The following is a 57,318-nucleotide window of genomic DNA, read 5'->3' as shown; positions in this document are numbered from 1 at the left end:
GTATGAAAAGGCCAAAGTGGAATCGGTTGTCCTGGAGACCGGAATTTTACTGGAAGATCTGGTTTATGAAGAAGGCATCGGATTTACGCTATTGATCAATGGTCAGAATGTAAAGACAAAACGTCTGTTCGCTGCTGATGGTGTGACGAGTCAGGTGAAACGTCTTCTTTTTGGTTCCCCGAGAGAATCGCAAAAAATACCGGGTGGAAGGAGTAAAAAGAGGGGAGTCAATGCAGGGTGGCCCTCATCCGAACTTCTTGGAAAAGCTGAGGAACCAGTGAATGACAGGTTCGTGATGATCGATATCGGGTCTGTCCCGGGGGGGTATGCCTGGTCTTTTCCCAAGGACGGCGCCCGAAAAGCTCTCGGTGTGGCTGGATTGATTACCCCATTGGGATCACCGGTCAGAACATTGAGAGAATTTTTGAAATCCTTTCGCGGTGAGAAAGAAGACCCATCCGATGGGGAGGTTTCGACCTGGATTATTCCTGCCTGGCAATCGGCAAAGGAACATGGGGAGATCGCTGGACTTTTCCTTGTTGGAGACGCAGGCGGACTAGTGGATCCTTTCCTTGGAGAAGGGATCTACTACGCAATCCTATCTGCTACAAAAGCCTGTGAATCCATTTTTGTCAATGGTCATCCGGAAAAGGCAAGCGCAGCCTATTCCGAATGGGTCAAACAGGAGATATTCAGGGACTTTGCACAGGCATCAAGGCTCTCTGCAGTCATTTACCGATTTCCTGCAATCTATTACCGGCTTGTTTCCAGGTATCCCCAGCTATTGACCCTGTTTTCCCAAATCATGACCGGACTTCATGATTACCGATCATTCTCTCGGGCTGCGGGAGTAAAGCTTCTGAGACTTCCATTCAAAAAATTCATTCCTACACTCCGCACGGGAAGACGTTTCTTTTAATATGGTTCCGTCAAAAATCGGGAAGGACAGGAAAAATTCCGGACACCGGTTCGATGAATCCTGGCCTTTTTTGCTGTCGTTTTTATTTTATGCGTCCGCATTTGAACTTTTCCCAAAGATGGCTCCGGATCACACTCCCTCTTTCTATTTGTTTATTGGTGTATTTGTCTGCTTCCTGTTCCTTCTATCAGCATTGATCCATGAATCGGGTCATCGAATCGCATCACGGCTGACAGGGTTTCCCTATGAAGGTGAGCTGTTTTCTGTGTGGGGGGGGCGCCCAAGAACCGTTGAAGTCCTTCTGGCAAGTGATCCGAGGATCATGGTGGTTCGGATGTCTGGGCCTTTGGCGAACCTTATTGTAGGAGCAGCACTGTATTTCTGGATGTCTGGAGGTGACGGAGATCCTGTGAAATGGGAGCTGATTCTTTTTTTTGCAAAATCCAACCTCTTCATTGCTTTTATCAATATGATTCCAGTTTTGCCATTTGATATGGGCGCGCTGGTCTTGTCACGGTTCGGAATGAAAAAAAAGGCAGAGTATTCCGGAGAAGAGAAGGATTTTCCTCGTGGGGTGATCTTTGGATGGCTTCTGACCGTTTCGGGGATTCTCATGACCGGTCGTGGGCGTTTTATCGCTGGATTTGCTTTGGTCGTCCTTGGAATCTTGCTGATCAGAAGCTGTCTTTCCTGGAGGGAAAGGCTTGGACTGGCCTCCTGCCTCGAACGTTACGGTATCGACTGGGCTGTCACTATAGCTTCAAAGCCCCTGAAGGCAGAAGAGACGCTAGATCAGGCATTGGAAGCTTTTCGCTCTCAGGGGAAGACAACCTTGCCGGTCGTGGATGACATGGGAGTTCTGATTGGGAAAATGGAGTGGAAAAATCTCAGAAAAAAGCCCGTTGAGTCCTGGCATCTTTACCCGGTGGCAGAAATGATGATACCCCTTTCCTGGTCAGAGTCTCTCTCCATCGATCCCCCCGATGTCTCACAACGCATATTCGATCTTCTTTACTGTCATAGGGATTTTGTATGGGTCGTTTCGTCGGGTAAGCTGCTTGGCGAACTCGTTCCTGAAAAACTGGTTGATCGATACCGGATGGAGAGATCTTTTTCAGAAGATTTATCGAGCTTTCATGACAGGGTTGCTAAAACAGGTCAGGAGGATCGATCGACCAGTGGATCGTCAACCCCTTGATCCCTCCAAAAAGAACAACGGCCCGGTCGATGGCCTGATGAATTCCTTCAATGCTGGTCGCGCGGATAAGAAACTGGTAATGGAACTCTCCTTTTGCCTTGGAAACAGGAGCGGCCGCGGGCCCCTGGATAACGACCCCGTTTGACGAAGTCTTTTCAAATCGAGCCTTTCCGGTGGCCTCGAGAATCAGTGTTTCTGACCGGCTCCATAAGGAAACAAGGGCAATTTTCCTGTGGGGTGGATAGGAAAGCTCAAGTCTTTCATTGTTCGTCCGTTCAAAGAAGTGTTCTGTATCATAAGAGAGAATTTCTTTAAAAATTTGATCATTCGGGTTTTGGGTCATCAATATGACTCTGCCCCCGGGAAGATGACGTCCCACTCTCCCGGCCAGTTGGATAATCAGTTCAAAGGCTCTTTCTTCTGAACGGTAGTCCGGAAGGGCGAGCATCCTGTCCGTTTCGAGAATGATGCCCAGAGTCACCTCCCTGAAATCATGTCCCTTGGCAATCATCTGTGTTCCGATCAGGATATCTCCGGTGATGGAACTGGTTCCTTCGCCTGAAGAAACGGGGGAATCGCCATCAATTCGAGAAATGGAAACCCCGGGGAAAAAACTCTGGATGATCTCTTCGAGTTTTTGTGTGGCCAATCCCTCTTCGGCCAACACGTTGCCTCCGCAGGATGGACATCGGGAATGGACAGCATATTGACTCTGACAACAATGGCAAATCAGAACTCTTTTGGGTTTTTTATGGAGAACCAGATGGACTGAGCAATGGCTGCAAGTTGCCATTTCCCTGCATTCAAGGCAGACAAGGGCAGGGACAAAGCCTCTCCGGTTCAATAAAAGAATCACTTTTTCTCCCCGGTCGACCGTGTTTTTGATGGCCGTTATCACTTCCGTAGGCAGGAGGGCTCCTCTGGGTCCGGGAGCCATGACGGATATGGATGGAAGCGGAAGCTGTCCAATGCGGTTGGGAAGAGAAAGTTTGTGGTAGCGTTTCTTTTTGACCTGATACCATGTTTCAAGGAGGGGTGTTGCCGACCCCAGAATGACCGGGCAACCCAATATCTGAGCACGCTTGATGGCAAGACTTCTCACGCTGTAAGAGAGTCCCTCCCTGGATTGGTAGGAAGGGTCATGTTCCTCGTCGACAATAATGAGCCCGAGATCCGACAAGGGAGCAAAAAAAGCGGATCTTGGCCCGACCACGACATCAATTTTATGGTTCAGAATTCTGATCCAGTCACGAAGACGTTCTCCATTGGGCTGTTTGCTGTGGATACTCAGGGTGTTTGGAGAGACGTTCCTGATGGAATCCAGAAGCGGAGGAGTCAGGCCAATTTCCGGGGTCAGGACAAGAACCCGTTTTTTTTGTTGCAGCGCCCAAAGAATCATTTCCTGGTAAACCCTGGTTTTTCCTGATCCGGTGACTCCCTCCAGAAGCTGAACCGAAAAGGGGTTTTGCTCCGAGAGGTTTTTGAAGAGCTGAAAGGCGGATTCCTGGTCAGTGGTGAACGGCAGAAGCGGTTGGATCGGAGATTGGCTGGTTTTCCCCGAAAGATCTTTCTGGATTTTCTGAAGTGTCCTTGGCGGAATCGGAAGGGGTTTTGTCAGTGACGGTGGAAGACCGCTCTTGATCAAAAGACCCAAGGGAAGCCGATAATACCACGATGCAAACTCTGCTATGGAAAAGAGGATCGGAGGAAAGACGGGAAATGGGTCAAGAACATCCAGTATCGGTTTGAGCTTGATTCCGGGTAAATCCGCATCGGAAAAATCGGAGACATAGATTCCGGGGACCCGGCGGTATCCAAGCGGCACCAAAAGTCTGGTTCCGGGAAGAATTCCGGAATGTTCATCAGGAAGAAGATAGGTCAGTCTTTCCTGGGGAACCGGTGCGAAAGGGATGACCTGAATTTTTTTCAATGTCTGGACCTGAGGAAAATGTTCAGTATAGGAAGTTCCCGGTCAACCATGAGGAAAGCAGGAACATTCGCCTTTTCAGGTTGGATGCTGTGGCTCCTGGCCCAGAAGTCGAAGAAGCTCTTCCATGAATTGATGTGGGTCCTGGAAGTTTCGGTAGACAGAGGCGAATCGAACATAGGCGACCCGATCGAGGACCTCCAGTTTCTCCATGATCAACTCTCCTATGATCCGTGAGTCTACCTCAGGATCTCCCCGTTCGATCAATGCGCGTTCAATACTGTTTGAGACCTCTTCGATGGATACATTGGGAATGGGTCTTTTCTGACAGGCCAAATGCAAACCCTTCAGGATCTTTTGCCGGTCAAATGTTTCCCGCCTGCCATCTTTCTTGAGAACGAGGGGAAGAGAGTCCTGAACCCATTCGTATGTTGTAAAGCGACGTTGACAGCCGGAACAGAATCTTCTTCTTCTGATCCCGAATCCGTCTCCTGTCGTTCTGGAGTCGGTGACCTTGGAATCAGGCGTCTGGCAGAAAGGACATTTCATGAAAGACGCCTGTTCTTGATGATTCGGGTTCTAAAGACCCGCATAGATTGGAAAGTCCTTTAGAAGAGAGACAAGCTCGGATTTCACGGAATCGATGACGCTGCCCTGGCCCTTGCTGTCAAGAATCCTATGAATCATGGAGGCAATTTTGACAACTTCCTTCTCTCCAAGTCCGCGGGTTGTGATCGCCGGAGTTCCAAGACGGATTCCGCTGGTGACGGTTGGTGGCTTGTCATCATAGGGGACTCCATTTTTGTTGCAGATGATACCGGCTTGAGCAAGGTAGGATTCTGCTTCTTTTCCTGTCAGGTTTTTATTTCTGAGGTCGAGGAGCATCAGATGATTATCCGTTCCTCCTGTTGAGATCCTGTATCCCGCTTCGGAGAGCTCGGAGGCGAGGAGCTTGGCGTTTTTGAGAGTGTTTTCCGAATACTGCTTGAAGTCCGGGGAGAGAGCTTCCTTGAGCATGACCGCTTTTCCGGCAATGACATGCATCAGTGGACCGCCCTGCATCATTGGAAAAACCGCCTTGTCGAGGGCCTTGGCCCAGTTCGATTTTGAAAAAGCCATCCCTCCTCTTGGTCCCCTGAGCGTCTTATGTGTTGATGTGGTGACGAAGTCCGCATGAGGGAAGGGGGAAGGATGATGTCCTGTGGCGACAAGTCCGGAAAAGTGGGCCATGTCGACCAACAAAATCGCGCCAACCTCGTTTGCGACCCTGCGGAAGAAGGCAAAGTCGATAATTCTTGGATAGGCGCTTGCTCCTGCAATGATGATTGCTGGGCGGTGCTGTTTCGCAAGGGCCTCAACCTGTTGTTCGTCAATAAGGCCGGTATCACGGTGAACACCGTAAAAAACGGCATTGTAGTAATGGCCAGAGAAAGAAACGGGGCTTCCGTGAGTCAGGTGACCACCATGGGAGAGGTCCATCCCAAGGATTGTGTCTCCGGGGCGAATGGATGACAGGTAGACTGCCATGTTGGCCTGACTTCCGGAGTGGGGCTGGACATTGACGTGTTCGGCACCGAAAAGAAGGCGTGCCCTTTCTATGGCAAGAGTTTCCACTTGATCGACCGCTTCGCAGCCGGCATAGTAACGTCGGCCCGGGTAGCCCTCCGCATATTTGTTGGTCATGACGGAACCCACCGCTTCAAGAATCGACCGGCTGACATAGTTTTCGGATGCGATCAAAACCAGTTTTTCCTGTTCGCGTTTCAGTTCCTGGGCGATGGCTTCATGAACTTCCGGGTCTGTCTGGTTAAGCCAGAACATGGGATAGGATCCTTTCAGAGAGACTGTTAAGATAGTGAGTGATTAGGTTTATCAGTGATCCAGAGCAGAGATTTTATCAATCCTTTGCTGGTGGCGTCCATTTTCAAATTTCGACGCCAGAAAAATATTGACAAAGTCGATGGCTTCTTCCGGAGAGAGCTCCCTGGCGCCAAGGCAAATGATATTTGCATTGTTATGGCGGTGGGCAAGGGCGGCCGTTTCCTTGTTATAGAGAAGGGCTGCCCTGACTCCGTGGTGCTTGTTGGCGGCAATGGACATTCCGATTCCCGTGCCGCAGATCAAAATTCCAATTGTTCCCGGGTTGGCTGTCACAATTGTCGCGACTTTTTCGGCGTAGTCAGGGTAGTCGACGGAAGCCGGTCCATCTGTTCCGCAGTTTGTAACTGGGATTCCTGCTTGGGAAAGAGCCATGATCACGCTGTTTTTGAGCTCAAAGCCAGCGTGGTCTGAACCGATCGCGATCGGAGGCATTTTTTGATTATCCGTCAATGCGTGGCCTCGCTATTCTTTGCCGGAATGATGCCTTGGCGGGAAGCCAGACCATTTCCTCCGGAGTGTGTTTGGGGAACGGGGGCGTTTCTGTTTCTGGAAAGCCCTCTTCTGTAATGCTATTCTCAAATGAGAAATGATGCCATTTTCTGGAGGAGGTTGTCAATCGGTATGGTTTACTTAAATCATTTTGTATTCAGTAATAAAAATAGGTTTTTTGTCCTTTTGCTCCTTCTGGTTCTGGGAGGGTGCAGCTCCTCGGTCTGGAATAATCCCCATGGCTTGCTTGGAGGTCTCTTTTCTTCATCGCCGTCTTCGACCTCAGGCAAGTCCTCCGTTGTCGGAGGAACGCCAAAACAGGTTCCCCAATCAGGATCTCTGCCCTCTTCACCAAGTGACGGAACGGATCTGGGAAGGACTCTTTCCCCTCCAGAGTTTGTTCATGTTGTCCCCTTTGAAGAAGGGGACGGTGCTTATGTCCAGTGGAGCATGGTTCCCGGGGCGACGGATTATTTTCTCTATAAAAACGGAAAACTTGTTGTGGACACTCCTTCAACGATTTACCGTCTTTATGGTCTTTTGCCCTGTCACCACTATCACTTGGCACTTTGGAGCTCCGACAGTGTCAGACTTTCGAAAAAGTCCCTGTCATTTGTCGTTCACACAAGGGGGTGCGGATCTCCTCCGACTCGGGAATAAGAGCAGATTGGTTACATGAAGACCCAAATCTTGGTGGTGAACCCCTGTGAGTCCTGCTAGAATGGGACATGTCGTTGGTCAAAAACAGTTTTGGAGAGGGTAGGCTTTGGAAAAAACGTCTCAATATCCGGGAACATTGATTGCCATTGAAGGAACCGACGGATCGGGAAAATCAACCCAGGCCGAATTGCTGAAACTTTATTTTGAATCCAAGGGGCAGGGGGTTGTCATCTCTTCATGCAACACAGCGGAACTGATCCGCGGAGCGATCAAGAAGCTAAAGGAGAGAAACACGCTTGATCCCGTCACATTCTGCTTCCTTTATGCGGCAGATTTTGTGGACCGGTTCGAGCATGTGATCATCCCTGCCCTTTCAGCCGGAAAAGTCGTCATTGCAGAACAATATGTATATACCGTCTTTGCCCGGGCAATCATCAGGGGCATCGACAGGGATTGGATCACAGGCATGTTTGATTTTGCCCTGACGCCTGCCAGAACCTTTTACCTCGATGTCCGTTTCGAGGACCTTCTGGCACGAATTCAGTGGAAATCAAGAGATGAGAGATATTTTGACTATTATGAAGCAGGTATGGACCTGAACCTTGCCGGCCGAAAAAAGGATTCGTTTGTCCTCTATCAGCAGAGGCTTCTGGAAATCTACAAGCAGATCTCTTCTGAATATCAGTTTACGGTCATCGATGCGATGAAGCCGATCCAGAAACAGCAAATGGAGCTTCGGCTGGAGACAGCCTCCATTTTGAAAAATCGTTTACGAAGAAAGGGATCCCGATGAATCCCGAGCATTCTTATCCAGGACGTCTTATCGTTGTCGAGGGGATTGACGGGTCAGGGAAATCGACCCAGATCGAACTGCTTCAGAACTATCTGAGACTGAAGGGGTATGGGGTTCTTTTGAATGTGTGGAACTCCAGCCCTGAAATATCCCCGATCATACGGAAGGCAAAGAAAAAACAGACATTGACTCCCTACGCTTTCAGTCTCCTCCACGCTGCCGATTTCAGTTATCGGTACACACATGAGATCTTGCCAGCTTTGAAGGCCGGAAAGGTGGTCCTTTCTGATCGTTATATCTATACGGCCGTTGCGCGGGACTGCGCTCGGGGAATTCCCAAGGATTGGCTGGTCTCCAACTTCCGTTTCGCCATTCGGCCTGATCTCACATTCTTCTTCAGGGTCGATCCTGCCGTGTCGTATGACCGCATTACCCAGACACGGGAGATCAAATACTATGAAGCGGGTATGGACATGGAGTTTTCCACGAACCCCAGGGAGTCCTATATTCTTTTTCAGTCGAAGGTTTTAGCGGAGTATGAAGTGCTTGCAAAGGAAAATGGATTTCATCTGATCGACGGAGCCCATTCGATGGACGAAACGCAGAAGAGCATGAGAAAGGCTGTTAACCCTGTTCTGTCCGGGATCGGTTGAACTCGTCCAGTATTTCGGCCCAGTAACGAAAAATCAGAAGATGGCCTTCTCCGCGGATAAGCCTTATTTCTGAGGACGGGATTTCTTTTTCCAGGTTTTCAATCAGAAACAGTGGGGCAATCAGATCCAGATCTCCATGCCAGAAATGGACTGTTCTGGAAATGCACTCCGGGTCGAATCCCCAAGGCTTGGATAAAATGATCAGGTCGTCGACAATCCCTGCTCCACCGGACTGATGGTTTGCGCCGATGTCTTTCAGGAACATCCGGCTGTCTTCTGCCTTTTTGAAGAATGGACGTTCCCCCTCAGGGAAAAATCGGGCCAGCACAGGGAGATACCTTTGGGGGTTATGCAAAAGAATCGCAGTCAGTCCCCTAAGAATTTCGATCAGGATTCTCATGGTGATTTTTGCAGAACGTTTTCCGAGTTCGAAGAGCCATTTTTCATGAAATGGCATCTGTCTGGTTGCTCCGGCAATATCCATCTGGCCAAGTCCGCTGATGACAAAGACACTGGAGACTCTTTCCGGAAGAGAAAATGCACATGAGAGGGCATAGGGTCCTCCGGCAGACAGGCCGAGAACTCCAAACCGTTCAATTTTCAAGCAATCCGCAAAGGCTGAGACGTCATCCGCCCAGCTGAGAAGGGTTCTTTCCTTTTTTCTCCCGGAAAGTCCAAACCCCGGTCGTTCGAGGACAAAAAGCCTTATTCCCCTTGAGCGGGTTACCCCTTCCGATGGACGTTGGTAGCGTGATCCAGGGACACCATGGAACATGAAAAGCGGGTAGCCGTCAGGGTCGCCATATTCGCAAAATCCAATCTGACGCCCGTCAGAAAGGGTGATGATCCGGTCGGTTATTTCGTGTGTGGCTTGGGATATGGTCGGGTGAATATTCAAAGAGGATGGGGAGGCGCTGGAGTCCCGGACGGTCGGGATGTCAGTCCTCTCCATTGTCGAGCTCTTCTTCAAGCTTCCGGATCGGTTCAATGTTTTTGAGTCTTGATCCGCTTTGTCCATCGTAGTTTTCAACCCTCATCCAGATGACAATCACGGGTCTCCCTTTTTCAAACTCCATTTCCTTTGTGGAGACGAGTCTTTCAACCCCTCCCTCCTCATCGCTTCTATTGTCCCGTATGGTCAGATGAGGTTCTGCGTAAGAGAGAAAAGGCATCTCTCCCGAGGTGAACAAAAGGATCTCTCTCGCGAGCTTCGCAAGGCGTGAAAAGAATATGACCTTTCCCTGGTCCTTTTGGGAAAGAGAGAGAAAGAGGGAGCGGTTGTTTTTCCGGATCGTGATGTCTGAGTGGGTCCGATATTGTGTCAGGGCGAGAAAAAGTAAAATTCTCTCCTGTGGGGAAAATCCCGGACACTCTTCTTTCAGCAGGAAATTGGCGGACTCCGAGTCTCCTGTCGGCCTATAGGAAAGGGATGTTTGTGCGAGAGATCCAAGGGAGCGCAGAAGTTTTTTGGTTTCCTTGTCGATCATTGTTTCGGGATGGATGGTTTCGTACAGTCTCAGGAGAATGCGTCTGAAGGATCTTGAGTCTTCGTAGGATCCAAAACGGTTCACCAGTCTTGAGATCGTATCTTTCGCGATATCCTGTGCGGGGGGCTTTGTGGATTCCAGATAGGCTTCCATGAAGAGCCCGTGTCTTAGACCATGCTGGGAGACGGTCAAAAGAGGGGACTTAGCCCCTTCCAGAATTCGGGAAATGATCAGGATTCCTGCAGGAAGGATGTCTGCCCTGTCCTTTGAGACTCCGAGAGAGGAAATCCTGTTTTCAATGGAAGACTTCCGGATTTCCAGAAGAATCTTGTTGATCTGGTTTTTGGCCAGTGTATATTCATGAACCTGAGGAATGAGAGGATAGTGTTCCTTCTTCTGGGCGATCCGTGCAAGCTGGCGGACGGTGCCACCCACTCCGATCAGGAGTTTGGGGGTGCCCTTCGAGAGGATATCCCCTTCCTTCAACATTTTGTCGATATGGCGCTCAAGTCTTTTCCACTCCGACTCTGAGGGCATACCCGGCTTTCTGAAAAAAGACTCCGATAGTCTGACCGCTCCCAGTGGAAGGGTGGTGGTGGCGATGTGCTCACCATCCTGGATCCTGATCAGTTCTGTGCTTCCGCCTCCCACATCGAAAACAAGGCCGTCACGGATATTGATACTTGTCCGGACTCCAAAATAGCTGTAGAACGCTTCATCTTCACCGGAGAGAACTTCGATCGGAAAAGGGATTCCCTTCGAGAGGATTTCCAGAACCTCTCTCTGGTTTGCCGCGTCACGGATGGCGCTCGTTGCGGTGCAGCGGACTTTTTTGATGTGGTGAAAGGCGATTTGTCCGGCAAACAGGCAAAGGGCTTCCCTTGCCCTGGAGATGGCTTCTCCCTTGATGATCTGGTCGTCATACATGCCTTGGGAAATTCGGGCCGGGGACTTGTGACGCTCGATCAGCCACCAGTCGTTGCCCCTGATCGCGAAGATTTCAAGGCGCATGGAGTTCGAGCCGATATCGATGATGGCAGCTTTGCGAATGGACCTGGACATGGAGTAGGGAGGTCCTCTCTTTCACCTGAAGTCATCCGGATGGTTGTTTTGAATTGCCAGAAAAGCCTTTTCATCTTAGGACAATCATCCGGATTTTGAAACTGCTTCAGATGGCTTCCCGTGGAATTCATCCAGAAAATCGGGTTGACAAGGATTGTCTGTCCGGATAGGGTTGTATTCAGGGTGCTTTACCCGATTGTTTCTGTTCAGGATTTTCGAGGAGCTCCATTGCGCAAACGTTTGCCCTCCATCTTTCGCCTCCTGCTTGTCCTGATTCCTGTCTTCTTTTACCAGATGGGCCATGTGGCACCTGTTTTCTCCTCCCAGATCTCCTTGAAGAGCAATGCTTCGCTTGCTTTGCTTGTACCGAATTGGCTATCCAATCCAGAAAAAGTTGTGGACGCTTCTTCGGCCGGAGACGATTGCACTCATCCTTTTGTCAGCGGGCAATCTTCATGGGAATGTCACCATCCCATGCCGTCGTATTTGTTGACCTCATCCCTTTTTGCGCAGGCTGTTCTGCCAGCGACAACGGTTCCCTATCGCATATGCCATCGCGATAATCCCATTATTCCAAAAGTTTTTTCGTATGCTTCCTCCCCCGTTCTCCCTCCGGATCATCCCCCAAGAGTTTGACTTATCCAATCTTCTCTGATCGCCAAAAAAGCGTTTGTTTCCCGAAGCTTTTGTTGGCGGCAGATTGGTTCAGCCTTTCCTGGCAAAATTCAGACTGTTCCGGGATCGATTCTTTTTCTTTTAAACGGGAGTATCGGGTTTGAAAAATCATTATAGGGATAGTGGGGTTTCTTTTTTGCCACCGAATCCGATTGTATGGATCTGTGCCCTTTTTCTGCTTCAAGGCATTCTTTTCCTGTGCCATGGAGAGAGGATGACCCCGACTCTCCGTCCTTTTCCTATGCTCGGTAATGGGAGCATGACGACGAGATCGGCTTCGCTTTTCCTGAGCTCCATTCATCCTGAGGAAGCGATTCCCTGTTTTCATGAGGCCAGAGCGGATTCTCGTGCCGCAAGCCTTGAATGCCATCATGAGAATCCTCTTCTGCCTTTTCCCCCCATGAGCGCTCCCGACATGTTAGGAGAGGGGGAGTTTCCCGTTCAGAATTTTTTCCGATCGGACTTCCCCCCCTTGTCCAAAATATGGATTCCTTCTGCTTGCCGTTTTCCCCGTAATCCTCCTCCCCGGGATGGATTGTCGATCCTTTCAGTCTGAAACGCTCTCGAACTGTCTTCGATTATTCGTTCATATTTGAAAAGGAGTCTTTCGTGGAAAAACAGGATCCGTTCGCTTTCGATACATGGATCACCCAAAAATCCATTCTGGTTGCTTTTTTGGGGTTGTTCATTGCGCTCTGCTCCCCCAAAAAGGCGATGGCCTGCGTGTTTTGTCTGGAGCATATGGGGATGGATGCCTCCATGTTCTGGACAAGTGACATCATGCTCTCTTTCCGGATGAACTATTCTGATATCTGGATTGCCGGAAGCCAGGTTCAAGCGGGATATTCCCATATAGGCGGTTCTCAGGCCCTTTTGACCCAAGAGAATACCCTTCAGGTGCTCGTTACCAAGAAGTGGATGGTTCAGGTGACAGAACCTTTTTACTATCGGTGGAACTCCAATCCCCAAGCATCTTCCAGCAATACCTACACTCCGGGTCTCGGAAACAACAATTCGGGATTCCTGGCCGTTCCGGGAGATCTCTGGATTGCCAACCTTCTTGATGTCTACGACCGCACCACTTTTTCAGGAACAACCCGCGTGGTATTGGTTCAGGGAGTGCACTTCCCAACCTCTCCGACAAGTCAGGCATTCAATAACCAGAATATCACCAGTACCCTAACAGGTGCTGGCGCCTATGAGCTCACATTCGGGCTAGAGGCCATGCATCTGTTTTCCAATGGGCGCTGGATGACGATCGGGGATGCCATTTACTCATTCGAGCTCCCGAATAATCTGGGAACTCAGCTCGGAAATACCCTCAATACCGACTATCAGGTTGAGTACCGACTGACGGGGCTTCACAGCAAATTTCCGGAAATCTGGATCAGTGCCGGAGATTACATCCAGTACAACGCTACCAACATTCAGGTCAATCCATATGTTCAAAATGGAGTGCTTCAGGCAGCCGGTCCGATTCTGGGAACCGAGAATTTCCAGGATTCCATCGGGATGGGATTCCAGATCATGCCCAAATCCGTTCCGAACTTGATGATCTTTGCCAATGCAGACAAGTTTGTCTATTGGAATCAGCCGGGTACGACACCGTCTTCACCGGCGCTGAATCCGGACTTCAAGGTTTTGACAGGATTCATGTGGATGTTCTGAGTCTCCATGGAAAACCGATTGAGTGACGCTTGGACAATGCATAAATAAGGAGAGGGTCTTTCAATGAAATATCTGTATGGATCGTTCAGGATGATTTTTGGGGTTTTGTTTTTCATGTCTTTTTTTGCTTTTTCAGGCCAACGGGTATCGGCCAGTCCGATGAGTGACTCGATGTCGTCCGGAGCTCCGTCCGCTCCGACTCCCCGATCGGACCAATCCAGCCCTTTTCCAGGGAAGGGATTTGTTTTAGAGGGTTTTGCGGGAGGAGAGAGTTCCCTGTCGGGCTCTTACACCACAACCCTCGGGAAAACCGTTCCTTATGATTTTGGTACGGCCCCTGTCTGGGGGGTTCGGATCGGGAAAATGCTTTTTCCGGACTTGTTGGCCTATCTGACCGTCCAGCAAACGGATTTCTCCCAAAATACCCATACCGTGATTGGTTTGGGGGGGAATTACTATCTTCCGTCCCTTTTTGGAAAAACGATCATCCCCTATTTGAATGCCACCTTTGGAGCCTCATACAACACCTATACAGGTGTCGATGCCCAGGCTGGATATGCCTGGATGCTGGGGGCGGGAGTCCTTTACCCCATCTCTCCATCATGGGGAGCCTTCATCGAGGCAAACCTGTCCTTTGAGACGGCACCCACCGGCATAACAACCTCACTGGGCAACCCTCCCGGAACGGTTTCCCAAGTGAGTGACACATGGTCGGTTCCTGTCATGATTGGCATACGATATGCCTTCTAGAAAGATCCGCTTTGAGATGGGAGTGATCTAAAGATCCTTTTCACCGGCAGGGATGGAGAGAACATTTTCCCCTGTTTCTCTCGCCCTGTTGGAAAATCACTCTCCTTTCCGTTTACCCTTTGCGAAGGGCAACCTTTTTCAGCTATAATTCGCCCATGCCAAAAACATTCTCCCTGCCTAATCCCCAGGAAAAGCAAATAGTCGTCCAGAATATGTTTACATCAGCGGCGAAAGCCTATGATCTGAACAACTCCGTGCTGTCTTTTGGCATGCACCACTTATGGAAAAGAATCGCCATCTCGATTCTGGATCCAAAGCCCGGGCAAACGGTGGTTGATCTCTGTGGTGGTACCGCTGACCTTGGTCTTCTGGCCAAGGAACGTGTTGGACCGAAAGGGATTGTGGCCACCGTTGACCTGAACTTTGCGATGCTCAGGATCGGACTTGATAAAATCCGTTCCGAACAGGGACGGTCAGGGATGGGCGCTGTTCAGTCCAATGCAGAAGTCATGGCCATCAGGACATCATCTGTCGATCGGCTTGTTGTTGGCTTTGGTCTCAGAAATGTGACGAATCTCGACGTGGCACTGAAGGATATTTACCGGATATTAAAGCCGGGTGGTCGTTTTGTGTGTCTTGAATTTTCCACACCCGTCAACCCGATTTGGGACAAACTCTATCGATTTTACTCATTTGCCATTTTGCCCCTGATTGGCCGCGTGGTCTCCGGGGATAAAACGGGCATATACGAATATTTGCCTGCCTCGATCGCCAAGTTTCCCGCGCAAGAACGGTTCAAAGGGTTAATCGAGGCGGCAGGTTTTCGCAATGTGGCCTACCGAAACCTTTCTGGTGGGATCGTTGCGATCCATTCCGGAGAAAAACCCCATGGTGCCGTCTGATACGACCGGAACTCTGTCCGGAGCCCTTCCCGTCCTGGATCTGAATGTCCAGGATGATCATCATGCCCCACTTCCCCCGGCAGTTCTCAAACGAGTGCTTTTCATCTGGCTTCCTGTCAGTCCGATCTTTCCTGTAGGGATAGGCTATCTGGTGAATTGGCTTCACCGGATGCATCCGGAGGTTGAGATGGAAGTTCTCGACATGACCCAAATTGCTGAGAACAGCTATCAAGAAGCTCTTTTTGCCGCCATCGACCGTTTTAAGCCGGACCTTCTGGCCTATTCCTGGAGAGATGTCCAGATTTTCGCTCCCCATGAAGGAGATAACTCTCTCCGTCGGGCGTTCGAGTTTTATTATGCCCCAAAGATATCGACCCGGGTTCGTGCCGCCATTGATGGTATCCGGATGGTCTGGAAGTATCGTACGGAGTTCCACCGGAAGCTTCGACTGATCCGATCGGGTGCAAAGCGGGCCCCAAATGCCACGGTCATGGTTGGTGGGGGCGCTTTTTCCGTGTTTGCCGAACAGATCATTCCACTCCTTCCTGAGGGTGTGATCGGTGTCGTTGGGGAGGGTGAAGATGCCCTGATCAAGGTTGTGGAAGGACGTTCCTGTGATGATGATCGGGTCATTTACAGAAAGGCTGGAAAAACGATAAGGGGAAAAAAGGAAGGATCTGTCCAGATCCGTCGGGCTCCCTACGACCTTGCCTATGTCGAAAAGGTTTTTCCCGGACATGCCTTCTATCATCGGAGAATGATTGGCATCCAGACAAAAAGGGGCTGTCCTTACGGATGCTCTTTTTGCCTCTATACCTATATTGAGGGGAAGCGGGTTTTTTATCGGGATCCCGAAGATGTTGTTTCTGAAATGCGCCAATATTATGAAAAATGGGGAATCCGGAATTTCTGGTTTGCCGATGCACAGTTTATTCCCGGTGTGAAAGCCATTCCAGAGGCAAGGGCCCTCCTTGAGGCGATCAGGGACTCCGGGATGAAGATCACCTGGAGCGGATATATCCGGACAAGTCTCATCTCTCCGGATCTTGCCACCTTGATGGTCGAGTCCGGAATGGGAGACCTTGAAGTTTCGATCACCTCAGGATCTCAGGAGATTCTGGACAGTCTTCGCATGGGCTTTAAACTTTCAACCCTTATTGAAGGATGCCGAAATCTGCAGGATGCCGGATACAAGGGAAATATCATCCTGAATTATTCCCTGAACGCTCCCGGTGAAACGGAAGAGACACTTCGGGAGGCGATCGAATCTTACCGGACAACCTGCCAGATCTTTGGTGAAGACAGAGTCTACCCGATGGTGTTTTTTCTGGCGGTCCAACCCCATACTGCCTTCGAGAAAAAGCTGATTCGAGAAGGCTATCTCTCATCGGATTACGATCCGATCGATCTGAACCCGATGACGATTCGAAAGCTTCTTTATAATCCGGGAAAATTGGGCGCCCTGATTGCCCGAGCCTGTCTTGCGGCCTGGGATGAGGAGCCGATGAAGATCGGAAGGGCGGTCATGAGAGAGCTCGATGCCAGATTGGGCCCATCTTCCCGACCACAATCCCCGTCTTCCCCTCCAGTGCATTCGGTGGGGGTTCCGAGTCTGTCCTGATGATCCGGCCACTGGCGGATGGAAAACAGCCTTTGCCAGATGGTGCTGATATCCCGGCACTTTTGGATGGTCTGCCGATCCTTCTGAAGATTTTTCTGGCGATGGATGGTTCCCTGACGCGACTTCTGGCTTTGACGATTGGTGCTCCTGTTGTTGCGAGGATCATCCCGGGGGAGGAGGGGGAGCGCAGGGTATTCCTGGGAACGAACCGTTATCCGGAGCTCGTGATGGCTTCTTCCCGTATGGCTCCGGGAGGAGACTTTTCCAGGACATGGGAAATTCTCTCCGATCCACGTCCGATCGGTACTGCATTTGTTGAGAGGGGTGAGCCCATGATCCGGGAAAATCTCTCTTTCATGAGGCGAAGCGGGACGCCCATTACTCCAGATCCCTGGCATGGACAGCCTCTCTGGATGCGTTCTTATATCCTCTCAAATATGGCTGGCGCCCGAATCTCCATTCAGGAGATTTTCCTTCCCTCTCTCATGGAATTTCTGGTATGACACCCAATCCTCCGGCCGTATTTTCGATCAAATGGTTTTCCGTCATTTTGGAATTGATCCGATTTGATCGCCCTGCCGGAACACTCCTGCTCTTTCTTCCCGGGTTCTGGGCGCTTCTTGCCGCATGGCGAGGAGCGCCTCCCCCCAAACTTCTGCTGATTTTTTTTCTGGGCTCCTTTTTCATGAGATCTGCAGGTTGTGCTATTAACGATATCCTGGACAGACATGTGGATGGAGCGGTTGAACGGACAAAAAATCGTCCGATTGTTTCTGGCAGGATATCGGTTGGATGGGCTCTTGCCGTATTTTTCTTTTTCTGTACCCTGTCGGCCTTTTTGCTGTTGTTTTTAAATCTTTTGACGCTGAAAGTGGCGTTTGTGGGACTTTTGGCCACGATCCTCTATCCCCTTTTCAAGAGATTTTTTCCACTCCCCCAGCTGTTCATGGGACTTCCTTTTGGAATGGTGGCTCCCATCATGGCATGGACTGCTTCGAAGAACGAACTTTCAATGGGAGCAGTTTTTATCGGGTTGGCGGGACTCTTCTGGTCGACCGCCTATGACCTGATCTATGCCATCAGCGACAGGGAGGACGATGTCAAGGCGGGAGTCCGGTCTGGCGCGGTGACCTTCGGTGATCGATTATGGCTCGCCATTTTATTCTTCGGCCTTCTCTCCGGTCTTTTCCTTTTTCTGGCGTCTTATTCGCTCGGGATCTTCAAGGCTCTTCCTTTATCCATCTTGCTGTTTGTCTTGCTGATTTTCTTCCAGTCCTTTAAGGTGAGGGGAGGAGTGACTCCGGTTTATGCCCAGAAGCTGTTCAAGTCACATGTTTTTCTTGGAGTGATTGTGGCGATGGGGTTTTTGTTGGAGGCACCCATTCTCCTGTAACGAATCCCGGGAGGCAAATTCATTCGATTGGGCAACCATGCTATGATGGTTCCCGGGATTATTGCGTTCTTTGATTTTTTACTCTTCAAAAAGGGGGAATCAATGAGGTCTTTCTTGGATTCAAAAAGACGGCTTGGAGCAGCATTCGGATTCGGATTGGCCATTTTTCTGTCTCAGGTTTCCGGATACCCGTCCGGTTTAGGACTTTCTCCTGAAGTCGCTTTGGCACAAAGCGACAATGATGAAAGCCGGCCCTTGAATGATCGATACGACAGCGCCATTGCCCGGGCTGAGGCAAGGTACCATCAGGCGGTTGCCAATGCCAGAAAAGCTTACCTCGAAAACAAGAGGAAAGCGGATGCACTGTACGCGAGGAAGACAGCCGTGGCAAGCCGCCATGTGACCGGGACCATCAATGATATCAAGAACAAGCTTGCTGAAACTGGCGGGTCGATGGGTGAGCAGGTAACGACTTCCATCAAGGCTGCTGTCGCCAACTACGCCAAGACGATATCGAGCGACTTTCGTGAGCGGCAAAAAGAGGTCAAAAAAGCTGTTGATGCTTACGTGAAAGCATTGGGCGACGCAACACAGACCTTTCAGAAGGACGTCAGCAAGGCGAATGGGAAGCTCTCTTCCGGAGACTCTTCAAAATAGGTGTATCCGGGACTGAACTGAACATCAAGTAGCTGGATGTTTCCAAGTTGTTCTGTAGTGTGATAGTCTCTAAAATGTGTCTGGACTTTTCGGGGATTGATCCACCCCCGAGTTTTTCAGCCGGGGCTCCATCGGACAGTTGATGGGAGCCATTTTCAAATGTTTTCATACATATAAGGAGTTTCAACAATGACAAGCCATGTTCTGACCGTTGGAAACTGGGGTGGATTTGAGTGGGCACTTCTGATCGGAGTGGCCAGTGTGATCGTTCTTGGTTGGTACGCCGTCATCAAGTCTATCTACTTCAACAGTTAAGGTGACCGATCCGGGTTGGGCAAAGGTATGAGATGAGTATCTTCAATAACATACGAAAGATGTATGTGGACTCAAAGCCTGTTTTCTTCATGCTTGCAGGTGTCGTCTTGTTCTTTGCCCTCCTTCTTTTTTCGATGTTGTGGGGTATCCTGGGGCATGACTCCTTTAAATCCCACACTACTGCTCCTGTTTCAAGCCTCAATGGGGAAGCTCCTTCGAAAATCTTTCTTGCCGGGATCTGCTGAATCAACCATTCTCCTTCCTTGATTTCCTTTTTGGGCTCGAGTTTTTGGTATGATCGCTCGGAAAGTGATTTCCCTTTCCCCGGGGTCTTGCCGGAGACCTTCCTGTTGGGTGAAAATACAAGCCTGAGCCATATAAATGCCGTGCCTTGAACCTCCCGATCAATCAATATAGAGGAATTTCATGAAGTCTGAAGAGATGAACCCTGTTGAGAAGAAGGCCCTTATGGGGCTTTCGCTGATTTACGCCACACGCATGTTTGGCCTGTTCATTGTGCTCCCTGTCCTGAGCCTGTATGCCAAAAAACTTCCGGGTGCGGATCCGGTATGGCTTGGTCTTGCCCTTGGCGGCTATGGGTTGACTCAAGCGCTTCTGCAGGTTCCGTTCGGGACCCTTTCCGACCGGATAGGACGAAAGCCGGTTATTGTCATCGGTCTTTTGATCTTTGCGGCCGGATCGATCATTGCAGCCATGGCCCATTCGATCGGAGTCCTTTTGGTAGGACGTCTTTTGCAGGGCTCCGGCGCCGTTGCTTCGGTGATCACCGCCCTGATGGCCGACCTGACACGGGAAGAGGTTCGGACCAGGGCGATGGCGGGTATCGGTATGTCGATCGGTCTTGCCTTTGCTGTCGGGATGATCGTCGGACCGATTGTGGCAGCACATTACGATGTCGGGGCACTTTTCTGGATGACCGGAGTCCTTTCTCTTCTGGCCATTCTGATTTTGTACGTGATTGTTCCCAATCCTCCCGCACACGTTAAAAACACAATGGGGCTTTCGGTCAAGGATCTGGGAAAGGTCCTTTCCAATCCTTCCCTCATACGGCTGGATTTCTCTGTTTTTATTCTCCATGCATCACTCACGTCCGTTTTTGTGGCCTTCCCTATTTTGCTCTCCCGCTTCATTCCCGAAAAAAATCTCTGGCATGTCTATTTGCCTGTGATTCTCTCGGGACTCTTTCTGATGGTCCCGGGGATGATCTATGCGGAAAAGAAGAAAAAACTGAAGAAAATGTTTTTGTTCTCCATCGCTCTGATCGTGGTGAGCTTTGTGGTCTTTCTGTTCGGCTATCATTCAAAGGCCGGACTCATTACAGGCCTGACGATCTTTTTCATCGGATTTAACCTTCTCGAACCCATCATGCCATCGATCATGACGAGGTTTGCCAAACACAAGACCCGAGGAACCTCTTCTGGAGTGTTCAGCATGAGCCAGTTCATGGGGGCGTTTGCAGGGGGCCTCTCAGGAGGAATCCTGGTCTCTCTTTCCGAAAAGACGCTCTTCGGTGGCCTTTTGCTTCTCTCTCTTTTCTGGTTCTTTTATGCTCGAGGACTGACGGATCCAAACCATCTGGAAGTTTTTGAAGAAAATGTTGTTGTCGATCCGTCCAGGATCACTCCTTTGGTATTGACGCTTGATGGAATGAAGGGTGTTGTGGATTGCCGGTATTTTGAAGGGACCGGCGTTCTCTGGGTGAAGTATCTCAGTTCGGCCATGACCCGGGAGGAGGTTGCCGGGCATGTTGAATCAGCCCGACATTCCTCGACTGGTGCAAACGTCTGATCAAGGCTCCCTGGAGCCCCTCCAGCGGCTCTATATCGCTATCGGAGTTCTTCTCCTTTTGTTGGGACTGGGAACCGGTGGCTATATGGAGCTTGAAGGGTGGTCGTTTAGCGATGCCCTCTTCATGTCTGTCATCACGTTGTCTACCGTCGGATACCAGACTGTCCATCATCTGGATGTCAGGGGCGAATACTTTACAATCATTCTGATTGTCACCGGTGTCGGCACAGTTGGTTATGCGATTGCCACGCTGAGTGAACTGGTTCTTGAGGGTCATGTCTACAAATTGCTGGGAGGCCGGCGGATGGACCGGAAAATAGCCGCGCTCAAGGACCACATTATTGTTTGCGGGTATGGAAAAATTGGATCACTCGTATCCGAAGGACTTCATGTCCGGAACATTCCCTTTCTGGTCATCGAGGAAAATCCTGTCAATGTTCAGGAGGCCATTGCCAAGGGCTATCTGGTCCTGAGTGGAAATGCGGCGGATGAAGAGGTTCTCCGGCAAGCTGGTGTGATCAGGGCCAGATCCCTTCTGGTGACGCTCACATCGCGGCCAGCCGAATCGGTTTATGTGACGATGAGCTCCCGTCTTGAAAATCCGGATATGACGATCATTGCGATGGCGACAGATCCCAAGGCAGAATCGAAGCTCCTGAGGGCTGGAGCGACGAAAGTAGTGTCTCCTTTTGCGCTTGGAAGCCACCGGATGATTCTTGCCCTGACGAGGCCAACGCTTCTGGATGTCATCGACATCATTGCGGGGAAGGGGGACACAGGTTTGGCACTTGAAGAAATTCCGGTTCCCCAGAACTCTCCTTTTATCGGAATGACCGTCGAGCGGTTCTCCCGGAGTCTCATGATCAAAAGCCATGTGGTTGCGATCCTGAAATCGGGGGAATCGGCCCTGATGCTTCCCAGTGCTGAAACAATCCTGTCAGCGGGGGACCAGATGGTGATGATCGGGGAACGACTGGAGCTTGACCGGATCGCGATGGAGCTTTCTGGAATGGCAGCCATCTGATGATCTTCCAAGGAAAAAATTGATGAATACTTCCAAAATGAAAACGTCATCGCCAATCGGGCAGGGATCCTGGGTTGAACGGGGGGCGCGAGTGCTACTGGGAAACTATTCCAGGGAGAGTCTGGTTTTCGAAAAGGGAAAAGGAAGCTTCCTTTTCGACACAAGGGGTGATGGTTACCTCGATTTCCTGGGGGGGATCGCGATCCATGTCTTGGGCCATTCCTACCCGTCCATTGTTCATGCTATTCAGAAACAGGCGCAGAGAGTCACCCATACCTCCAATCTCTACTATAATATTCCCGCCATTGAGCTTGCCGAGATGCTTGTCGAGAAAACCTTTGCGGACCGGGTTTTCTTTTCCAATTCCGGGACAGAGGCCATTGAGGCAGCCCTCAAGCTAGCCCGGCGTTTCGGGAATCCGCGCGGTCGCTTTGAGATCATTTCCATGGAAAACAGTTTCCATGGAAGGACGCTCGGCGCGATGACCATGACCGGACAACAAAAGGTCCGGGAAGGCTTTGGTCCTTTGCCTGAAGGCTTTTCCTATGCCCGTTACAATGACATGGATCATGTGATTTCCCAGAAAACCGATCGGACAGTGGCTGTTGTTGTTGAGCCTGTGCAGGGAGAGATTGGCGTCATCCCGGCAACGAAAGAGTTCATGAGGGATCTGAGGCATTGGACCCATCAGGAAGGGATCCTGTTGATCCTTGACGAGATCCAGACCGGAATGGGGAGAACCGGCGCCCTTTTCGCCCATGAGCTGTACGGGATCGTGCCGGATATTCTGGTGGCCTCAAAGGCTCTTGGTGGGGGACTTCCATTGGGGGCGCTCTTGACGACGGAACATCTGTCCACATTCCTTCCTCCGGGATCCCACGGCTCCACCTTCGGGGGAAATCCGGTCTCCTGTGCCGCCGGATTGGCCTTGTTGAAATCTCTCTACGATGAGGATTTTTTGCCTACGAGGATCGGTGTGATGTCGGACTATCTCTGGAAGGGGCTTTCCGAGCTGTCCAGCCGCCACAAAGGAAAGATTCTGGAGATCCGGGGTTTTGGTTTTATGGTGGGAGTAAGAGTTTCCAGTTCGGCAAAAGAGATGAAGAACCAGTTTCTGGAAAGCCATGTCCTTGTCAATGCCACAGGACTGTCTGATGATGTTGTCCGTCTCTTGCCGCCTGTTTCGGTCGGATATGACGAGATGGACCAGTTTTTGAACGTGTTTGACCGGATTCTGGAACGATCTCCGGCTCTGAAAGGGTAATCTATTGAAAAAAGGAACCAGATCTTTTCTCCAGCTTGCGGATCTCTCGGAGGAGTCCGCCGCATACCTTCTGGATTTTTCCGTCCGGATCAAAAAAAATCCCGAACTTTTCGAGAATATGCTTCGCCGGCAGACAGTGGGTCTGATCTTTGAGAAGGCCTCGACAAGAACCCGGCTTTCCTTTGAAGCCGGCGTCCACCAGATGGGCGGTGACACTCTCTTTCTCGGAACAGATTCCCAGCTCTCAAGGGGAGAATCGGTGGAAGATACTGCCCGAGTCGTCGGGGGGTATCTCGATCTTGTGATCATGAGAACCTTTGGCCATGACCGGATCGAACGGTTTGCCGAGTACTGTCCGGTTCCTGTCATCAATGGGCTTACCGATCTCCATCACCCCTGCCAGGCTCTTTCGGACTTTGCTTATGCCCGGGAGCTTTTCTCTGAACTTCGGGGGCTCCCTGTGACCTATATCGGGGACGGTAATAATATGGCCCATTCCCTGATGGAGGCGGCGGCGCTTTTTGGGGCAAAGATGACGGTGTCGACCCCAAGGGAATACCGCCCGGATACCGAGATCCTCAGAATGAGCGATGAACGTGCCCGGAAAAACGGGGGATTCGTCCGCTGGCTCGAAGATCCTCTCCTGGCCTCCGAACAGGCAATGCTTCTCTACACGGATGTCTGGACCAGCATGGGGCAGGAGGGGGAAAAATCCATCCGTGAACTTGAGTTTGCGGGATATCAGATCAATGAGGGAATCCTCCAGGTCGCGGATCCGAAAGCGGTCATCTTTCATTGCCTTCCTGCCTATCGCGGGCTTGAAATTACGGCTTCAGCCATCGATGGACCACAGTCAAGGGTGTTCCTTCAGGCCCAGTACAGACTCTATCTGCAGAAAGCTGTCATGCTGTTCTGTTTGGGAAAGGATTCTTAATGGAAAAACATGGTGCAAACCGTCCACTGAAAGTTGTTCTGGCCTATTCCGGTGGGCTTGATACCTCGGTGATCATTACATGGCTCAAGGAGACATACGGATGTTCGGTCGTCGCTTTTTGCGCCGATCTCGGTCAGGGAGAGGATCTTGAGGAGATTCGCGGGAAAGCCGAGGCGACAGGGGCATCCGAGGTCTATGTTCGCGATTTGAGGGCGGAATTTGTTTCGGATTTTGTCTTTCCGATGATTCAGGCAGGTGCGATCTATGAGGACGGCTATCTTTTGGGAACATCGATTGCCCGTCCGCTTATCGCCAAGGCCCAGATGGAAATTTGCCGCTTGACGGGAGCCGATGCCGTTGCCCATGGAGCCACCGGAAAAGGGAACGACCAGGTCCGATTTGAAATGGCCTATGCCTATTTTGATCCTAAAGTGAAAGTCATCGCTCCCTGGCGGGAATGGACGATGGAGTCCCGTTCCGATCTGATCCATTATGCGAAAAAACATCGGATTCCCATTCAGGCAACGCTTGAGAAACCTTATTCCATCGACAGGAATCTTCTTCATACAAGCTATGAGGGAGGAATCCTGGAGGATCCGTGGATGGCTCCCCCCGAGGAAATTTTCTCCCTGACGGTCAATCCGGTGAATGCCCCCGACCAGCCAGCGGAAGTGATTGTTTCATTCGAGAAAGGCATTCCTTTTGCGATCAACGGAAATATCCTTGATCCAGTGACACTCCTGACCGAGGTGAACCGGCTGGGAGGTGAGCACGGGATCGGAAGGGTCGACCTGGTGGAAAGCCGGTATGTGGGTATGAAATCGAGAGGTGTCTACGAAACACCGGGAGGAACCATTCTCCATGCGGCGCACAGGGCACTCGAGACATTGACCCTCGATCGAGAAGTTCTGAACCTCAAGGCGTCCCTTGTTCCCCGAATTGCGAACCTCATTTACAACGGATACTGGTTCAGCCCCGAAAAAGAAGCCTTGTGGTCCCTGGTCAAGAAAACCCAGGAGCGGGTTACCGGAGATGTCCGTCTTCTCCTGTCCAAGGGTTCTGTCAGGGTCCTTGGTCGCCGCTCGCCCTATAGCCTTTATCGAAAAGATCTTGCAACCTTTGAAAAGGATGGTGTCTATCGCCAGGCGGATGCGGGAGGATTCATCAATATTCTCGCCTTGAGGCTGAAGCTGTATTCGGATCAGGTCGGAGGAGGTGAGTTTTGATGGAAAAGGGGGCTCCTCTTCCCGACAAGCCTTGGGGTGGCCGATTCCAGGAGGCGACAGATGAGGAAGTTCTGGCTTACACCGAGTCCATCTCCTTCGATCAGACCCTCTGGCGCCAGGATATCAGGGGTTCCGGCGCCCATGCGAAAATGCTTGTCAAAGTCGGCATTCTGACCGGAGAAGAAGGGGATGCGATTCTCCTTGGACTTTCGGAGATCGCCGAAGAATTTGAAAAGGGGACCTTTCCCGTTCGTCCGGAACTTGAAGATATCCACATGAATATCGAGCGACGGCTTTTTGAAAAGATCGGAACCCCGGCACACAAGCTCCATACGGCAAGAAGCCGGAATGATCAGGTGGCTCTCGACCTGAGGCTTTATGTAGTGGACGAGGCCAGTGCCCTTGTGGGACTTTTGAGGGATCTCCTTGATGTGATTCTTGAAAAGGCCGAGGGGGGGGTGGACCTTCTGATGCCGGGCTATACCCATCTCCAGCCGGCCCAGCCCATCACGGGAGGCTATTATTATCTTTGCCATGCCGAACGTCTCTTGCGGGATCTGGACCGGGTGAAGGATGTCCGACGACGCGCGGGGATTTCTCCTCTGGGGTCGGGAGCTCTGGCGGGAACGACCTTCCCCATCGACCGCCATTATGTGGCCGATCTTCTGGGGCTTCAGGGGATTACCGGAAATGGACTCGATGCTGTTTCGGACAGGGACTTCGCCGCGGATTTCCTGCATGCGCTTTCCCTTTTGATGGTCCACCTGTCCCAGTGGGCTGAAGAGTGGATCCTTTGGTCGACAAGCGAATTTTCCGTCCTCGAGATTCCGGACCGCTACATGACGGGATCGAGTATGATGCCCCAGAAAAAAAATCCCGATATCCTTGAGTTGACCAGAGGACGCGCAGGCCGCGTTCTGGGGGATTATGTTTCTCTCATGACCCTTTTGAAGGCTCTTCCCGGTGGATATAATCGGGATCTTCAGGAGGACAAGGAGCAGCTTTTTGACGCTGTTTCAGTGGGGAAACGAGCTGTCTCGATGATGACATCGCTTTGCGGGCAGGCCCGTCTTAAAGAGGAAAAGCTTCGTTCCAGGCTTTCCTCCGGTGGGCTCCTGGCAACAGATATGGCTGAGGATCTTGTCAGAATGGGTGTTCCCTTCAGGGAGGCCCACGCGATCGTGGGCAGGATCGTAGCTCATTCGGACAAGCTTGGCTTGTCCCTTTCGGAGATGTCCGATGAAGATCTCTCCCGATTTTATGAGGGTTTTCCGAAAGGCTATGCCAAATGCCTGACACCGGAAATGGCTGTTTCGAGAAGGAATCATCCGGGTGGACCGGCCAGAGAGAGGGTTCTGGAACGCATCTCAGCCATCCGCTCGATTTTGGCTGAATTCCGGTGATTCCGGGGGGTGGGCTTTTTTTCCGGGTTTTGGGGGTCTTTCTCGCGACTTTGTTGTTATCCGGATGCGGGGTGGCGGGGGTGCCGATCCCACCCGGCTCGACTCCGCCCGAAAAACCCAGGGCGATCGACAAGGAACCGGCTCCGGCGGCCGGACCCAATCAGCCGGACCATCCTGACTCCGAGTAATCAGGGCGGCACCTGTTCAGTTTTTTGCTCAAGAAGATTTTTGGAATGATTCCAACAACAATATCAACCGGATGTTCGTGGAGGTTTTTCGTGAAGCAGTTTCATTATGAAAATGGTGAGCTCTATGTAGAGTCGGTCCCTGTCGAGAAAATCATCCGGGAGGTGGGATCTCCCGCGTATATTTATAGCGAGCGCGCCATCAGCGACAGCTATGCGTCCTATCAGGAGGCTTTTTCATCCCATAAAACGGTCATTGCCTATGCGATGAAAGCTAACGGCAATCTGTCGATCCTTTCGCTTCTTGGGAAAAAGGGTTCAGGTGCTGATGTTGTCTCCGGTGGAGAACTGTTCCGGGCCATGAAGGCCGGTATACCCCCCGATAGGATCGTTTTTGCCGGTGTCGGAAAAACCGAGCAGGAAATGAAAGAAGCCCTTGAGGCGGGAATCCTGATGTTCAACGTCGAATCCTCCATGGAGCTCGACACTTTATCGAAGGTGGCCTCCCGGATGGGCGTTACCGCCAACGTCGCCCTGAGGGTCAATCCGGATGTCGATCCACAAACTCATCCCTATATCTCCACCGGACTCAAGAAAAGCAAATTCGGGGTTCCGGTAAAAGAGGCACTTGCCGAGTATCTGCGCGCATCGAAGCTTCCGGGAATCCGTCTGACCGGTATCCACCAGCATATCGGCTCCCAGTTGACGCAGATTGCTCCCTTTCGGGATTCTTTTACGCGGATGATCGCTTTTTCGGAAGCGCTCAAGGAAAAAGGGATCGGGATCTCATGGCTGGACGTTGGTGGTGGACTCGGGATCCGATACGATGATGAAAAGGTTCCGACGCCAGGGGATATCAGCCGGGAAATCCTCTCAAGGGTCAAGGATCCCTCCCAGGGGATCATCCTGGAGCCAGGAAGATCCATTGTCGGAAACTCCGGAATTCTGGTGACGCAGGTTCTCTACGTCAAAAAGACCGAAGTAAAGACCTTCTACATCGGGGACGCGGGAATGAACGACCTGATCCGCCCCTCCCTCTATGGAGCCTTCCACGATCTTTGGCCGATTCGTGTTCGTGAAGGAGCCTCCGTCAAGGCCGATCTCGTGGGGCCTGTCTGCGAAACCGGAGACTTTCTGGTCCAGGACAGGGATCTTCCTCCGATCAAGGCGGGAGATCTGGTTTCGGTCATGAGTGCCGGGGCCTATGGTTTTGCGATGGCCTCAAACTATAATGCCCGGCCAAGACCTCCGGAGATTCTTGTCAGCGGTGACCGCTTTGAGGTCATTCGTCCCCGGGAAACCTATGAGGACCTGATCCGTTCGGAGTCGGCGCGTTGAGTGAAAAAGAGGAAATTCCTCCCCCTACTCCGGATGGCCACCATCCCGGAGCGGGGGATCAGGCTGTCGGACCAGCTTCAAAAGAGCCCGAGATCATCTGGCACGACGATGACGACGACGATGATGACGATCCGCCGATGGCACCCCACAGGAAGGAGGGGCGGGGATGTTTCCTGACGCTTCTCATCGTTTCGGCGATTCCTGTGATCTTTTTTCTGATCACCTTTACGGGGGGGGACTTTCTCACATACATTTATATGAGAAACTGGGTGACGGACCATGCGCTGGTTTCCCGTATGCCGATCCTTTACAAGCCTGCCCAGGCAAGGTCGGTGGTGAAAACGCTGGATGCATTTTACGATGCCGGGCGTAAGGGGAAGATCCCGGCAACCGAAGTGATTTCGGTCAGTTCGGAGTTCAAGGAGCTGCTGTCCTATCCGGGGAGCATCCGACCGGAATCATTGTCGGATCTTGTCAGCCATGCCCGGGCGGTAATGGAGCAATATCATGTGGCCGATCCGGGTTTGCCGGTTGGTCCATCGGGAAAATAAGGGGGTCAGGTGTTGTTTAGCGGATCGATGGTAGCATTGGTGACTCCGTTCAAAGCGGGAAAAATTGATGAGTCGGCCCTCAGGAGACTTGTGGATTTCCACATTCAAGAGGGAACGGCGGCGCTTGTTCCGACCGGTACGACGGGGGAGTCCGCGACACTTGACCACTCCGAACATGAGCGGGTGATCGCGATCTGTGTCGAGCAGTCGGCCAGACGGATCAAGGTTCTGGCGGGAACGGGCTCAAACAGCACCCATGAAGCCATCCGGCTCACGAAATCGGCAATGGCAATCGGTGTCGACGGTGCGCTGGTCATCACCCCCTACTACAACCGTCCGACACAGGAAGGTCTGTTTCGCCATTATGAGGCTCTTGCCATGGCGGTGGATATTCCTATGGTCATATACAATGTGCCGGTGCGAACAGGTGTGAACATCACCCCCCAGACGATCGAGCGTCTGTCCTCTATTGCGGCCTTTGTCGGAGTGAAAGAAGCCTGTGGCCAAATGTCCCAGATTATTGAACTCTTTTCCCGAGTCGGCTCAAAAATGGGGATTTATTCGGGCGATGATCTCCTGACCTATCCTGTGATGGCTCTCGGGGGAGCTGGTGTGATTTCGGTCTCGGCGAACCTTGTGCCGCGGAAAATGGCGGACCTTGTCGAGCTTTGTCTTGCGGGGGAATGGGAGAAGGCCAGACTTGTCCACGAATCCCTTGTCCCCCTTCATATGGCTCTGGGTCTTGAAACCAACCCGATTCCGATCAAGACCGCCATGGGGCTTTCGGGGATCCTGTCCAATGAGATGCGTCTTCCCCTTGTGCCGATGTCTGACGGGAACACCCAGTCTTTGTCAAAGGTGCTCGATGCCATGGGGCTTCTCAAAAAGGAATCCAAATGACCCGACCGGATCTCGGAGTGGTGATGGTGGGAGCATCCGGCAGGATGGGGCGCGAGATCCTTCAGGTTCTTTCCAGAGAGTCCGGAGTCTCTCTTCATGGAGCGATCGTGGAGTCTTCCGATCCTCTTTCGGGGAAACCGGCACCCTTTCATCCCGGGATCAATTGTCGTGGTGAACTGACGGTTTCGGAACTCCGTCGGGGAGCAGGCGAAGGGATGCCGATTGTGGGAATCGATTTTACAAATGTCTCTTCAACCCTTTCGACCGCCAGACTCTTTGCGGAGGCTGGTGTTCCGCTCGTGATCGGAACGACCGGATTTTCCGCCCCGGAAAAGGAGGAGCTTTTCTCCCATAGTGCGAAAATCCCCCTTTTGCTCGCTCCGAACATGAGTCTTGGCATTCATCTTCTGGCCCATCTCGTCCGTCAGGTCTCTCGGGCACTTCCCGGATTTGATGCCGAGATTGTGGAGGTTCACCACCAGAAGAAAAAAGACGCACCAAGCGGAACAGCCCTGTTTTTGGGGGAAGCGGTGGCTTCGGGAAGAGGAGAAAACCTGGCCGATCGGGGTGTCTATTCTCGTGAGGGGATGGTTGGTGAGCGTATTCCCGATACAATCGGAATCATGGCTGTCAGGGGCGGGGATGTCGTGGGAGATCACACGGTTCACTTTTTGGGAATGGGGGAACGTCTCGAGCTGACACACCGGGCAAGTTCCCGTGAGACCTTTGCCAGGGGAGCGGTGGAAGCCGCCAGATGGCTCGCCTTGAAAAAGCCCGGCTTCTATCAGATGGAAGATGTTCTGGGGATCGCAAAATGACAATAGAGTGGGAAGGCAAAAACTTCGCTGAAGGATCTCTCCTGGCTAGAATCCTGGTGGACGGAAAGGCCCTTACCGCGGAGGCTCTCTCTTGGGGGGAGCTCTTTCGCCTCCCCTCCGGAGAGATCCGGACAAAGGATTCTGTGACCCTTCTGCCACCCGTTGTTCCAACGAAGATCGTGGCCGTTGGACTAAACGACAAGAATCATGCCCTTGAGATGGGAAAGCCTATTCCATCTGAACCGCTGATTTTCATGAAGGCCACCTCCGCGCTTTTGGCGAACGGGGGGGCAATCCTTCATCCATCCATGTCGTCCCGGGTGGATTTTGAGGGAGAAATTGCCCTTGTCGTCGGAAAAAAATCTCGCGGCCTTTCCGTCGATCACGCACTGGACTGCCTTTTGGGCATCACGATCGCCAACGATGTCACGGCGAGAGATCTCCAGCGAAGGGATATCCAGTATATGCGGGCCAAAAGTTTTGATACCTTCTGCCCCCTTGGTCCATGGGTCCTCGTCGGGGGGAGGCCCGACAACCGCCAGATCATCACCCGTGTGAACGGTTCTGTCCGTCAGGATGGCCGTGCTTCCGGCATGATTTTTTCCCCGGCAGAAATCTTGTCCTTCATCAGCCATGTGATGACGCTGTACCCCGGGGATGTCATTTTGACAGGAACTCCGTCAGGAGTCGGTCCGCTTTCTGTGGGAGACGTGGTTTCCATTACGCTCGAAGGGGTTGGCACGCTCGAGAATCATGTCGAGAGGGATTCTTCCCCCGCATGGGAAGGTCTTCCTTCTCTTGCCGAGCGATAGCGGAATCCTGTCCGCCGAACGAAATTCACCTGGTTTCGGCATTCTGGAAAACAGCTTTGCCGATCTGCTTGTCCGTCTTTATGGAAATGGCCACCGTGAAGACGAGAATCTCTTTGGCCTCCTGGCCGCGACCCTTCTTCTGGAAAGCAGACAGGGCAATGTGGTTTGTCACCTTGAAAAGCTCGCGGGAAAGCCTGTTCCTCCCGGACGTTCTGGCAGTCCCGGGATCTACCCCGACTCTTCTGTCTTCCTTCTCTCCTGTTCTAGGCTGAGTTCCCGAAAGGCTCCATTTCCGATCGTTTTCGACCGTGAGGGAAAGCGTGTCTGGCTCCTTCGCTACAGGGAACTCGAGGAACGGATCGCCAGGAACCTGACAACCCGGTCGAACCTCAGAGACTCCCTTGAGGGAGAGTCCCCAAAATCGATTTTGTTGGATCGTGCCTTTGGGGAGGCTTCTCCGGAAAATACCATCAGAAGATGTGCAAACATCGTTTTTCACCGAAAACTTCTGATCCTTTCGGGAGGTCCGGGAACGGGAAAGACGACTGCACTCTCCCGGATCCTGTCCCGTTGTCCATCACTGTTGTCCATCCCTCCCGAGAGAATCGCCCTTGTTGCCCCGACGGGGAAGGCTGCCGCACGTCTTGGTGAATCGATCGCCAAGCTGTTACCGGACCTTCCCGATCAGGACGATCGGGAGTATCTGTCCAAAATTCCCTCGCCGATGACGATCCACAGATTGATCGCCCAGGCGAAAAGGGATCATGAGCAAAACCCCTTGCCTCTTCCTGTCGATCTTTTGGTGGTGGATGAAATGTCGATGGTGGACCTGTCCCTGTTTGACAAGCTCCTTTTGGTATTGCCGGATGAAGCCATTCTGATCCTTTCGGGGGATCCTGGCCAGCTTTCCTCCGTTGCTCCGGGAGCGGTCTTTGGGGAAATTCTGAAAAAACCGGAAGAATCTTTGTCCGGATCTCCTGAAGGAATCTCCGGATCGATCGCAATTCTGAAAAAAAGCTACAGGTTCAGTGGCGATTCCGGTGTGGGACAATTGTCCCGCTGGATCAGGGACGGAGGCGTGACTCCCCTTGATCCCGATTCGCTTTCAGGTGTTGTCTTTCGGCAAGGGGCGTCGCTTGCAGACTTTTATCAGGATGTCACCCGGGATTTTTCTCCTTATATGAAGGCAAAAGACTTGTCCGGAGCCTTTTTTGCCCTCTCCGGTCTTGGCGTTTTGAGTCCACTGCGAGACGGACAGAGGGGAGTGGTCGAAATCTCAAGGAACCTCGGACAGATTCTTTTTTCAAATTACAGTCGTTCCCCTGAGCGAAGTCAGCGGGGCCATCCGGTGGTTGTCCTGAAAAACTCCAGTGAGCTTGACCTTTCTAACGGAGATGTGGGCATCATTCCTTTTCCCTGGTGGGGAGATCCCGGCCGTGTTTATTTTCCAAGGGGGGAAGGGGGGGAGAAGACTGTTCCCATCGAGATCCTTCCCCCCTGGGAGAGTGCACTGGCGCTGACCGTCCATAAAAGTCAGGGCTCCGAGTTCTCGAGGGTCCATCTACTTCTTCCCCGGCTCTTTCACCCTTTTCTGACACGGGAGCTTCTTTACACGGCGGTGACCAGAGCCAGGGAGTCCCTTGTTGTCTGGGGTGACTTCCCTGTTTTCCTGGAAGGAGTCCACCATCAATCCACCCGCCATTCTGCCCTGGGGGACTTCTTATGGTCCCCATCGTCAATTGTCTGACATTCCCCCTTTCGTTTTGAAATCCTGAGAAGCCCAAAACACTGAACCTCCCTGAAGACAAGAGTCAAAGCCACCGTTTCTGAAATCCAAAACAGTCCAGTCTCTCGTCAAAAAGGTGACGAAAAGACCCTCTGATGAAATAGGCAAAATTTGCCGATAGCCTTCCCGTGCTTCCTCCAATCCTTGAATCCGTCCAAATCCGGGCGCGTATTTTCTCTTGCCAGGCCTGATCTTTTTCTACGGGAAAACGGATTTGGCATATATATTGCTTTTGTCTCACCGGAATGTTTTTGGAATCGGAGAGGAGGTCAGGATGAGGCAGGGAGAGTTTGCACTTGTATCCGGAGCACAGGGACAAGAACAGTTGATGGAAGTTCTCACCAACAATCTGGCCAATGTGGATACACCCGGGTTCAAGAAAGACCGGGTGACATTTCAGACTTATATGCCCCACAAGGAGCTTCTGGTCAAAAAGCCGGAGACCCAGCCGGGAACGAATCTCACTCCCTGGGGAGAGTTTCCGGATCCATGGGGAATGGCCGGTCAGGATGTCCCCCATTCGGGGGTTGACCGGATCCATGTCCGCTATAGCCAGGGGATGATCCGCCAGACCGGCAATCCTCTCGACATGGCCATTAACGGCGACGGTTTTTTTCATGTCTCGACCCCAAAGGGAGACTTCCTGACCCGAAATGGCCGCTTCACGATGGATGAGACCGGTGGGCTTGTGACCCATGAGGGATATCAGGTCCTTGACCAAAAGGGTGAGCCGGTCAAACTTCCCGTTGGTGGCAAGGATCTGACCATCCGTGTTCGCGCTGACGGATCTCTCTTCAAGGGAAATCAGTTTGTCGCGAAACTTGGAATCTATACGCCGAGGGACGGGGTGCAAAGCCTCTCAAAAATAGGGGAGGGTCTTTTTCAATCGGGAAAAATCGATCCTGTTGCCAAGCCCAGGGTCATGGATGGTGGATATGAAACCTCGAATGTGAACGGAACCGCCGAAATGGTCCGGATGATCCAGGCGATGAGGGCTTTCCAGACACATGTTCAGGTGATGAAAGCCATGAACGAGCTGACAAACCGGACGGTTAACGATATTTCGATCATTGCCTGACAGATTTTCAATCACCCACCGCGATTCCGGATCCTGACGATCCGGTTTCTTGGAAGGAGCCCTTTCGATGTTCAGCGCACTTTGGAACGCAGCCTCCGGAATGGAAGCCCAGCAGACCAATCTTGATGTCATCACCAATAACATGGCAAACGTCAATACCACAGCATACAAGCGCCAGCGGGCGAATTTTCAGGATCTGATGTATCAGACGATGGTCCCTCCTGGCGAGTCCCAGAGCCTTCTCGGAAATCAAAGTCCAACGGGTCTCCAGGTGGGTCTCGGAGTTCGCGCAGGGTCTGTGCAAAAGATTTTTCTCCAGGGCTCCTTCCGGCAAACAGGCTCCCCTCTGGATGTGGCGATCCAGGGGAACGGATTTCTACAGGTCCGCCTCCCTGACGGAAGAATCGCCTACACAAGGGATGGAACCCTGAATATCGACGGGAAAGGCCGGCTCGTGAACTCTGACGGGCAGCTTGTGGACCCGCCCGTCAGCATTCCGCCAAATGCCAAAACGGTCACGATTTCCGGTGACGGGGAAATCACCGTCAACCTTCCAGGCCAGATTCGTCCAACAAGAATCGGCCAGCTGGTTTTGGCCCAGTTCATAAACCCCGCTGGTCTTGAGTCAAGGGGAAACAACCTTTACATGGAAACGCAGGCCTCCGGCGCTCCACAGTTGTCAAACCCCGGAGTGAATGGGGCAGGCCATCTTTTGCCGGGATTTCTGGAGGCGTCGAACGTCAATGTCGCCGAAGAGCTTGTCAATATGGTGATTGGCCAGAGGGCATACCAGATGGATGCCACCGGTATCCGTACGGTCAACCAGATGCTGGGATATACGGCGTCTCTGTGAGTGGACGGAGGAGTGGGATGAAGAGCCAAGACGCTTTTTGCGGAATCGTTGCAGGAATCCTGCCGGTGCTTTTCTTTTCCGGGATGGCCTGGGGACAGGATCCGCTGATCGCTCCGTCATCGCCCGGGATATTCTCGGTGAATCAGGATGTTCTGCTCCAGATGTCACGACAGGCCCTGCATCTTCCCTCCGGTCGACGGATGGTTCTCAAAAATCCCCCCAGAAGTTTTCAGGACTATGGAGACCCTCCCACAGGAGGTAGGGTCACGGTGGAGTCGATGGATTCGTCTACAGGTGTCATTCATATGGCGATGGAGGTCCAGAACGGGGCCATTATTTCCGAGGTCCTTTATTTTGACGCCTCGATCCCCAAGAACGTCTCCTCCAGGGAAATCCTGTCCACAGGAGGCGGTGAGATTGAAGAGAATCTTGTCCGTTCCGGGGATGAGGTGAGAATTTTGGCCAAGGGCTCAGGATTTGAAATCTCCCTGCCGGGAATCGCCCAAAACGATGGCGGAATGGGGGAGATGGTTACGGTGGTCAACTCCCGGTCAGGAGCCCGTCTTCGGGGAAAGGTTTCCGGTGCCGACCGCATTGTTGTGGAAATGGCGGATTTATCGGAAAAGACCGGAGGTATGGAAATGGATTCCGGGAATGAAGGGGAAAAGTTGCCATGAAGGCACTCTTTTCCCCAAATCAGTCTCGATCTGGTCTTCATCGGGAATCACGGACCTTTTCCGGGTTTTTAAGAGGGGGAATTTTTTTCCTCCTCTGGAGCTCTTTTCTTCTGGGACAGGGGTGTACCCCGGTGACAAAGACAACAAGGCCGGTTCTGGTCGATGCGGCTCCGCATCCCATGTCTCCTGTTGTGACGAGAGAGTTTTTTGACGGCCAGATACCTGATGAAGATGGATTTATGGACCTTGCCAGTGATCATCACGCTCTTTTGGCAGGGGATTTGCTACTGGTAAGCATTCCTCCGAAGAATAAGCTTCCGGGAATGGATCAGGACAAGGTGACAACTTTATCGGGGTTTGTGGTCAGGACACTGCCGGGAGGAAGACTTTTCATCATGGTGAGACAGACGATCAGGGAGAAAAGACAGGTTCTCAGGTATGTCATTACCGGTTGGGTGAACGAAACCGATCTCGGTCCCAAAAATACGGTCTCGATGGGTCAGATCTCGGACCTGAAATATCGTCTGGATACCCCTTCGCCGATCAAGGAAAGCTCATTTGAAAAACCGAAATCGGCCTCAAGACCGCTTCCAAAGGTGTCATCTCCACCACCGACCAAGCTGGTCAAAAAGACGACTGCCCCTGAAGCAGGAGCGGGAGGAGGGGCGAAATGAAGAATCTCCGGAATGTCCTTTCCTGGTTTTTGGGCATTTGTCTGATCATGACGGTTGTCATTTCACTGGCCTCTCCGGATCAGGTCCTGGCTTTGCGAATTGAGGATATTGCCCACGTTGAAGGTGTCACCGATAACCCGCTTGTCGGATACGGACTGATTGTTGGGCTTCGGGGAACGGGAGACACGAAGCTCTCTCCCTTTACCCGGCAGTCTCTGGTCTCGACCCTCTCAAGGCTTGGGGTCAACATGACCGAGCTCCAGTCCGGCATTCACGGCCACAATGTTGCGGCGGTTCTTCTGACGGCAAAACTGCCCCCCTTTACCCGTCTGGGCGGTCGTTTTACCGTCCGTGTCTCTTCCATAGGGGATGCCACGGATCTTTCGGGAGGGACGTTATTGATGTCGGCACTGAAGGGACCGGATGGAAAGATCTACGCAACCGCCCAGGGGGTGATCGAGACTGCGCCGGACAAGATCCGGAAAACGCCGGCGGCCGCAGGAGCCACTGCCGGGGGAGCAAAGAAGGGAAACAAGCCGCAGGCGACATCAGGACGCCTTTCCGATGGAGGCCTTGTGGTCCGCAATGTTCCGGTTGTTTATAACGGCCGCAAACACCTCTGGATCAATCTCGACAAGCCAAGCTTCCTGACGGCGAGCAGGGTGGTCCGGGGAATCAACGCGGATTTTGCAGGGTCGGTGGCCACAGCGGAGGATGCCGGAACGGTCGATGTACGGGTTCCGGATGGGGAGGAGGGGAATGTCGTGGCATTCATGGCCAGAATCCTCTCGATCGAAGTGACTCCCGATTCACGTCCACTCATTGTCATCAATCAGGAAACGGGAACGATCGTGATCGGGCGTGGTGTAAGGGTCTACCCCTGTGCGGTCTCCCAGAAGAACCTGTCGGTCAAGGTTGGCGGCAAGTCGTCAGGACGAAACGGGTTTTCCCGGGTTGAGAGGTCCGTGACATTGCGAAGCATTGTTCGGGCGTTAAACCAGCTGGGGACAGGGACCAGGGATATGATTGCCATTTTGCTTGCACTGAAGGAGGCCGGAGCCATGGATGCAACGATTCGGGTTATTGGATGAATTCCCTTGGGAATATTGGCGGAAAAAAAAACGGAGGGATGGTCCAGATCCGGGAGAAAGTGGATCCCGCTCGAGAAAAGGCCCTTCGGCAGGCTGCGACGCGCTTTGAATCCATCGTGATTGGAATGATGGTGAAGGAGATGTGGAAAACGGTTCCCAGGAGCGGGTTTCCGGACAGGGCTCCGGGGATGGGGATCGCTGAGGAAATGTACCAGCGTGAGCTTTCCAGGGATCTTGCCCGATCGGGGGGGCTCGGAGTTGCAAAAGAGATCATTTCCAATATGTCCGGATTGGCCGGAACGGGAAAGGCGATCGACGAAATGTCGGGACAGGATGAATCCCCTGTACCGGTGGATGCGGGAAAAGTCGGGGATTCATTCAACGTGGTGGCTTAGAACTCACGAACAGGGAGGTTGACGCATGAGCGGCATGGTTATCAATACCAATACAGCAAGTCTAGGAGCGCAGTTCAATCTGAACCAGACACAGGATCGCCTCAACAGCTCCATCAATCGGCTGTCCAGCGGATACAGGGTCAACACCCCTGCGGACGATCCCGCCGGATATGCGATCGGACAGGTCATGACAAGCTATATCAAGTCGATCCAGCAGGCGGTGAGGAATGCCAACGACGGGACCGGGCTGATCCAGACCGTTGGCGGTGCGCTTCTGACCGACAACGAGATCCTGATCAAGATGAGGTCCCTGGCAATTCAGGCGGCAAACGGAACCTACAGTCCGGACAACCTTTCGGTGATCCAGAACGAGTACCAGCATCTGATGAGTGAAATCAACCGGGTGGCCATGGTGACCAACTTCAATGGCAGGAAGGTTCTTGACGGCTCGATGAGTAACGGTCTGATCTTCCAGATCGACGCCGGAACGGATGACACGAACAGGCTTCTGGTCAAGATTCCCTCCATCAGTACCGATGCCATGGGTATTTACCAGAACAGTACCCTGATCATGTCTCTCGGAGCCACATCCCTCATGAGCTACTCCATGGCGATGTCCGCCATTTCCGCCATTGACGGTGCCCTTTCCGAGCTGAACACCATTCAGGGAACGCTGGGCGCTTTTCAGGACCGGATGACCTGGACCATCAGGAATCTGAATACGGAACTGGTGAATGTCGCTGCTTCGAAGAGCCAGATCAAGGATGTGAACTTTGCCAAGGAAACAGCCCGATTCGTGCGGGACCGCATTCTTCAGCAGTCCGGAACGGCGGTCCTGTCCCAGGCGAACCAGATTCCCCAGGCGGCACTGAAGCTTCTTCCCTAGGGATTTCGAAACGCTGGCAAAGCTATTGATCTCCTTGTCCACCTCCTCTAAAGTTTTTCTTAAACCTGACCGATTAGTCGTATGAGGTGGTTTATGAATAGGAGGGTTGTGAGATGAGCGAGGATTGGGGTTCGGTCGGCAACAAGGGACCTGCTCCAGGGGGGCAGGATGCGGCGCCCCTGAAGAAAAAGTCGGCCACAGAGGGGGTATCTTCTCCCAGAGAAGTGGATGGTTCAAAGTCCGGAATGTCCTCATCCGGCGAGACGGACATGGTCGTAATTTCCGGTCCGGCCCGTCAGGTTGCAAAGATTCGCGAGCAGATCGATCGCGAGCCTTCTGTCCGGATGGAAAAAGTCATTGAACTCAGAGCTCGTATCCATCGGGGCGAATACAATGTTCCCGCCAGGGACATTTTGCGGAAAATGGTGGAACAGGCCATCAGTGAAGCCAAAAATCGCGGAAAGCGATGATCCGTCGGGTCCTTTCCGGATCTTTCTCCGGAGTTCCCCGACAGATCAGGAAGGTGAGAAAACATGGACAGTCAGATTCCCCTATCCGAACGTCTTTCCTTTCTCATCCGGCAGGTCCGGGTGGTTGTCGACTGTCTTGTCCGCGAGCAGGAGTGTCTTGTCTCTCCGGATCTTTCGGAGCTTGAGGCTGTTGTTGAAAACAAGGTCTTTCAATCGGACCGCCTGTCAGAGATGCTTTCGGAGTGGGAAAACGTCCGTCATCTCCTTCGCCCGGATCTCCTGACAGGGGACGATCTCTCCGATCTTCACTCCTTGCGCCATGAACTTTCCCTTCTGTCCGAACTGGCATCTGTGAACATGATTCTGGCCCAGGAATCCGGTCAGCTTGTTTCCTCCCTTGTCCGGACGCTGACATCCGATCAGGGACAGTTCCATACCTATAACCCCTCGGGTGGACTGGGAGGTGTCTCATCTCCCGCCCCCACCCTTGTATCGACGAGGACCTGACATGTCCGGGATACTGGGAACCCTGAATATCGGCACCTCAGGAATTGAGGCCAATCAGGCCGGACTTTCAACGGCCGGAAATAATATCGCGAATGTCCATACTCCCGGATATACCCAGGAAGAGGTGGTCTTCGACCAGAATGTTCCGGGTGACGGATCTCCCGGCATGGTCGGAAACGGCGTGCGGGGTGAGTCTGTCCGGCGTGTGGTGAACCAGTTCCTGGACAATCAGATGATTCGGCAAAAGACCAAGCTGGGATTTTATGAGTCCAGTCGTATTTCCCTGGGAGAAATTGATTCCTTTTTTGCCAATGCCCAGTCCCAGGGTCTTGCCAAGCATCTGTCTTCTTACATGAGTTCGTGGGAAACGGTGGCGAACCATCCTCTTGACCGTGCCGCCCGTGCCTCCCTGATTTCCGGCGGAAAGACCATGGCCACGGACTTTCATGAAATGGCGGGACTCTATTCCCAGTCGAGGGACCGGCTTGGTCAGATGGTTCAGGAAGATGTCGCCAGGGTCAATGTCGACCTGGGGAAAATAGCTGCCCTGAATCGCCAGATCATCAAGGCGAAGTCCGGTGGAGAAAGTCCCAACACCCTGATCGACCAGAGGGCCGTTCTGGCGGCCAAAGTTTCAAAAGCCTTGAATGCCCATTTTTTCCAGGATCGGAAAGGGGCCATGACGCTTCACCTTGGTGGCCAGATTTCGGTATCGGATGTGGAGAACGGGACTCTTTCCTCCCGTATTGATCCTGTGACTGACTCCGTCCGGATCCTGATCGATCCTCCGGGCCATTCCGGCTCTGGACCGATCGATATCACCGACCGGATCAAGGGTGGGACCATCGGTGGATACCTGAATGTCAGGGATGTGAAAATCAAGGACCTTGAACAACATCTCGATATTCTTGCCCACTCCGTCATCAACCATGTGAATGCCGTCCATGCGTCGGGGTACGGACTTTCAGGGGCCACCGGGGTCAACTTCTTTCACCCGACAGTCACGGTCACCCAGGACGGTCAGGGGAGCGGCGTCACCGTCGTTGCCAATGCCGTCGAACCCAATCGCGCGGATCATCCGCTGACCGTTTCGGTCTCTGCCGGAAAAGTGACTGTGACCGACGGACGGACCGGCGCGGTTGTTGCAACGAGCCAGATTTCCGGCGGGGCGGGAACGCTCAAGGTCGATGGCTATTCCCTCCGGATTACGACCTCCGGAAAATCCCCGGGAGGAACATTTCATGTTTCCGGAGGAAATGACGTTGCCGGTGCGGCGTTGGGGATGGAGGTCGAGGTCAAGGATCCGGCCGATCTTGCAGCGGCCAGACATCCTGTTTCCCAAGGGAAAAATGCGGGAGACAACCGGAACGCCCATGATCTCTTTGGACTGTTGTCCGATCGGGTCCATTTTGCCGGAACCGACAGGACGGCCACGCTTCATGATTTCTACTCCCAGACAGTGGCACAGGTCGGCTCATGGTCTCGCGAGGCCAGAGACAATTACAAGGCCCAGATGGTGATTGAAAAAGGGTTGAAAAATCAGCGGATGTCCGTATCCGGTGTCTCCATCGCCGACGAATCGGCCCGGATCATCCAGTACGAGAAGGCCTATCAGGCCTCTGCAAGTCTTGTGCAGATGACGAACCGTCTTCTCGATACTCTCGTCCACCTGCCGAATCAGGCTTAGGAGTCCATGATGAAAAACTCAGGGGGAGAGAGAAGATGATTCGGGTGACCGGGCTTATGACCGGACGGGAAGTGGTCGACGCCCACGACCGCTCGATCGAGAACCTCTACGATGTCGATCGCCAGATCTCGTCCGGAAAGCGTTTTGAAAAGCCGGGAGATGCTCCGGAGCGTATGGGGGAATCGCTTCGTGTGAACCGGACTCTTGCGGTGGCGCGTCAGGTTGTGGAAAATGCTCGGGAGGGGGTCGTCAAGCTTCAGTTGATGGAAAGCATCCTCGATCAGGTGGGAAGTCTTGTGATCCATGCCAAGGCGATGGCCGTCAGGATGTCGAACGATACGATGGTTCCAGAAAATCGCAGGGTTGAAGCCCAGGAGATGCTCCGGGTGCTCGAGCAGATCGTCTCCCTTGCCAATACGAAGTCCGGGGAGCAGTATCTTTTCTCGGGGACAAACGTGACGGTCGAACCGTTTGTGTTTCCGGATCCCAAAAATCACCCGGCTTCTGTGGCCTATCAGGGAAACGATTCCCGTTCCTACGTCCAGCAGGGATTTACATCGAGTGTTCGGGAGGCAGGTCTTATGAGGGTTTCCGAGGTCGGCTCCCGGATGCTTGGGGACAGTGTTTCCGATCCCGGAGGAACAAGCCTTTTGCCGGTCATGAGGAGATTTATCAACGCGCTTCAATCAAACGACACGCAGGGGATCCGTTCCTCCATCGATTCCCTTGAAAATGCCAGCCACCAGATTACGGAAAAAGCCGCCGTTCTTGGAACACGGGAGCGATCCCTCAGGCGGACACTTCATCGTCTCGAGCGATATCAGATCAGCCTGAAGACGCTGAAAAGCGAAAATGAGGATGTGGATATCGCAAAGGCAGTCTCGGAACTCTCCCTGAACCAGAACCTTCTGGCGGTCTCCACAAAGGCCTCCAGAAACATCATTCAAAATACCCAAAACGCCCTGTTTTCCTGACAGATTACAGGCTGGAGGTGAAAGATTTTAATCCTGACGCGCAAGGTCGGTGAGGGGATCACGATTGGCGATGGCATCCGCATCGTTGTGATCGAGGTCAAGGGTGGAAGCGTGAGACTTGGGGTGGAAGCCCCGACGGAGATGTCCGTCCACAGGGATGAGGTCTTTGACCGGATCATGGAGGAGAACCGAAAGGCGGCGACAACAACGCCCGATCAGATGAAGCTTCTGAACAGCCGCTACGCAAAAAAACAGAAAGGGTCGGGAGATAATCCCCCAAAAAGCCCGGGGGAGGGAGGAAAATGACAATCGAAACAACCCGATTCGGGACCATCCCGCTCGATCCGGAAAGGGTCCTTACGTTTCCCGAGGGCGTTCTCGGATTTCCCGGACTGACGAGATATCTTCTTCTGGAAACAGGCGAGAACAGCCTCTTTTACTGGCTCCAGAGCGTGGAAGAACCTTCCCTGGCCTTTGTTGTGATGGACCCCTCCGAGCTGGTTCCGGATTACGCTTCCCGCGTATTGGCCGTTATGCCCGACAAGGCGTTTTTGGGAAGCGATCTGAGCCTTATGGTGGTTGTGACAATACCGGGAGAGCATATGGAAGAAATGACCGCCAATCTGCAGGGCCCTCTGGTGGTTCTGACCGGGGACCGCACTGGGAAGCAGTTTGTTCTTTTTGACGATGACGGATGGCTCCGTTTCCCCCTGTTCAAGGGGGAACAGGAGAAAAGCGCCGGTGCATCCGGAGATTCCTAAAGTATTTTTCCTATCCTCCGAAGAGAGTCTGGAGGGGGTAGTCGCCCAAGTAATCGTCGGGGCGGAAGCACTCCGGGATAGACATCATCGTCAAGGACCGGGAAAGGAGATGAGGCGCCTGACAGATTGAAAAAACAAGGACGGTCCAAGGATTGGACCGTGAATACAACCAAGGAGGGCAGTCATGAGTGGAATGATCATCAATGACAACATTGCATCGATGAATGCGCAGTACAACCTGAACCGGACCCAGGAAGCCCTGGCCAAGCATATCAACCGGCTCTCTTCCGGATACCGGGTCAACTCCCCGGCGGATGATCCTGCCGGATATGCCATCAGCCAGAGAATGGGCGGACAGGTTCTTTCCTACAACGCCGCGATCAGGAATGCCAATGACGGTACCCATCTTCTCCAGACGGCGTCCGGTGCCCTGATGACCGACAATACGCTGCTTCTGAAGATGCGTCAGCTGGCCATCCAGGCAGCGAACGGCACCTATTCGGACAAGGATCTGAAGGTGTTGAATCAGGAATATCAACATTTGAATTCTGAAATTTCCCGTATCGCACGGGTCACCGACTTCAATGGAATGAAGATTCTCGATGGCAGCCATTCGGAATTCAAGTTCCACGTCGGTATCTACACATCGATCGATGATCGACTTTCGGTCAAGATGGGCAAGCTCGATGCCAGTTCCCTCGGCATCGGTTCCACAAAGATCCTGGATAGGAGCGATGCAAAGAATGCGATTGACCGTCTGGATTCGGCCCTTGAAAAAATCACTCAGGTGCAGGGTTCGATCGGCGCCATCCAGAATCGGATGGAATGGACAATCAAGAACCTGAACAACGCGACAACAAATGTGCAAGCATCGCGGGCGGGAATCAGGGACGTGAATTTCGCATCGGAAACAGCAGCTTTTACCAAGCGGCAAATTCTTTCCCAATCCGGCGCAGCGGTCCTGGCCCAAGCAAATCTGATTCCTCAGGCTGCGATCAAGCTGCTCCCTTAGCCAGAGCGCCGAAGCACAGATAGGGCCGGGATATAAGTCATAGGGGGCGACGGACCATTCGTTCGGCGCTTCAACAAAAGAACACCGTTGGGGGGAGGTTATCTGTGAGCGGGATTTCAGGAAGCATGGGGTCACTCCCAGGTGATCACCCCTCCCATCGGATGCGTATTTCCAACATGGCAGCCCTGTCCCAGAATCTGGACACCGATGCACTTGTCGAAGCGAACATGAAGGCTGCGGAGGTCCCTCTGGTCGAGCTTCAGCAGACCCAGGCCCAGCAGGCTCAATTGCAAGCGGTATGGAGATCCCTTCAGAAAAAGCTTGAGGGGTTTAAGAACACAGCGGAATCACTCCATCTCGAAGGCAATTTCAACGCATTCAAGGCACAAACTCCTCCCAACTCGGGATTTACCCTGACTCCGTCGGACAACGCCCACATCGGCCATCACGACATTTCGGTGGCCTCCCTTGCCCGGCCGGGAGTCGTGGTCTCTTCGGGGCTTGCCGATCCCGACAAGGCCTCCGTCCTGAACATCCCTCCCGATGGGGCGCTTTCCCATGGGATCATAACCTTTCTGATCGGGGACCATTTGATCGGCGGGAGCTATAAGACCATCCGCATCGACCAGTCTTCGGGATTTACCCTGAACGACCTTGCCAGTGCGATCAACAAGGCCAAGATCGGGGTTCATGCGATGGTCATGAGGACCGGCCAGCCGGGACGTCCCTACTCGCTTTCCCTGTCATCTTCCAAAAATGGTCTGAATTTCCGGGTTGCCGGTACCGAAGGGATCGGGATGACCTTCCACGTTGTCCAGAAAGCCAGCATGGCGCATCTGACGGTGGATGGTGTCCCCGTGGTGTCCTCTTCGAACGATGTCAAGGATGCCGTTCCGGGAACGGTGCTTCATCTTGTCTCTCCCACCTCGGGGAATGCTCCTGTGGGTGTCTCGATTGTCCACGACCGGAAGAAGATCACTTCGAATATCCAGTCCTTTGTCAAGAACTACAATGACCTGATCAACTTCATTTCGGAAAATTCCCGATATGACAAGGCGACCGGCCGAGGCGGCCCATTCTTGGGCAGTTTTACGGTCACGGACATCCGGAATCGTCTGGCGACGACCCTGACCAAGCCGATCACGGGGAATGGCCCGTACCATACCCTTTCCGATATTGGACTGGATTTTGGACAGGACGGCCGTTTGACCCTGAATCAGTCCACGCTGGATCGTGCCCTTGGAGGCGATTACAAGGGGGTTGTCGGAGTTCTTGCCGGTTCTGCCGGAAAAGATCGTACAGAAGGGGTTCTCCGTACTCTTCATTCCGATCTTGATGATTTGACCAATCCCGTCACCGGACCGGTCACGGGAGAGCTTTCAGCCCTCACCAACGAGGGGGAATCGACCGAAAAGGAAATAGAACATAAAAGCGAAAGCCTTTCCGATTTAAGGGACAGTCTCGAGGAAAAGTATTCCAATCTCCAGAGCCTGCTCGGTGGGCTGAACGCGAAGCAAAATTATGTCAGTCAACAGATTGCGAAGGGAACCCTGTAAAGCGGGTGTCCGGAAGAAGGAACTCCGGCCGGGAGGAAGTCAAAAAAATGTCAATCCAGGCATACCAGAGTGCAAGTGTCAATACGATGACGAAAAGCGAGATTCTTCTGAAACTGTATCAGGGATTGATCAAAACCGTGGATATGCTTGAGGAAGCCATTGTCCGAAGGGATATTCCCGGAAAGATCGATGCGACCAACCGGTCGACCGCCATTTTGGGGGAGCTTGCGATGGCTCTTGAGGCCAACAAGGCGGAAACCGGAGAGTCGGGAGACTGGGAAGATCGTCTGATTGCTCTTTACCTCTTCCTGATGGAGGAGATTTCGGTGGCCAACATCAGAAATGAAGAACGGCGTCTCAAACCGGTCAAGGAGATTCTGGAAGGTCTGCTTGAGGCCTGGAGAGACGCGGTTTCAAAAAACCCTGCCAGACACTCTGTGAACAGGCCTGTTCCCGCCAACCACTCGAAAGCTCCTGAAGGCCGGCTTTCGGTGAGGGGCTGATTCGGTGGCCGAGTCGTTCGAGCTGGAGGACGCCCTGTGGGCCCTTCTCCAGTTTCTGGATCCGGAGGATACGGGGTCTGTTTCCGGAGAGCCATGGGCGAATCCGGAGTTCGATCTTCTGATCGAGCGTCTTTCCGGGGCTCTTTCCCGGTCGTCTTTCTCCGGATCAAGGCTGGAGGATTTTCTGGTTCTTTCGGCCCTTATTGATCGGACATCCCATCTGGTCGAAGGCCTTGTTGCACCCAGGGGCGAGCTTATGGGCCGCCTGAACGCCCTTTCCCGCCTGATCAAGGCACCCTATGCGCAAAAAACACAGATCCTGCCTCCCGAACCTTCCGCATTTTCTAAAAGAATCTGATCCTTATTCCATATTCTTTCTTCTTTGATGTTTCCTGAGCCTTCCGGGAGATTGGCCCCCACCCGGGAAAATTTTGCCGGCTTCTTCTTTTTTCGATAGAGAGTCTGTCCGCCTACCGTGCTGTTTGGCGAGTGGTACGGGACTTGCTTGATCCTCCGACAAGGGCCTGCTTCCCTGTTTGAAGCATTCAGGTCCATTGGATCTTCCCGGAGGAATCGAGATGAAAGTTCTCATGTCCTATACAAGCCTTCCCCACACGACCGCAATCTATCTCGAAAAAGCCATGCGGGCCCATTGCGAGGTTCTGACCTGTGGTCCGACTGCGGATGAGTTCTGCCTTTCAAGATGGAATCTTTTGGATCTCCTTCCGAAGGTCCATCCCCATGACATTCCCTTTTTTTCCCACCCTTACATGGAGCTTGTCAGTGCTCTTCCCTCCGGCTATCGTCCGGATTTCTGCCTGTTTGTCGAAACGGGTATCCATTATCCCCTGGCTTTTCTGGAACTTTTTTCCTGTCCGAAAGCCTGTTATTTAATTGACACCCATCTGCATAAAGAGGCACACCTTGCTCTTTCCAGAAGCTTCGATGTGATTTTTTTGGCACAAAAAGCCTATGTGGAAGAGTTTTCCCAAAGGCTGGAACGTCCTGTCTTCTGGCTTCCTCTTGCGGCCGATCCTGAGATCCATAAACCATGTTTTTCGGAAGAGTCCTTCGATATCGGATTTTGCGGAAGCATTACCAATCCTCTCCAGATGCGGTCCAGACGTCTCAAACGTTTGGCGCTTAGATTCGATGTCCGGTTCAAAAGGGTCTTTCTGGAAGAAATGTCGCAGTTTCTGGGTGGGGCCAGGATCTTGTTCAACGATGCGGTGGCCGATGATCTGAATATGCGAGTTTTTGAAAGCCTTGCAATGGGAAAACCTCTCCTGACGCCGGAGGTTCCGGGTCTGGCGGATCTTTTTTCCCTCACAGGAAAAGATGCAGAGGTTTGTGTCTATACCGATGAGAGTCTTGTTCATCAGGCACGCTTATTGCTTGAGACATATCAGGAGTCATTGAAGATGGCCGCAAGAGGGCGTGCAAAGGTCCTCACCGCCCATACTTACCATCATCGCGCCAAAACGATTTTGTCAGTCATGGAAGATCTGTCCCGTGAGTCATCCGGGATCTTTAGCGGAGGGAAAAGACATGGTTCATATTCTGACCTTTAACTGGCATGAAGGGTATCTGACTCTCCTGGGGAAAATTCCGGATATCAGGCTGACGATCGTCGAACGTCAAAAAGGGGGGTATTCCCGATGGATGACAGAGTTTCGTCCATGCCCCAGGGGTTCAAGAATTGTGAGTGAGCAGCTGGCAATGGAAGAGCTGGCGAGGGGGGGATTCGATCTGGTGATCGCCCATGATCCGACCGATCTTCTTCTCACGAAAGAATCTTCTGTTCCGCAGATCCTGGTTCTTCACAACCGGATCACGACAATGCTTGCGCTGGGTGGGAACAAGGTTTCGAGGGAGGAATACCTGGAATGGTTCTCTGGCTTGACGGGGATGGTTCCCGATCTTGAGATCGTTGCCATTTCAAAATCCAAAGCGATGGACTGGGGGCTTGATGGCATCCGGGTGATCGAACCGGGGGTCGATCCGGATGTGTGGGGCCCATACGAGGGGAACAATCGGGTCATCCTTCGGGTCGGAAACTTTTTGAAGGAACGGGATCTGATGATGGGAGGTTCGGTTGGAGAACAGGCCATAGGATCCTTTCCCAGCCTGACGGTCGGACTGAATCCTTCCATTACGGGTTCCATGCCCTCTGCCGGCCTTTCGGATCTCATCGCCGCCTACCGTTCCAGCAGGGTTTATCTCCACACGACGATTCATCCATGGGAAGACGGCTATAACCTTTCCCTTCTGGAGGCGATGGCTTCCGGATTGCCGGTTGTGGCCCTCGATCATCCGGGATCACCGGTGATCCATGGACGCTCCGGGTTCCTTGAAAAAACCCTTGACGGCCTTCATCAGCGGCTTTCGTGGTTTCTGGATCATCCTTCGGAGGCCCGGGCAATGGGTGAGAAAGCAAGGGAGGATATCCTCCGGCAGTTTCCACTGGATCGATTCATTGGGAAATGGTCCTCTGTGATCGGAGAGAAGTTTTCCAGGAGCCAGGAGAGAAAAAAAGATCGGGAAGAGCGTTCCGACCTCTTGGCCCTGATTCCCGGAGGAGCCCGGACCATTCTTGAAATTGGCTGCAGGAAAGGTTCGATCGGACGGGGAATTCGGGAGCGATTTTCCGGAATCACCATCTGGGGCATTGAGAGCAATTCCGAGCAGTGTGATCTGGCGAAGCCCCACTACGACCGGATCTTCTGTCAAAACGAGATGGACTGCGGGGCAGAAATTCCCCCCAATTCCATTGATGTTCTGTTGTTGCCGGATATCCTTTCCCGGATTGCGGACCCTTCCGCGTTTTTGAAGGAGTACATGCATTGCCTGTCCGAATCGGGGGTGGTGATTGCTGCTATCCCGAACATCCGCTATCACGAGGTTTTATCGGGAATGCTCTCCGGGAACTTTGATCTTGGAGATCCGGGAATCTCGGGAAAATCGGGATTTTTCAGCAAAAAGGCGATCGCTTCCCTCATGAGCCGGACCGGACTCTGGGTTGAGGTTGTTTCTCCAGCCCTCGATGGCCGGTACAAGCAGATCGTTTTCAATGAAAAAAGCCAATCCCGGGAACTCATGGATGTCGATATCGGTCCGATGGTGGTGAAAGGCCAGGATGAGGAGGGGGTCAGGGATCTTTTTACTGTGGAATACCTTCTGGTCTGCCGAAGAAAAGTCCGGGCCATTCTCGACCGGATCGAGATGCTTTCGACCGATGACGACTCTGGGGTTCTGGAAATCTTGACGGAGTCAAGGGAAGACCCCTGGCTGAGCGAGGCGGATCGTGCGGAAATCCATCTCAAGGAAGGAGAAATACATGCAAGAGCCGGGCGATTTGAAATGGCGATCGCCTCGTATGAGCAATCCTTTCCGGTGCTAGATCCGAAGAGGGATGAGCGCCCCTCGCAAGGCATTGCCCTTTCCTATCTTCTGACGGGCAGGTACGACCAGGCCATCCACTGGTTCAAGAGGGCGTTTGACCTGAATCCGGGATGCTGGCAGGCGCTGACAGGGTTCGGTATGTGTTGCCAGTCCCTTGGCCGCCTTGAGGATGCGCTTTTTTACTATGGGCAGTCCCTGGCCATGGAGCCTTCCCAGGAGGAGCTTCCGGCACTGATGATCCAGACCGCAAGGTCCCTTGAGGATGCCGAACAGGCTGCGGGCCTTCTCCTGGGTCTGGTGGAGTCCTACCCCCATTCCCCTCTCCTTCGCAGGGAATATGCCCGTTTCCTTCTGGAACATGGTCGGGATGATGAGGCTTACGAGCATCTCAGACTTGTTCTTGCCGATAATTCAAAGGACGGGGAAGCAATACGGATGTTGTCCCGGATCCCGATGAGACGGGATGCGGTTGTTCGGGGTCTGTAATGGGTGCTTTCGATCCGGATCCTTTTCCGGAGATCGAGGATGGGGGAACGCTTGTGATCCAGCGGGCTCGCCCCGGAGACCTTTTGCAGAGCCTTCCCCTTCTAGAAAGGGCCATGAGACAAAAAGCCCCTGTCAGTCTGTTGTGTTCTCCCCAGATTGCATCCTGGGCGAGGGAACTTTCGATTTGCCAAAGCATCATGACTCTGCCCGGAGTCCATCCTGAAGAAGGATTTTCCGGAGCCTATCCAAAGTGGAGGGCTCTGGTCTTAAAGCTTCGGGATGGGCATTGGGGGAGAGCCGTCCACATGAACAATGATGCGGGTGGTGTTGCCATCCTGAGGGCAGCGGCGGTCAGGAAGCGTTACGGTTTTACAAGGGCGGTCGGATGGGATGGTCCCGGGGAAAGTGTTTCGGATTGGCCAGCTTATCTTGTCTCAAGTGCCAGGGGATTGCGTCATCTCAATCGTCTTCACTTGTCCGATGTCTGGCGGGAGTTTTTACCCCGGGAAGAAGATGAGCCGGGAGATCTCCCGCTGTCAGAGGGCTCTCTTTTGGGTCCGGTTGTTCTGGTCCTGTCAGGCCGATCGGTTTACCGTTCTCTCACGGAGGAAACAGTGGTCCGTGTTCTGGATGCTGTCATCCGTCTGACAGGTCGCCAGATGGTCCTTGTGGGACGTCCGGATGAATGGGACATTGGCGAGAGAATCCGGAGGATCGGCGGGGCGGGTGTCAGGAATATGGCGGGAAAAACTTCCATTGGAGAGCTCGATGGTCTCATTCGGGAATCCTCTCTGGTGATCTCCCCGGATACAGCCACTCTTCACCTTGCTTCATGGAGGAGGATCCCGACGATCGGGCTTTTTTTCGGAGGGGCTTCCCCTCATGAAACAGGAGCCCGTTTCGGACGGAGGATTTCCATTGTTTCGAGAATGGAGTGCTTCCCTTGCGGGGGGGAAGGATCCGGCTGCCAGAGTATTTCCTGCCGGGAAAAGATCGACGGGAATCTGATCGGTCGCGTCGCCCGGTCGATCCTTGAGGGGGGGCCCCTGCCGCCCTCCTCTGATGATCTTTGGGTCCTTGAGGGGAGAGAAGGGGACGGGGCGTTCAATACGCAGGAGATATCGGGAGAGCCTGTCTGGAAGGATGGCACGGGAGAAAGGGAGTCCGCTGTGACAGGAGTGCTTTTCAGACGGTTTTTTCTCAGACTTCTTCCGGGAAAGAGAGCTCTTGACCCCTTGTTCCGATCCTTCGGCTCCCTTGGAGAGTGGCGGGATGAAAAAACCATCGGGATGCTCTCGAGGATCCGACGGGCCATCGACCTCTTCCGGGCCATGAGATATTCGTCTGTCGAGAGACAGATCTCCCTTGTGAACGAGTTTCCGTCCATCTGGCCGGTCGCTCACCACCTTCTGCTGTCCGGTGAAGCAGCGGACGCTTCCCCGGAGAGAGACTCCGGTTCGGAACGATGTGATGCTGCACTGTCTCTTTTGTCATCGGAGATCGACGAGATCCTTGATTCGCTCAGGCCGGATCCGGCCTCCGGGCAAGGATTTTCCCTGAAAGGAGCGGAAACCATCCATGTCGGATAAAGAGTCTGAGACTGTCCAGTCCCAACATCCGGAAGTTTTTGCCGAGAACCTCAGGATGATTGGTCCGGGAGCGCTTACAAACCGGATCTTGTCCCGGGAGTCTGCCAGGGCCACTCCGGACCCCTTCCCCCCCGTTCTGGTCCGGGCAAAGAACGGACAGCCCGTGATGACCGCTGGGGGGATCTCTCTCCACAGTGTCTATGATCCGCAGAAGGAAGGGGATCTCTGGGCGAGAGAGGCCCTGTCTGATGGTGTTTGCCCAGAGGAGGGTGTTCTCATCCTGGGGCTGGGAATGGGGCATCATGTCATCTCCTTCCTGAACCGGACGACCTGTCCTGTCTGGGTCTTTGAGCCGGATCTCCGGCGGTTGCGGATCTCCCTGTCTTATATGGATTGGTTCCGCTTCCGGGGGAGAATCCGCTTTCTGACGGAACTTTCGGAGCTACCATCCATCTCTCCGGGAGTTCGTCTTCTGGTCCATTCGCCATCAGAGCGGACCCATCCGAACGGATATGTGGCGGCTCGGAAAATGGCGGGTTCGATTCATGAAGAGACCATTGCCTCCCTAAGGATCCTTGTGATTCCTCCGGTCTACGGGGGCTCCTATCCTGTAGCGCAAGGAGTGGCCAATGGATTGAAGTCGGCCGGACACCGGGTTTCCTTCTTCGATGCGTCACCATTTGAGGGAGCTCTTCGGGCCATAGGGGCACAGACCAGTCTCGATCTTCACAAAAGACAGCTGCATGGACTCTTTTCCGGATTCATGGACGAGATGGTGATGGCCAAGGTGCTCTCCCTGAAACCGGACCTGATTGTCGCACTGGCCCAGGCTCCGCTCTCTCTCTCTCTTCTCAAGAGGCTTCGGGAGATGGGATTCCCTGTTGCCTACTGGTTTGTGGAGGACTTCCGTCTGACGACTTACTGGGAGAGTGTGGCGCCCCTGGTCCATGATTTTGCCGTGATCCAGAAAGAGCCCTTTCTTTCCCGTCTTTCCGATCTTGGGGTCCGTGGCCGATATCTACCGGCCGCTGCCGATCCAAACATCTTTTTCCCGAGAGATCTGTCTGCGGCAGATCGATCCCTTTACGGTGCTCCTGTCGGGTTCATGGGAGCCGGTTATCATAACCGCCAGAAGTTTTTTCCAAAAATCGCGGATCTCGGACTCAAAATCTTCGGGACCGAGTGGAATCCCTCCGACCTCTTGATCAGGAATATGCCTCTTCCGAACAAGAGAATGTCGCCAGATGAGTGTGCCCGGATCTTTTCTGCAACGGATGTGAATATCAACCTGCATTCTTCCGTCTACCACAATGGGGTGAACCCCGATGGGGATTTTGTAAACCCGAGGACATTCGAGATAGCCGCTTGCGGAGCTTTTTCCCTGGTGGACCGCCGGTCCCTGATGGAAGAGCTTTTCGTCATGGAAGGTCCTTTGGCTGAGGTGGCTCTCTTCGATGACGAAAGCTCCTGCAGGGCGGGGGTGAGCCATTATCTGAACCATCCCGAAGAGCGCATGGCGATCTCTCGAAGAGCGATGAGCCGCGTTTTGAGAGACCACACCTATGAGGTTCGTATGAGCCAGTGGATCGGAGACCTGATCGGGGAAGGGTTGAGACCTGCCAATCCGGAAATGACCGGTCGCTGGCCTGTCGACCGTCTGATTTCCCGTGCATCCGGAGATGACGGACTTGTCTCTTTCCTGAACCGTTACAGGCATATGGGTTCTGTTGGGCTTGACGATATTGTGGGTCAAATTGCTCCGGGAAAAGACGAGATCACTCCGGAAGAGGCCACATTTCTCCTGATGAAGGAGTTTTCGGGAGGTCCGGGATGATTGTATCGGACAACACCCCCGGACATTGCGGATCTCCGGAAACGATCATTGTCCTGGCCCTTTCCCGAATGGGGGATATCTACCAGCTTTATCCATCCATCCTCTCTCTTCGGGAAAAATCTCCATCGGCCCGGATCTTTCTTGTCATTTACAAGGAGTTTGCCGAAGCCATGGCGCCGTTTTCGGCGATCGACGGAATATTGCTGATCGATGGAAGCGGTCTCAAAAAACGGGTTCTGTCGGGAGAGGATCCTGTCACTCTTTATCAAAGTTTTTCCCTGATGGTGGGGGCAATCAACGAACTCTCTCCAGATCTTCTGATCAACCTGACACCGAACCGGATCGGAGCGATGCTCGGTTATCTTGTCAATGCCCGGGAGAAGAGGGGGCTTTCGATGACAGGGGATGGGTACCGGACCCATCTTTCTCCATGGATTCTCTACCTGTCGACATTTGTCAAAAATCGTCTCTTCAATGATCTGAATCTGGTCGATCTCTTTAAAAAGATTGCAGGTGTCGGCGCGTCAAAGGATGAGGAAAAAGCCTTGAGGGATCTCCCGGAAGTCTCCCATAAGGAGGTGGAGGATCTGCTCCGCTTCAGGGGAATCGATCCGGGAACGCCGATCATTGCCATGGCCACAGGGGCTTCTGTCGAAATCAAGCGCTGGCCGGTGGAGTCTTTCTCCCGGGTCTGTCAAAGGCTTCTTGAGCTCTTGCCGACCCACCGGATCGTTCTTTTGGGCTCAGGGTCGGAGGACGCCGCCAGGAATCAGCACATCCTGAAAAGTGCGGGTGGCCGCTTGGGGGGAAGAATCCTGGACTTGACCGATGCGACTTCTGTCATGACCCTTTCAGCGCTTCTTTCAAGAGTGGAGATCCTGCTTTCGAACGATACGGGAACGATGCATGTCGCCGCCCTGTTCGGCACACCGTCGGTATGTTTGTCCTTTTCCCAGCTTTTTCACCCGGAAACGGCCCCGGCCCTGGAGGGCAACGTGGTCGTTTCCTCAAACAGGGCCTGCGCGCCATGCTCTCCATCGGCACTTTGCAATAACCCGGTCTGCAGGGAGGATCTTGAGGCTGAACTGGTCTCGTCTGTGATCGTGACCCGTCTCGGCCATATGCGCCGCCCGGACAGGGAGGACTGGGAGTCACTCCATCAAGATCTTGGGGCCCTTTCCACCGCCGGTCGTTCTCTTGTGAGTCTTGCGAGGAGGGATGAGCTCGGAGAGATTCATTTTGTGGCGTCCGGAGATTTTCCAGTCGACGTCGGCGCGGTTTTGAGGCCTGTCTACAGGGTGTTGTGGCACCGGGTCCTTTCAGGGGAAAAGGCGGGTGATCCTGTTCCGATCCACTGGCCTTTTCCCCTTTCGGAGCAAGCCAGGGAGATGCGGAAAGCTCTGGAAAGGCTTGCGGATTGCTCTTCCGAAGGTGTTTTCCTGACAGGCGGCGACGCTGGTCTGTCGGGGGAAGAATGGGCGATGAGGATTGAGTCCGTTGACAGGAATATACGGGAAACGGGAGAGGCGTTTCCTCCGGTTGGTCCACTGACCACGATGTTTTTTCTGGAAAAGGAATCGATCGGGATCAGGGATCCGTTTCTTTGGAAACTTCTGGTGGAAGAAACCCGGAAGACCTACATTCGCCTGAACGAACGGGTTTCCTGGCTTCTGGACTGCCAGGGTCCGGTCGGAGGCAATCCTTCCATTTCCTCTTCGGGGGGAGAGGCCGAACTGCGTCAAGGAGAGCGTTTTTTTCATTCGGCAGCGGTGTAGGCAAATGGCTCCATTCACAAGACAGGGTCAAATCAAAAGGAGAAAGACATGGTTCAAAGACGAGTGGTTATTGACGGAATGCGGCTTGAGACGGATCTGTTCGGTGGGACGCTTCTTGAGAATATTGAAGAGATCCTGAAAAATCGTGTGGGGAGCGATCGTGTGATTTCAAAAATCATGCTGGATGATCGGGTGTGTTATGAGAACGGCGAATTCCTGGGCAAGCCCGAATGGATGGATTCGGGCATCGATCTGGAGATTGAAACCGAATCTCTCGAGGGGGTTTTGAGGGATTCCGTCATGACGCTTCTACCGCACCTGTCACAGATTATCCAGCTGTTTTCCGAGATTGGCCGAAATCTGAGAAAGGGAGAGGTCGAGAAGGTTTTTCAGGGTGAGGGGTCACACAAGGATCGTGGAGGTCCCTATGTCCAGGGAATTGAGGCCATGGTGACAGCACAGATTCTTGTGGACAGGATCCGTGCCATTCAGCGGGATAATCCGATGATTGTCTCCGAGTCTCCGCTGGAGCTTGTGACGGAAGAGAACCGGTTTCAGGAAATTCTTTCCGGAATGCTTTCCTGCCAGGAAAATCAGGACTGGATTCTTCTTGCAGATATGCTGGAGTACGAGCTGATCCCCATTTTTTCGAAGGGCCTGTCCAATGCGGAGCATTACCTTCATACGATGGGTGGTGCTGCTTTGCCCTCTTAAGCGACCCTTCCTGATCCGGGGAGTGAATCTTCCCTGTTGGGAAACCATTGTTGACAGGGGCTGTGCAATCGGCTTGACGGGTCAGAAATCTCTGGTATCCTATATGTGGGGAAAGATCCCATGGAGGGTACTTCCATGAATATTTCAGGCAATGGCTATGGCGAGGGTATTTCTGTCCATCAAGTGGGTATCCTGCGTGTAAAGCCTGTTCATGTTCCGGAAAGTGTTCCACGTGGCCGGTCGATCCGGAGTGGTTCCGAGAGTGATATCGGGGTCTCCGACAGGGTCATGGCCGCCATCGATGAGGCTGGTAACGCTCCTGGTGAGGTTTCGGTGACAACCTCTCCTATGGGGCATGGCGTCTTGACCGATGTCTCCATCCGGGAGACCAGCCAGGAAGATGGCACCAAGACGATCAGGCATCGATCGGAGGTTTCCATGGGTCCGAAAATCGAGCCCAGTGGGATTGGTCCGCTTGGTCGATACGAGGGATCGGCGAATCTTGCGGCCGAGGTCGGCCTCATGTATCAGGGTCTCAAGATCAACCAGCGAGTCTGATCGGGGTTTGGCCGGCTTTTCCGGCAGGAGGTTCTGATGGCGGAGTTTGGTGTCAATTCAGTGTCCAATCTTGACAACCCTGTCCCGGGGGTGCGTGAGACCGACTATGCAAGGCAGACGAAAGAGGCGGACCAGGAGCGCCGGCGGGAGGAGACGGTAACACCTCCACCCCGGGAAAGTCCGGGCTCTTTTCCCCAAAAAACCCTTGGAGGACGCCTCGACATACATGTCTGAACAATTTCTTTTTTCCAGTGTGTCCGGTGTTCTGGACGGGGATTTCCCGTTAGCCGGGGTGCTCGGGAATCTCCGTGTCATTTCTTCCGTTTCTCTCTCTGTCGCCAATCTTGCTCATGACAATGACGTCAGCCGGCAGCTTCTCCCTTCCGATATTGTTGTCCTTGCTCCCTCGAACTGGTTCATGGATGATGACCGGCAGCCTTGGCTTGCGCTTTTTCTGGCGATGGAGGAGAGAATGGGCAGGGTGGAGTCGATCCTTGAGCGAATGTCGAGGGGAGAACCGGTTTCCCTCCCCCATTCCCTCGAGGTGATCCTTTCCGAGCGGGGGGTTGTTTTTTCAGACGGGAATCATTACCCTCCGGGCAGCCGTCTCCGGCTTGTGATGGATCTTCCGTCCTTTCCCCCTTCCCATCTTGTTCTCCATGCCCTTGTGCGAGACCTTGCCACGTTTGGCACTGAGATTTTTGATGGAAGGGCGACTTTGGCTGAATTTGCGCCC

General features: G+C 52.9%; 60 protein-coding genes (2 of these 60 running past the window's edge). 53 read left to right on the top strand and 7 right to left on the bottom strand.

What is annotated here, in order from left to right:
- Both LFE_RS10995 and LFE_RS10990 read left to right on the top strand, forming a co-directional pair.
- Window positions 1–919: the 3' portion of a geranylgeranyl reductase family protein gene (locus tag LFE_RS10995; RefSeq protein ID WP_014450295.1), read on the top strand. 308 nt of this gene lie to the left of the window's left edge; only the last 919 of its 1,227 coding nucleotides appear in the window; the start codon falls outside the window, past its left edge; its stop codon occupies window positions 917–919.
- 1 nt (window position 920) lies between these two features.
- Window positions 921–2,117, top strand: coding sequence for a protease (locus LFE_RS10990; protein WP_014450294.1), 1,197 nt, complete (start codon window positions 921–923; stop codon window positions 2,115–2,117).
- Here the strand turns inward: LFE_RS10990 and priA are convergent.
- From priA to rpiB, 4 genes are all read right to left on the bottom strand, one after another.
- Window positions 2,068–4,047 (bottom strand): replication restart helicase PriA, encoded by a 1,980-nt coding sequence (gene priA / locus LFE_RS10985; protein ID WP_014450293.1) that lies wholly within the window; start codon window positions 4,045–4,047, stop codon window positions 2,068–2,070. The two genes, LFE_RS10990 and priA, sit on opposite strands and share 50 nt — an antisense overlap.
- A gap of 75 nt (window positions 4,048–4,122) precedes the next feature.
- The gene (gene nrdR / locus LFE_RS10980; protein ID WP_014450292.1) at window positions 4,123–4,593 is read right to left on the bottom strand and encodes a transcriptional regulator NrdR; all 471 of its coding nucleotides are present in this window, start codon (window positions 4,591–4,593) and stop codon (window positions 4,123–4,125) included.
- Window positions 4,594–4,623: 30 nt separating this feature from the next.
- Window positions 4,624–5,865, bottom strand: coding sequence for a serine hydroxymethyltransferase (locus LFE_RS10975; RefSeq protein WP_014450291.1), 1,242 nt, complete (start codon window positions 5,863–5,865; stop codon window positions 4,624–4,626).
- Window positions 5,866–5,916: 51 nt separating this feature from the next.
- Window positions 5,917–6,357, bottom strand: a complete 441-nt coding sequence (rpiB, locus tag LFE_RS10970; RefSeq protein ID WP_014450290.1) for a ribose 5-phosphate isomerase B — start codon at window positions 6,355–6,357, stop codon at window positions 5,917–5,919.
- Between the two features lie 189 nt (window positions 6,358–6,546).
- Here rpiB and LFE_RS10965 point away from each other — a divergent pair, with 189 nt between their 5' ends.
- The 3 genes from LFE_RS10965 to tmk (LFE_RS10955) all read left to right on the top strand — a co-directional run bounded on the left by LFE_RS10965 (window position 6,547) and on the right by tmk (LFE_RS10955) (window position 8,520).
- Entirely contained in the window at window positions 6,547–7,074 is a 528-nt protein-coding gene (locus LFE_RS10965) for a hypothetical protein (RefSeq protein WP_014450289.1), read from the top strand.
- A 106-nt stretch (window positions 7,075–7,180) separates the two neighbouring features.
- Complete coding sequence (tmk, locus tag LFE_RS10960) at window positions 7,181–7,867, top strand: dTMP kinase (protein WP_014450288.1); 687 nt, start codon at window positions 7,181–7,183, stop codon at window positions 7,865–7,867.
- Window positions 7,864–8,520: a dTMP kinase gene (gene tmk, locus LFE_RS10955; RefSeq protein WP_014450287.1), complete on the top strand. Its 657-nt coding sequence runs from the start codon at window positions 7,864–7,866 to the stop codon at window positions 8,518–8,520. The genes tmk (LFE_RS10960) and tmk (LFE_RS10955) overlap by 4 nt, the downstream gene beginning before the upstream one ends.
- Here tmk (LFE_RS10955) and LFE_RS10950 read toward each other — a convergent pair.
- The gene (locus tag LFE_RS10950; RefSeq protein ID WP_014450286.1) at window positions 8,492–9,472 is read right to left on the bottom strand and encodes an alpha/beta fold hydrolase; all 981 of its coding nucleotides are present in this window, start codon (window positions 9,470–9,472) and stop codon (window positions 8,492–8,494) included. The two genes, tmk (LFE_RS10955) and LFE_RS10950, sit on opposite strands and share 29 nt — an antisense overlap.
- Complete coding sequence (locus LFE_RS10945; protein WP_014450285.1) at window positions 9,459–11,069, bottom strand: Ppx/GppA family phosphatase; 1,611 nt, start codon at window positions 11,067–11,069, stop codon at window positions 9,459–9,461. The genes LFE_RS10950 and LFE_RS10945 overlap by 14 nt, the downstream gene beginning before the upstream one ends.
- 228 nt (window positions 11,070–11,297) lie before the next feature.
- Here LFE_RS10945 and LFE_RS10940 point away from each other — a divergent pair, with 228 nt between their 5' ends.
- From LFE_RS10940 to LFE_RS14580, 10 genes are all read left to right on the top strand, one after another.
- Window positions 11,298–11,705 (top strand): hypothetical protein, encoded by a 408-nt coding sequence (locus LFE_RS10940; protein ID WP_148272635.1) that lies wholly within the window; start codon window positions 11,298–11,300, stop codon window positions 11,703–11,705.
- 139 nt (window positions 11,706–11,844) lie between these two features.
- Window positions 11,845–12,300 carry a hypothetical protein gene (locus LFE_RS10930; RefSeq protein ID WP_148272634.1) on the top strand — a complete coding sequence of 152 codons (456 nt, stop codon included), beginning with the start codon at window positions 11,845–11,847 and terminating at the stop codon, window positions 12,298–12,300.
- A gap of 53 nt (window positions 12,301–12,353) precedes the next feature.
- Window positions 12,354–13,412: a hypothetical protein gene (locus tag LFE_RS10925; protein ID WP_014450283.1), complete on the top strand. Its 1,059-nt coding sequence runs from the start codon at window positions 12,354–12,356 to the stop codon at window positions 13,410–13,412.
- A gap of 63 nt (window positions 13,413–13,475) precedes the next feature.
- On the top strand, window positions 13,476–14,162 hold the full coding sequence (locus tag LFE_RS10920; RefSeq protein ID WP_014450282.1) for a hypothetical protein: 687 nt from the start codon (window positions 13,476–13,478) through the stop codon (window positions 14,160–14,162).
- A gap of 155 nt (window positions 14,163–14,317) precedes the next feature.
- Entirely contained in the window at window positions 14,318–15,064 is a 747-nt protein-coding gene (locus tag LFE_RS10915) for a class I SAM-dependent methyltransferase (protein WP_041774405.1), read from the top strand.
- Window positions 15,051–16,685, top strand: coding sequence for a B12-binding domain-containing radical SAM protein (locus LFE_RS10910; RefSeq protein ID WP_014450280.1), 1,635 nt, complete (start codon window positions 15,051–15,053; stop codon window positions 16,683–16,685). Before LFE_RS10915 ends, LFE_RS10910 begins: the two co-directional genes overlap by 14 nt.
- Entirely contained in the window at window positions 16,685–17,188 is a 504-nt protein-coding gene (locus LFE_RS10905) for a hypothetical protein (RefSeq protein WP_014450279.1), read from the top strand. Before LFE_RS10910 ends, LFE_RS10905 begins: the two co-directional genes overlap by 1 nt.
- Window positions 17,185–18,078: a 4-hydroxybenzoate octaprenyltransferase gene (locus LFE_RS10900; protein ID WP_014450278.1), complete on the top strand. Its 894-nt coding sequence runs from the start codon at window positions 17,185–17,187 to the stop codon at window positions 18,076–18,078. The genes LFE_RS10905 and LFE_RS10900 overlap by 4 nt, the downstream gene beginning before the upstream one ends.
- A 102-nt stretch (window positions 18,079–18,180) precedes the next feature.
- Window positions 18,181–18,735 (top strand): hypothetical protein, encoded by a 555-nt coding sequence (locus LFE_RS10895; protein ID WP_148272633.1) that lies wholly within the window; start codon window positions 18,181–18,183, stop codon window positions 18,733–18,735.
- A gap of 189 nt (window positions 18,736–18,924) precedes the next feature.
- On the top strand, window positions 18,925–19,050 hold the full coding sequence (locus tag LFE_RS14580) for a hypothetical protein (protein ID WP_014450276.1): 126 nt from the start codon (window positions 18,925–18,927) through the stop codon (window positions 19,048–19,050).
- Here LFE_RS14580 and LFE_RS14170 read toward each other — a convergent pair.
- Window positions 19,040–19,462: a hypothetical protein gene (locus tag LFE_RS14170; protein WP_041774403.1), complete on the bottom strand. Its 423-nt coding sequence runs from the start codon at window positions 19,460–19,462 to the stop codon at window positions 19,040–19,042. The genes LFE_RS14580 and LFE_RS14170 overlap by 11 nt on opposite strands.
- 14 nt (window positions 19,463–19,476) lie before the next feature.
- On the opposite strand from LFE_RS14170, the gene LFE_RS10885 reads away from it, so the two are divergent.
- The 38 genes from LFE_RS10885 to LFE_RS10690 all read left to right on the top strand — a co-directional run.
- Window positions 19,477–20,859, top strand: a complete 1,383-nt coding sequence (locus tag LFE_RS10885) for an MFS transporter (protein WP_014450274.1) — start codon at window positions 19,477–19,479, stop codon at window positions 20,857–20,859.
- Entirely contained in the window at window positions 20,816–21,883 is a 1,068-nt protein-coding gene (locus LFE_RS10880) for a potassium channel family protein (RefSeq protein WP_014450273.1), read from the top strand. Before LFE_RS10885 ends, LFE_RS10880 begins: the two co-directional genes overlap by 44 nt.
- A gap of 22 nt (window positions 21,884–21,905) precedes the next feature.
- Window positions 21,906–23,147, top strand: a complete 1,242-nt coding sequence (locus LFE_RS10875; RefSeq protein ID WP_014450272.1) for an aspartate aminotransferase family protein — start codon at window positions 21,906–21,908, stop codon at window positions 23,145–23,147.
- A gap of 4 nt (window positions 23,148–23,151) precedes the next feature.
- Window positions 23,152–24,081: an ornithine carbamoyltransferase gene (gene argF / locus LFE_RS10870; protein WP_014450271.1), complete on the top strand. Its 930-nt coding sequence runs from the start codon at window positions 23,152–23,154 to the stop codon at window positions 24,079–24,081.
- Window positions 24,081–25,307 carry an argininosuccinate synthase gene (locus LFE_RS10865; protein WP_014450270.1) on the top strand — a complete coding sequence of 409 codons (1,227 nt, stop codon included), beginning with the start codon at window positions 24,081–24,083 and terminating at the stop codon, window positions 25,305–25,307. Before argF ends, LFE_RS10865 begins: the two co-directional genes overlap by 1 nt.
- Complete coding sequence (gene argH / locus LFE_RS10860; protein ID WP_041774401.1) at window positions 25,307–26,710, top strand: argininosuccinate lyase; 1,404 nt, start codon at window positions 25,307–25,309, stop codon at window positions 26,708–26,710. Before LFE_RS10865 ends, argH begins: the two co-directional genes overlap by 1 nt.
- A gap of 278 nt (window positions 26,711–26,988) precedes the next feature.
- A complete protein-coding gene (gene lysA, locus LFE_RS10850; RefSeq protein ID WP_014450268.1) occupies window positions 26,989–28,233 on the top strand; it encodes a diaminopimelate decarboxylase in 1,245 nt (414 codons plus the stop codon).
- Window positions 28,230–28,784 (top strand): hypothetical protein, encoded by a 555-nt coding sequence (locus LFE_RS10845; protein WP_014450267.1) that lies wholly within the window; start codon window positions 28,230–28,232, stop codon window positions 28,782–28,784. The genes lysA and LFE_RS10845 overlap by 4 nt, the downstream gene beginning before the upstream one ends.
- A 12-nt stretch (window positions 28,785–28,796) precedes the next feature.
- Entirely contained in the window at window positions 28,797–29,684 is an 888-nt protein-coding gene (gene dapA, locus LFE_RS10840; protein ID WP_041774397.1) for a 4-hydroxy-tetrahydrodipicolinate synthase, read from the top strand.
- Complete coding sequence (gene dapB / locus LFE_RS10835) at window positions 29,681–30,502, top strand: 4-hydroxy-tetrahydrodipicolinate reductase (protein WP_014450265.1); 822 nt, start codon at window positions 29,681–29,683, stop codon at window positions 30,500–30,502. Before dapA ends, dapB begins: the two co-directional genes overlap by 4 nt.
- Window positions 30,499–31,314 (top strand): fumarylacetoacetate hydrolase family protein, encoded by an 816-nt coding sequence (locus tag LFE_RS10830; RefSeq protein WP_014450264.1) that lies wholly within the window; start codon window positions 30,499–30,501, stop codon window positions 31,312–31,314. Before dapB ends, LFE_RS10830 begins: the two co-directional genes overlap by 4 nt.
- Window positions 31,301–33,061, top strand: coding sequence for an exodeoxyribonuclease V subunit alpha (gene recD / locus LFE_RS10825; RefSeq protein ID WP_014450263.1), 1,761 nt, complete (start codon window positions 31,301–31,303; stop codon window positions 33,059–33,061). Before LFE_RS10830 ends, recD begins: the two co-directional genes overlap by 14 nt.
- A gap of 253 nt (window positions 33,062–33,314) precedes the next feature.
- On the top strand, window positions 33,315–34,178 hold the full coding sequence (locus LFE_RS10815) for a flagellar hook-basal body protein (RefSeq protein WP_232502524.1): 864 nt from the start codon (window positions 33,315–33,317) through the stop codon (window positions 34,176–34,178).
- 67 nt (window positions 34,179–34,245) lie between these two features.
- Window positions 34,246–35,031: a flagellar basal-body rod protein FlgG gene (flgG, locus tag LFE_RS10810; protein WP_014450261.1), complete on the top strand. Its 786-nt coding sequence runs from the start codon at window positions 34,246–34,248 to the stop codon at window positions 35,029–35,031.
- Between the two features lie 17 nt (window positions 35,032–35,048).
- Window positions 35,049–35,708 (top strand): flagella basal body P-ring formation protein FlgA, encoded by a 660-nt coding sequence (locus tag LFE_RS10805; protein ID WP_014450260.1) that lies wholly within the window; start codon window positions 35,049–35,051, stop codon window positions 35,706–35,708.
- A gap of 131 nt (window positions 35,709–35,839) precedes the next feature.
- Window positions 35,840–36,382, top strand: a complete 543-nt coding sequence (locus LFE_RS10800) for a flagellar basal body L-ring protein FlgH (RefSeq protein ID WP_158310272.1) — start codon at window positions 35,840–35,842, stop codon at window positions 36,380–36,382.
- Window positions 36,379–37,473: a flagellar basal body P-ring protein FlgI gene (locus LFE_RS10795; RefSeq protein ID WP_014450258.1), complete on the top strand. Its 1,095-nt coding sequence runs from the start codon at window positions 36,379–36,381 to the stop codon at window positions 37,471–37,473. The genes LFE_RS10800 and LFE_RS10795 overlap by 4 nt, the downstream gene beginning before the upstream one ends.
- A complete protein-coding gene (locus LFE_RS10790) occupies window positions 37,470–37,868 on the top strand; it encodes a rod-binding protein (protein WP_014450257.1) in 399 nt (132 codons plus the stop codon). The genes LFE_RS10795 and LFE_RS10790 overlap by 4 nt, the downstream gene beginning before the upstream one ends.
- Before the next feature lie 25 nt (window positions 37,869–37,893).
- A complete protein-coding gene (locus LFE_RS10785) occupies window positions 37,894–38,754 on the top strand; it encodes a flagellin N-terminal helical domain-containing protein (protein WP_014450256.1) in 861 nt (286 codons plus the stop codon).
- Window positions 38,755–38,867: 113 nt separating this feature from the next.
- Complete coding sequence (gene flgM, locus LFE_RS13290) at window positions 38,868–39,224, top strand: flagellar biosynthesis anti-sigma factor FlgM (RefSeq protein ID WP_014450255.1); 357 nt, start codon at window positions 38,868–38,870, stop codon at window positions 39,222–39,224.
- 63 nt (window positions 39,225–39,287) lie between these two features.
- Window positions 39,288–39,731, top strand: a complete 444-nt coding sequence (locus LFE_RS10775; protein ID WP_014450254.1) for a flagellar export chaperone FlgN — start codon at window positions 39,288–39,290, stop codon at window positions 39,729–39,731.
- A 1-nt stretch (window position 39,732) separates the two neighbouring features.
- Window positions 39,733–41,418 carry a flagellar hook-associated protein FlgK gene (gene flgK / locus LFE_RS10770; RefSeq protein ID WP_014450253.1) on the top strand — a complete coding sequence of 562 codons (1,686 nt, stop codon included), beginning with the start codon at window positions 39,733–39,735 and terminating at the stop codon, window positions 41,416–41,418.
- A 35-nt stretch (window positions 41,419–41,453) separates the two neighbouring features.
- Window positions 41,454–42,392 (top strand): flagellin N-terminal helical domain-containing protein, encoded by a 939-nt coding sequence (locus LFE_RS10765; RefSeq protein ID WP_014450252.1) that lies wholly within the window; start codon window positions 41,454–41,456, stop codon window positions 42,390–42,392.
- A 24-nt stretch (window positions 42,393–42,416) separates the two neighbouring features.
- Window positions 42,417–42,698: a carbon storage regulator CsrA gene (gene csrA, locus LFE_RS14575; protein ID WP_041774390.1), complete on the top strand. Its 282-nt coding sequence runs from the start codon at window positions 42,417–42,419 to the stop codon at window positions 42,696–42,698.
- Window positions 42,695–43,153 carry a flagellar assembly protein FliW gene (gene fliW / locus LFE_RS10755; RefSeq protein ID WP_014450250.1) on the top strand — a complete coding sequence of 153 codons (459 nt, stop codon included), beginning with the start codon at window positions 42,695–42,697 and terminating at the stop codon, window positions 43,151–43,153. Before csrA ends, fliW begins: the two co-directional genes overlap by 4 nt.
- A 184-nt stretch (window positions 43,154–43,337) precedes the next feature.
- The gene (locus LFE_RS10750) at window positions 43,338–44,165 is read left to right on the top strand and encodes a flagellin N-terminal helical domain-containing protein (RefSeq protein WP_014450249.1); all 828 of its coding nucleotides are present in this window, start codon (window positions 43,338–43,340) and stop codon (window positions 44,163–44,165) included.
- A 104-nt stretch (window positions 44,166–44,269) separates the two neighbouring features.
- Window positions 44,270–45,721, top strand: a complete 1,452-nt coding sequence (gene fliD / locus LFE_RS10745; RefSeq protein ID WP_014450248.1) for a flagellar filament capping protein FliD — start codon at window positions 44,270–44,272, stop codon at window positions 45,719–45,721.
- Window positions 45,722–45,768: 47 nt separating this feature from the next.
- Entirely contained in the window at window positions 45,769–46,224 is a 456-nt protein-coding gene (fliS, locus tag LFE_RS10740) for a flagellar export chaperone FliS (RefSeq protein ID WP_014450247.1), read from the top strand.
- A 4-nt stretch (window positions 46,225–46,228) separates the two neighbouring features.
- Entirely contained in the window at window positions 46,229–46,582 is a 354-nt protein-coding gene (locus LFE_RS10735; RefSeq protein WP_014450246.1) for a hypothetical protein, read from the top strand.
- Window positions 46,583–46,802: 220 nt separating this feature from the next.
- A complete protein-coding gene (locus tag LFE_RS10730; RefSeq protein WP_014450245.1) occupies window positions 46,803–47,795 on the top strand; it encodes a glycosyltransferase family protein in 993 nt (330 codons plus the stop codon).
- Entirely contained in the window at window positions 47,773–50,112 is a 2,340-nt protein-coding gene (locus tag LFE_RS10725; RefSeq protein ID WP_014450244.1) for a tetratricopeptide repeat protein, read from the top strand. The genes LFE_RS10730 and LFE_RS10725 overlap by 23 nt, the downstream gene beginning before the upstream one ends.
- Window positions 50,112–51,701 carry a glycosyltransferase family 9 protein gene (locus LFE_RS10720; RefSeq protein ID WP_014450243.1) on the top strand — a complete coding sequence of 530 codons (1,590 nt, stop codon included), beginning with the start codon at window positions 50,112–50,114 and terminating at the stop codon, window positions 51,699–51,701. The genes LFE_RS10725 and LFE_RS10720 overlap by 1 nt, the downstream gene beginning before the upstream one ends.
- Window positions 51,691–53,535: a glycosyltransferase gene (locus tag LFE_RS10715; RefSeq protein ID WP_014450242.1), complete on the top strand. Its 1,845-nt coding sequence runs from the start codon at window positions 51,691–51,693 to the stop codon at window positions 53,533–53,535. Before LFE_RS10720 ends, LFE_RS10715 begins: the two co-directional genes overlap by 11 nt.
- Window positions 53,532–55,310, top strand: a complete 1,779-nt coding sequence (locus LFE_RS10710; RefSeq protein ID WP_014450241.1) for a glycosyltransferase family 9 protein — start codon at window positions 53,532–53,534, stop codon at window positions 55,308–55,310. Before LFE_RS10715 ends, LFE_RS10710 begins: the two co-directional genes overlap by 4 nt.
- 48 nt (window positions 55,311–55,358) lie before the next feature.
- Window positions 55,359–56,024 (top strand): hypothetical protein, encoded by a 666-nt coding sequence (locus tag LFE_RS10705; protein WP_014450240.1) that lies wholly within the window; start codon window positions 55,359–55,361, stop codon window positions 56,022–56,024.
- A gap of 135 nt (window positions 56,025–56,159) precedes the next feature.
- On the top strand, window positions 56,160–56,582 hold the full coding sequence (locus LFE_RS10700; protein WP_014450239.1) for a hypothetical protein: 423 nt from the start codon (window positions 56,160–56,162) through the stop codon (window positions 56,580–56,582).
- 36 nt (window positions 56,583–56,618) lie between these two features.
- Window positions 56,619–56,816 carry a hypothetical protein gene (locus LFE_RS10695; protein WP_014450238.1) on the top strand — a complete coding sequence of 66 codons (198 nt, stop codon included), beginning with the start codon at window positions 56,619–56,621 and terminating at the stop codon, window positions 56,814–56,816.
- Window positions 56,809–57,318, top strand: partial view of a hypothetical protein gene (locus LFE_RS10690; protein ID WP_014450237.1) — the 5' portion only. It continues 81 nt past the right edge of the window; 510 of the gene's 591 nt are visible here — the first part of the coding sequence; its start codon is at window positions 56,809–56,811; its stop codon lies beyond the right edge, outside the window. Before LFE_RS10695 ends, LFE_RS10690 begins: the two co-directional genes overlap by 8 nt.

This window comes from Leptospirillum ferrooxidans C2-3, assembly GCF_000284315.1.
Lineage (GTDB): Bacteria > Nitrospirota > Leptospirillia > Leptospirillales > Leptospirillaceae > Leptospirillum > Leptospirillum ferrooxidans.
This window is presented reverse-complemented; position numbering and strand designations above follow the sequence as displayed.

What these genes read in the sequence shown, in the direction of transcription:
- rpiB (WP_014450290.1), bottom strand. Translation starts at nt 6,357, where the DNA reads ATGCCTCCGATCGCGATCGGTTCAGACCACGCTGGCTTTGAGCTCAAA.
- LFE_RS10900 (WP_014450278.1), top strand. Translation starts at nt 17,185, where the DNA reads ATGACACCCAATCCTCCGGCCGTATTTTCGATCAAATGGTTTTCCGTC.
- LFE_RS10880 (WP_014450273.1), top strand. Translation starts at nt 20,816, where the DNA reads ATGTTGAATCAGCCCGACATTCCTCGACTGGTGCAAACGTCTGATCAA.
- LFE_RS10920 (WP_014450282.1), top strand. Translation starts at nt 13,476, where the DNA reads ATGAAATATCTGTATGGATCGTTCAGGATGATTTTTGGGGTTTTGTTT.
- LFE_RS10910 (WP_014450280.1), top strand. Translation starts at nt 15,051, where the DNA reads ATGGTGCCGTCTGATACGACCGGAACTCTGTCCGGAGCCCTTCCCGTC.
- LFE_RS10785 (WP_014450256.1), top strand. Translation starts at nt 37,894, where the DNA reads ATGAGCGGCATGGTTATCAATACCAATACAGCAAGTCTAGGAGCGCAG.
- LFE_RS10720 (WP_014450243.1), top strand. Translation starts at nt 50,112, where the DNA reads ATGGGTGCTTTCGATCCGGATCCTTTTCCGGAGATCGAGGATGGGGGA.
- LFE_RS10730 (WP_014450245.1), top strand. Translation starts at nt 46,803, where the DNA reads ATGAAAGTTCTCATGTCCTATACAAGCCTTCCCCACACGACCGCAATC.
- LFE_RS10695 (WP_014450238.1), top strand. Translation starts at nt 56,619, where the DNA reads ATGGCGGAGTTTGGTGTCAATTCAGTGTCCAATCTTGACAACCCTGTC.
- argH (WP_041774401.1), top strand. Translation starts at nt 25,307, where the DNA reads ATGGAAAAGGGGGCTCCTCTTCCCGACAAGCCTTGGGGTGGCCGATTC.
- LFE_RS10765 (WP_014450252.1), top strand. Translation starts at nt 41,454, where the DNA reads ATGATTCGGGTGACCGGGCTTATGACCGGACGGGAAGTGGTCGACGCC.
- LFE_RS10795 (WP_014450258.1), top strand. Translation starts at nt 36,379, where the DNA reads ATGAAGAATCTCCGGAATGTCCTTTCCTGGTTTTTGGGCATTTGTCTG.
- LFE_RS10905 (WP_014450279.1), top strand. Translation starts at nt 16,685, where the DNA reads ATGATCCGGCCACTGGCGGATGGAAAACAGCCTTTGCCAGATGGTGCT.
- LFE_RS10975 (WP_014450291.1), bottom strand. Translation starts at nt 5,865, where the DNA reads ATGTTCTGGCTTAACCAGACAGACCCGGAAGTTCATGAAGCCATCGCC.
- nrdR (WP_014450292.1), bottom strand. Translation starts at nt 4,593, where the DNA reads ATGAAATGTCCTTTCTGCCAGACGCCTGATTCCAAGGTCACCGACTCC.
- flgM (WP_014450255.1), top strand. Translation starts at nt 38,868, where the DNA reads ATGAGCGAGGATTGGGGTTCGGTCGGCAACAAGGGACCTGCTCCAGGG.
- fliW (WP_014450250.1), top strand. Translation starts at nt 42,695, where the DNA reads ATGACAATCGAAACAACCCGATTCGGGACCATCCCGCTCGATCCGGAA.
- LFE_RS10875 (WP_014450272.1), top strand. Translation starts at nt 21,906, where the DNA reads ATGAATACTTCCAAAATGAAAACGTCATCGCCAATCGGGCAGGGATCC.
- LFE_RS10750 (WP_014450249.1), top strand. Translation starts at nt 43,338, where the DNA reads ATGAGTGGAATGATCATCAATGACAACATTGCATCGATGAATGCGCAG.
- dapB (WP_014450265.1), top strand. Translation starts at nt 29,681, where the DNA reads ATGACCCGACCGGATCTCGGAGTGGTGATGGTGGGAGCATCCGGCAGG.
- tmk (WP_014450287.1), top strand. Translation starts at nt 7,864, where the DNA reads ATGAATCCCGAGCATTCTTATCCAGGACGTCTTATCGTTGTCGAGGGG.
- LFE_RS10830 (WP_014450264.1), top strand. Translation starts at nt 30,499, where the DNA reads ATGACAATAGAGTGGGAAGGCAAAAACTTCGCTGAAGGATCTCTCCTG.
- flgK (WP_014450253.1), top strand. Translation starts at nt 39,733, where the DNA reads ATGTCCGGGATACTGGGAACCCTGAATATCGGCACCTCAGGAATTGAG.
- LFE_RS10700 (WP_014450239.1), top strand. Translation starts at nt 56,160, where the DNA reads ATGAATATTTCAGGCAATGGCTATGGCGAGGGTATTTCTGTCCATCAA.
- LFE_RS10895 (WP_148272633.1), top strand. Translation starts at nt 18,181, where the DNA reads ATGAGGTCTTTCTTGGATTCAAAAAGACGGCTTGGAGCAGCATTCGGA.
- LFE_RS10915 (WP_041774405.1), top strand. Translation starts at nt 14,318, where the DNA reads ATGCCAAAAACATTCTCCCTGCCTAATCCCCAGGAAAAGCAAATAGTC.
- LFE_RS10945 (WP_014450285.1), bottom strand. Translation starts at nt 11,069, where the DNA reads ATGTCCAGGTCCATTCGCAAAGCTGCCATCATCGATATCGGCTCGAAC.
- LFE_RS10790 (WP_014450257.1), top strand. Translation starts at nt 37,470, where the DNA reads ATGAATTCCCTTGGGAATATTGGCGGAAAAAAAAACGGAGGGATGGTC.
- LFE_RS10725 (WP_014450244.1), top strand. Translation starts at nt 47,773, where the DNA reads ATGGTTCATATTCTGACCTTTAACTGGCATGAAGGGTATCTGACTCTC.
- LFE_RS10710 (WP_014450241.1), top strand. Translation starts at nt 53,532, where the DNA reads ATGATTGTATCGGACAACACCCCCGGACATTGCGGATCTCCGGAAACG.
- flgG (WP_014450261.1), top strand. Translation starts at nt 34,246, where the DNA reads ATGTTCAGCGCACTTTGGAACGCAGCCTCCGGAATGGAAGCCCAGCAG.
- fliS (WP_014450247.1), top strand. Translation starts at nt 45,769, where the DNA reads ATGTCAATCCAGGCATACCAGAGTGCAAGTGTCAATACGATGACGAAA.
- LFE_RS10715 (WP_014450242.1), top strand. Translation starts at nt 51,691, where the DNA reads ATGTCGGATAAAGAGTCTGAGACTGTCCAGTCCCAACATCCGGAAGTT.
- LFE_RS10885 (WP_014450274.1), top strand. Translation starts at nt 19,477, where the DNA reads ATGAAGTCTGAAGAGATGAACCCTGTTGAGAAGAAGGCCCTTATGGGG.
- LFE_RS10705 (WP_014450240.1), top strand. Translation starts at nt 55,359, where the DNA reads ATGGTTCAAAGACGAGTGGTTATTGACGGAATGCGGCTTGAGACGGAT.
- LFE_RS10950 (WP_014450286.1), bottom strand. Translation starts at nt 9,472, where the DNA reads ATGGAGAGGACTGACATCCCGACCGTCCGGGACTCCAGCGCCTCCCCA.
- LFE_RS14580 (WP_014450276.1), top strand. Translation starts at nt 18,925, where the DNA reads ATGACAAGCCATGTTCTGACCGTTGGAAACTGGGGTGGATTTGAGTGG.
- LFE_RS10990 (WP_014450294.1), top strand. Translation starts at nt 921, where the DNA reads ATGGTTCCGTCAAAAATCGGGAAGGACAGGAAAAATTCCGGACACCGG.
- LFE_RS10865 (WP_014450270.1), top strand. Translation starts at nt 24,081, where the DNA reads ATGGAAAAACATGGTGCAAACCGTCCACTGAAAGTTGTTCTGGCCTAT.
- LFE_RS10965 (WP_014450289.1), top strand. Translation starts at nt 6,547, where the DNA reads ATGGTTTACTTAAATCATTTTGTATTCAGTAATAAAAATAGGTTTTTT.
- LFE_RS10775 (WP_014450254.1), top strand. Translation starts at nt 39,288, where the DNA reads ATGGACAGTCAGATTCCCCTATCCGAACGTCTTTCCTTTCTCATCCGG.
- LFE_RS10805 (WP_014450260.1), top strand. Translation starts at nt 35,049, where the DNA reads ATGAAGAGCCAAGACGCTTTTTGCGGAATCGTTGCAGGAATCCTGCCG.